Source organism: Flavobacterium niveum, from assembly GCF_055231775.1.
In genome coordinates this window covers 230687-288357 of sequence record NZ_JBUYSX010000004.1, presented here as the reverse complement: position 1 = coordinate 288357, position 57671 = coordinate 230687, and the positions used below count along the sequence as shown (strand labels likewise).

Genomic DNA, 57671 nt, shown 5'->3' with positions numbered 1-57671 from the left:
AGGTAAATAAAAACAGTGTTTTTTATTGTTGGTTATTTGTATATTTGGAAGAGGAGGGAGTGCAGACCCTCCTCTTCTGTTTTATTAAAGACGATGTTATGCCCTATCCTAAAATAAAACTTGCCTATCGTGTGGTGATAGATAATTCGGCATCCCAGCCTTGGGACCGTTATATTTTTGAAGACACCTACCGCGAATACCTTATGCAGCAGCAACTGTACAACGACAAGGCTAACCCTAAGGCTACCTTTAGGGAACTGCTCTCTGAAAACCCGAATGCAGAAAAACTGCATTACCTTACCGGGATAGCTGCCGCCAGTTATGTACAACAGCTTAAAGGCAATTTTTACCGCGTGAGCGATGTGCTGGGCACTACCTTTTTACCGTTTACAGGCTACCGCTTTGATATTGTGAATACCGACATTAACGACATCACCCGCCATAAAGTGGGCATTACGCTGTATTCGCCATTGTTTACCTATCTTGGCATAGTGAACGATTGTTACCTCGTATCTTCAGATACCGGACAGAAGCCCGGCTACGAAACCGTTATGTTCCCCATACAGCCGCAGCTCAGCATCTGCTACTATGAAGAAGGGACAATTAATGATTTAGAAAAACTGTAATAACTGCCAAAGTTTTACCTTTGCAACAATAAAACCACAACATGGAGCTATTCATTTACATATTTGCCGCTATATTTTCAGTAATCAACCCGTTGGGCGCCGTGCCTATCTTCGTAGGCCTTACACAAGACGACACGGTTAAAGAACGCCAGCGCATTTCATTCTGGACAGCGATTAATGTGTTTATCATACTCCTTGTATCATTTTTTGCAGGGCAATATGTACTGAGCTTTTTCGGTATTAGTATCGATGCACTGCGTATAGCCGGTGGCTTTATCATTGTAAACTCGGGCTTCTCATTACTGAACCGTCGTTTTAGCAAAGGGCGCGGTGTACACAAAGAGGTAGAAGCCGATGCCCAAAAACGAAACGACATAGCCCTTACCCCATTGGCCATACCCATGCTGGCCGGCCCCGGAAGCATATCGCTGCTTATAGCCATGCACCAGGATTACAAAGAAATGCCCCAACAAATAATAGCCGTATCTGCAATGGCAGGTATCGCCTTTGTTATCTTTCTGGTAATGCGTGGTGCACATAAGGTATCGCAGGCACTGGGTGCATCGGGTATTGTAGCCATATCGCGTATTATGGGTTTTATTACTATTGCAATAGGTGTACAATACATTATCAGCTCAATATCAAACATCCTGCAAGGGCTGCACTTCGGCAACTAAAATTATAACCCCAATTGTTTTACATCGCCGTTTTGGGTAACCATATAAATACGCTTGTCTATAACCGGCTGAGATGGTTTTACAGGTTGTGGCTCCGCTTTCGGCTGTGGTTCAGGTTTGGTAAGGTCTACCGTTACGGTAATATCATAAAACAACTGTATGGAAGGCTCGGTAATCTCAGGGTTAATGATATAGGTATGCGTTTTAAACTGCACCGGGTTGTAGTACTGCGTATCGGCTTTCTGGATTTCATTCACTACACTGTTCCTGGCAAACGGCAACTGGTGCCTTGAAAAAGCCGTATAGCTGCTATAGCTCTCCACCGGGTACATTACGTTAAAGCTTTCCGTGAACGTTTTTTTCTTTGCAGTAAGGTCTTCGCCTTTCAATTGGCCGTAGAACTTCAGCTTACTGTTAAACACCTCCAGTGTTTTCATCTGTAGCTTATTCATTATGCTGTCTACATCGGCCATAACATAATCCACTTTTACAAAATCATACACCTCTTCTTCGGCACAGGCGGTAATAATTTTGTCCAGCACACGGCCTTTGTATTTAATGATAAGGTTCTTTTTCATCTCATACCCTACCGGTTTTTCGTTGTACGTTTTTTTACTGAATACTTTTTTGGTTACCTCAAATTCATATACCGGCACAAACGAAATCATATCGGTTATTACCTCAGCGCCCGGTTCTATTGCTTTCAGTTTCGCTTTAATATTATTTACCTTTTCGTTTACCAGCGTATTGATTTCCTCCAGCGAAGTACCCACCTGCACGATGCTGAACGTAGCCGAAAACAGTGAAGGCTTTTCGTTATAAATACCCCGTATACTAAAGCTGAGTGTATTGGTATTATCAGCGCTGATACTCGTCATTTGCTGTTGCTGCTGCCTGTAGCGGTTAGGCCCGTAGTTAACATTTCCGCTTTCCTGGGCTGTGGTTGTAGCCGTGACAAGCAGTGCGCCCATCAATAAAAAACAAATTCTTTTCATGGTTATGGATTTTTAAATTTCTGTTGCAAACCTAATCCACCACCAAAAAACAGGCAGTGCAAAACCCATGTAAACAGCGGGTAAAGTATTTTTCAGTAGTTTTACAGTACATTTACAGCAGCACTCTGCGTGCGCATGCCTAAATTTGACCCGGTTACCAATGGACGATATACAACTGTTTTACCTGCTGAAGCAACAGATACTTACCCGCTACCGGGAAGCGTACCCGTATTATGCAGGCAGCATACAGCAGTTTGGCAACCGCGAAATAGCACAGCTTATAGACCTGGTAGAACAGGACTGCAACACCCGCGTCAGTGAAAAATGGGTATACACCCACCTGAAACCCGAAACAAACCCCAAACTGCCCCGACGCGATATGCTGGATATTTTCTGCCAATGGCTGGGGTATTCTAACTGGGATGAGTTTGCACACAAGCACAGGGAAGCAAGGATAATTGTCAATTCGCCGGAAAGCAACACCCCGAAAACAAGGAAAGCACCGAAGGGTGTTATGGTAGCATTTATGGGTTCGTTTATTGCTATAAGTTCGGCGTTTATTGTGGTTAACAACCGCCATGACATAAGTATTTGCTTTAAGGATAAGTACACCCAAAAGCCCGTTGAGGCAGGAAGTATATCCGTTTACTTTATAAAGAAAGATGAAAAGCGGAAGCTGGCAGCAGACGAAAATTGCTATACTATAAAAGGGAAAGGCCTGGTGGTAACCGAGAGCGCCTATTACAAACCCGACACCCTGAAAATAGACAGCGATACCGATGATACACTGGAAATAGAACTACAGCCCGATGACTACGCCATGATGCTGCGCGCCTACATGAACGGCAACGTGGCCGACTGGAACAAACGCCGCACCCAACTGGCGGAAATTATAGCTGACGACGCCATGATACAGGAAGTGATGTTTGACGATATAGGGGTTGAGTTTTTGAACAAAGATGAGTTTATAAACAAGGTGACCCTGCCCGGTGTGGTGGCAAAAAACATGGAAGTTGTAGAGGTGAAATACCGCGACGGTAAAATCATTTCGCTGAAATTTATGCAAAAAGGAAAATGAGGACGATACTCTATATAGCGATTCTATTATGTTCGGTTACAGTAACCGGGCAGGATATATCGCGCCCACGGGAAAATGCACTGCCGCTAAAAACACAAAAAGCTTTTGAAGCCAAAGCGGCATCAAAGGTCACAGAGTTTTTCGGGTACCTGGAACTACTTACTGACCCAAAGGCCGATGCGGAAATGAAAAGCTACATCAGGCAGCAGGCGCTTGCCTTATTTAAAGACGGCAATGTTATGGTGGTAAATTTTTTCGACAGGAAAAAAGATGAAATTACGTTGATTGCATTGCTTGACCTTGCCGCAAAACAAAAGAAGAAAACTACCTTCAGTGTAGGCACTGTAGCACCGGCAGATACCGGTTATTTCCATTACACAATACAAATACCCGACAGCCGCACTATCAATGCTGAACAGCTCTTCATCATCACCGAAGAAACCAAAAAGTTCGGTAACACTACCCGCAGGGTAACGGTTTCCTATCTTTTGGGCATTACAGAAATTTAAAGCTGATATTACATCACCGTAAGGTCGTACAAGGTTTTGTCCTGTAGCAGTTGCAGGGTAGTATTGCGCACCTCTATCATAAAATGGTTTAGTGAGCACGCATCCTCATCAGGGCAGTCATCGCAGCGCTCGTAGAAGTTAAGGCTTACGCAGGGCAGCATAGCTATTGGCCCGTCCAGCACGCGGATAAGTGTAGCAGCACTCACCGTCTTAGGGTCTTTCATAAGGTAATAGCCCCCACCCTTTCCTTTTTTAGAACCCAGTATACCGAACTTTTTCAGGTCGAGCAAAATGGCTTCCAAAAACTTTTTGGGTATACGCTCCTTGTCCGAAATATCGGCAATAAGCACCGGCACGGCAGGATCCTGCCTCGCGATGAAAATAAGGGCCTTAAGTCCGTATTTTGTCTTTTTACTGAGCATGCCGCTAATTTACATTTTTTTAAGCAAAAATACTTCGGCCATCATACAACGGGCGCTTCCGCCGCCGCAAGCCTCAATAGTATCAAGGTTTACCGAAAGTATTTCGGTGTGTTTTTCTATGGTTTGTACCTGGCCAGGCGTAAGGATACTGCGGGCAGCTTCACTCATTACCAGGTAGCTTTTATCCTTGCCCTGTACCTGCAGCATGTTACCTGCAAAATGGTTCAATTGGGCTTCGGTAAGCAATATTAGCTCCTTACCGTCTTCACGAAGGCTTGCCAGTACCGCTTTGCGCTCTTTTTTATCGTCAATGCAGTCAGCGCAGATCACGGCAAAAGTAGTACCCACACACATCATTACATTAGTGTGGTAAATGTGCATACGTTCACCATCTACTGTCTGGAATGCCTCAAATATAACTGGACTATATTCAAAGTCCTCACAGAACTCTATAAACAATTCTTCATCAGCACGCGGAGAAAGCGCACAATATGCCTTATGGTTTTCCCTGTCCAGCACTATACTGCCCGTACCTTCAAGGAAAAAACCATCTTCCTCGGCACTGGTATAGTCCATAATATTGTCAATCACAAAACCATGGTCTTCCAGCAGGTCGAGTACATCCTCGCGGCGTTCGCCACGGCGGTTTTCGGCAAACATAGGATATAACGCTACGTCGCCATTTTCATGAAACGACACCCAGTTGTTCGGAAAAACCGAATCGGGCGTATCAGGGTCGATAGTATCATCCACTACAATTACATTAACACCTATGGCACGCAGTTTATCGGCAAAAGCGTCAAATTCCTGTTGGGCTTTGGCATTAACGGTAGACGGCAATAGCTTGTCCACCACCTTTTGGTAATAGTTGTTTACGGCCGTTTGTTCGTTCATACGGAACGCCACCGGGCGTATCATCAGTATGGTGTCGGTGATCTGTTTCATGTTTCAAAGATAATTAATCGCGCGCCAACGGCAAAGTACTGCAACGCAGCAAACCTTCCTGCTTGGCTATTTCCGCATAAGGCACTTCTTCTACAATAAACCCATTTTCCTGCAACCAGTGCTTCAGGCGGGTAAAACCTTTTTCTATAACCACCACATTGGTATCTATCGAAAAGAAATTAGACGTCATGTGGTACATTTCATCCCTGTCGATATGGAACAGGTTCTCTTTCCCGAAAAGCTCCACCAAGTACAGGTAATCCGATTCCTCACGGAAACCACTTTTGTAAATAACGCCTTTGTCCTTGCCCACCGGCTGGAAACAGCAATCCAGGTGCAGGGCATTATCGCGGGCTTCTATACGTGATTTTACCAGGTCAAACTCTTTTACAATCTTATCCGGAAACAGTTGCTTTATAAAGTCGACACCCTGTATGTTAGTACGTGCCGTGATGTAATCCTTATAATCACTACCCTTGTAGGTCCCGATAAAAATATGGTTGTCCCAAAGGATAACGTCGCCGCCTTCTATGTGTACCTCCTCCGGGGCTTTCACTATTTTGGCAGGGTTTATTTGTTCTGCGATATAATCGATAGCGGCCTGTTCGCGCTCGCGGTCGGGTAGTATATTGGCCCAGATAAATGTATCGCCTATAACAAAACCAATGTCGCGGCTGAATATCTGGTTATAGTTCTCTATCAGTTGCGGACGGTACACAGTAACGCCATACTTTTTAAACACGGCATCCAGCGCTTCCATTTCGGCTACCATATCCTTTTCAACCGGATAGGTACCTGCTTTTATATGCTCTAATGATTTCGGGTCGTAAGCCTCATGCTCCTTTGGCGTAGGCCCATTACTTTGGGCTGTACCAAGTATAACAGATTGCAATCGGGATGTTTCGTTATTTACATTTAAATGCAGCATGGCTTATATTTTAGGCAAATATAGAAAATGCCGCGTAATCTTAAATTTTTGTTCATAAAATGATGATAATTTAAAAAATAATGATTGAAAATAAAAAAAGCACCGCTTCGATATCTCTAAGCGGTGCTTTAACTTAACTATTATTAAAAACTATCGTTTATCTTCTTCAACGAAAGGCCTAAGCGCGCTGCCCACATATATCTGGCGCGGACGGCCTATAGGCTCTTTGTTAAGGCGCATTTCTTTCCATTGGGCAATCCAGCCCGGAAGGCGGCCTATAGCAAACAGCACGGTAAACATTTCGGTAGGGATACCCATAGCCCTGTAGATGATACCTGAGTAAAAGTCTACGTTAGGGTACAGGTTACGCGCCTTGAAGTACTCATCCTGCAGTGCAGCTTCCTCAAGCTTTTTAGCTATCGAAAGGATTGGGTCGTCTACACCAAGCTCATTAAGTACGCTGTCTGCCGCTTTTTTGATGATCTTCGCCCTAGGGTCGAAGTTTTTGTACACGCGGTGTCCAAAGCCCATAAGACGGAACGGATCGTCCTTATCTTTTGCCTTGGCAATATATTTCTCGGCGTCGCCACCGTTGTTTTGTATTTCTTCCAGCATTTCAAGCACCGCCTGGTTTGCACCACCATGAAGTGGACCCCAAAGTGCAGATACACCTGCCGAGATAGAAGCAAACAAACCTGCATGTGATGAACCTACAATCCTCACGGTAGACGTAGAGCAGTTCTGCTCGTGGTCAGCATGAAGGATAAACAGCTTATCAAGCGCTTCCACAATAACCGGGTTAGCTGTGTAAGGACCTGTAGGAAGCTCGAACATAAGCCTCATAAAGTTCTCTACATAACCTTTCGTGTTATCATAGTAGTTTAAAGGGTAGCCCATGTTTTTCCTAAACGTCCATGTAGCAATAACCAGGAATTTACCCATAGCCTTACATACGGCATCGTACAATTGTTTTTCATCGCTTACGTCTACAAGCTGCGGGTTAAATGCAGTAAGTGCGCTGGTAAGTGATGCAAGGATACCCATAGGGTGGGCATTTTTCGGGAAACCGTCGATGATGTTTTTCATCTCCTCGTTTACCAAAGTATGTTTGCGGATGTCATTTTCAAATTTCTCCAGCTGCGCAACGGTAGGCAGTTCACCAAAAATAAGAAGGTAAGAAACCTCAAGGAAATTAGATTTTTCGGCAAGCTCCTCTATAGCATAGCCCCTGTAGCGCAGTATACCCTGTTCGCCATCAAGGAAAGTGATGGCACTTTTACATGAACCTGAGTTTTTAAATCCGGGGTCTAAGGTGATGGCTCCGGTAGCGCCGCGCAGTTTATCAATATCAATGGCTACTTCGTTTTCGGTACCCACTATAACGGGGAACTCATACTTTTTGCCATCAATCTCTAATATTGCAATATTTGACATGACAGTATTTTAGTTTGTATATGGTTTGAAAAAATATATTCCTGCGAATTTATGAAATAAGTCTTGATTTATAAAGAAAAACATTTATTATAATTGCTAATTAAATATACACATTTACAGATTTCTTTAGCGCTGAAACCATGCAAATAAGCAAATTCTACCACCAAAACCATCTTGCTGTGACCTGCATAAAACAGCAAACATTTTGACAGATTACTATATAGCATTCCCGTCAATTTTACATATTTTGCATCCTCAATAAAACATTTTAAAATATGTATATCTCACAAAAAATAACCAGCTTTTTTACAGCCTTGCTATTTTCGGCTGCCGCAATGGCTACCGGAGGCAAAAACCCTTATGTAACAAAAGGCCGCGTAGAGGTGCAGCCCGACAATTCCATAACACTCATTGGCGCAGCGTCATCGGTAAGCTTTGGACTAAAAGGAACACAGTGCACCATCAATGTACGCTCTGCCGACACCTACAGCCACCACAACTATGTGGTTGTAGAAGTAGACGGACAGTATTACAGCCGTAATAAGGTAACCGCTGCCGGCAGTAAAGTATTTGTTATGGCTACATCTGCCGGGACAAAAGCACACATAGTAACACTTTATAAGGCCACAGAAGCCTCTGTAGGCAATATATTGTTTACAGGCGTAGACGGAGAAATATCGGCACCCGTAATGCGCCCTAAAAAGAAAATAGAGTTTATAGGCGACTCTATAACCTGCGGCATGGGCAATGATAACGAAGAAATGCCCTGCGGCACCGGCGAATGGTACGACCAGCACAATGCCTACTATTCATACGCCCCTATTACAGCGCGCACACTGGGAGCTGATTTCCTGCTGAGTTCGGTATCAGGCATAGGTATGTACCGCAACTGGAACGACGAGCACAAAGACGAAGCCATAATGCCCGATGTATACGACAACCTGTACCTGAATAAGGACGCCGCAAAAAAATACGATTACAGCTTTATGCCGCAGGTTACCTGCATAGCACTTGGCACTAACGATTTTAGCGATGGTGACGGCAAAAAGGCAAGGCTTCCTTTTAACGAAGAAAAATATATAGCCAACTACATTGCCTTTGTAAACAACCTGTACACTCACAACCCGCAAACACAGGTAGTATTACTGAACAGCCCTATGGTAAACGGCCCGAAAGCTGAGACGTTCATCAAATGCCTGAATAAAGTAAAAGACGAACTGAACAAGCAAAGCACACATAAGCCTGTAATAGTTTTCACTTTTGGCGATGTTACCCCACACGGCTGCGGCTACCACCCACAAATAGAAGATGACAAAATCATGGCCGAACAGCTCGCTCCTTTCCTTAAAAAACTACTGAATTAAACCGAACACTACTTATACCAAAAACGGCTGCCTAAGGGCAGCCGTTTTTGTTTGCACACATAAAAAAGGCGGCATTTCACCAGCCACATCATATTACTCATCAATACTTATTAAGGAAAGACCTCAACAAGCGAGACGTTGCAATAAAACGTCTCTACAGGGTATAAAAAAAAACAGTCCCGCTATTGGCGGGACTGTTTGTATACTTAAGGAAAAATCTATTAATAGAATTTAGCCCTGTTGTCTTCAATTTCGGCTTTGTCTTTAAGAGCCTGTGCAAGCCTACCGTCTAAGCCGCCCCTACCCTGGCTGTTCAGCCTGTTTACTATAGCAGCATCGCTTGGAAGCGCAGGTGCTTTTTCAACATTTTTAGTACGGATGATAAACACACCGCTTTGGCCGTCGATAAGCTGAGAAGTTTTTCCGGCAGCAAGGCCAAAGGCTTTACCTACCACTTTAATCTCAGGGCCTATACCAAGGATCATAGGGCTTGCAAAGGTAACACCGGTAGCTGAAGCTACGCTGGCACCTGCACTCTGGGCTACAGCCTCAAGAGTATTGCCTTTCATTTTCTCCCTGATTATTTTTGCTTTCTTCTCGTTACGAACGATAGGCAGTACGCTTGCTTTAGCTTCTTCAATCGGCAGCACACCTTTTTCGTTTATGGCTTTTAGCGAAACGATTACACTTCCTTTAGAAGTATCAAACTTCTTAACGTCGCCTATTTTAGTATCGTCACTGTATGCCCAACGCACTACTTCGCGCTCAGGACCTACACCCGGGATGTTCTCATCTGTAGCACCAACGTGGTTAGCAGGGAGCACTGTAAGGCCTGCAGCTTTAGCAAGGTCTTTAAGCGGCTTCTTAGAATCCCTTGCTTCCATTTCAAGCTTAGAAGCTTTCTGGAAGTTAGCATCGATAGTAGCCTCGCTTGGAAGTATTTTCTGCGCAATGCTTGCAATACGCACACCGTCTTCTTTATCAAGAACCCTCATTACGTGGAAACCGAAGTCAGTTTTCACGATGCCGGTTTTACCTTTAGGGCTTGCAACAGCAAAATCTTTAAATTCCTGTGCCCAGCCACCTTCCGGTGTTACATCATATACACCACCGTTTTGTACTGCACCCGGGTCATCAGAATTAGTCCTGGCAAGCAGGTTGATAGCCTCTGGGTTAGCATTTACCTGAGCAAGGTAACCTTCAGCAAGCTTCTTAGCTTCTTCTTCTGTCCTTGTTACAGTAGCCCTCATAGCACCTTTGTACGCTACAAGTACGTGAGCCACCTTAGTACTGGCACCCGGTTTTTTAGCCATCATCCTTGTAATGGTGTACTGGCCGTTGTTGTTGTACGGACCAAATACCTGACCCGGGGCAAGGGCAGAAATTTGCTGTGCAAATTCTACCGGAAGCTGGGCTTTGGTATAATAGGTAGTATCGTATTTTATCTCTGAGTTAAGGTTTACAAACTCCTCAACTTCACTTGCAGGCATTGTAGCAAAGCTTGGGATAGTATCTGTAGTACTACCTACAAGTTTTACCTGTGGCTGAAGGAAGCCTTCAATAGTTTTCTTCACCTCAGCTTCGTCAGCAGCAGAAGGTTTGTTATCAAGGAAAACAACCTCAAGGTCGCGAGATGCCTCAGCTTTATATTTCTTTTCGTTCTTTTTCATGTAGTCGATAAGCTCCTGGTCAGTAACTTTTACTTTAGGGTCTTCATCGTTTACAGTGCTATACGGAACGTATACATAGTCAAAGTTAGCCTTGTCGCTTTCCTGTGCATATTTTTGCTTAGCTTCTAAATTTGTAGTAAAGAAACCGGCTTTAAGCGCAGTAACATAAAGTTGCGTTTTAGCAGAAGCTTCTATCTCCGGCCTTTCGCTCTCTATCATTTGATACTGCGTAGGGTTAGAAGTTTTTAACCCAACAAGGAATTCGTTGAATTTGGCTTTATCAAATTTACCGGCAGCATTCATAAACCTCGGGTCGTTACCTACGCTTTGCGCATAGATTTCAAGCACGTGGTCTTTACCCACACGGATGCCTGCTTTTTCACAAAGGTCAGCAAAAAGCACCTTGTTCACCTCCAGGTTCCAGATGTAGTTGGCAGTTTGGCCATAGGTAGCACCCGGCTGGCGCTGCTGCATGTTTGCAACTTTTTTATTAAACTCAAGATAAGGTATATCCGTTCCGTTTACGCTTCCTACGTATTTACTAGTGCTGAAGTTGCCACTTTTAACAACGTCGCCAATAACAAATGCAAGAAGGCAGAACCCGATAATACCGATCAGTAGTATAGAACGCTCTCTGATTTTAGATAAAACCGCCATTTTATAAATATATTTTTTTAATTCAGTGGGCGAAAATACAATTATCTGTTTAATAATAAAAATAGTGGGCTATTTTTTTGAGGCTTTTATTTTTTATTTTAATTGCTGTCGTTCCACCTTTATTAATTCCACTTTCTGGCCCGAAGCTTCCTGTACCGTAAACACATAGCCCGCCGCGCTTACTACAGCGCCTTTTTGGGGGATATTACCCGCGAAATATACCATCAAACCACCCAGCGAACTGTACGTTTCGCCTGCAGGCAGCCCCAACCCGAACTCATTATTCAGCTCAGCCACCTCAACACGGGCAGAGAACAACCACACACCCGGCGAAAGCACCTGTTTTACAACAGGCTCATCCATGTCGTGTTCGTCTTCTATTTCACCAAACAGTTCTTCAACAATATCTTCTACCGTTACTATACCCATAGTACCGCCATGTTCATCTAACACCACCGCCATGCTGCGGCGCCTGCGTGTGAGTATATTGATAAGTTCTTTTATATAAATAGCGCCATGCGTTCGTACTATAGGCACCATAACCTCAGCCACGGTAGCGGGCCTCCTGAACAGCGCAAACGAATGCACGTACCCAAGCACGTTATCTACCGTATTACCGTACACCACTATTTTACTGTAGCCCGTGTCTATAAACAGCTGGCGCAATCCTTCCACACTGCTATTCAGTTCTACTCCTGCTATAGCGGTACGCGGGGTCATAATATCTTTTACGCGGCGTGATGTAAATTCGAGTGCGTTTTTAAAGATTTCTATTTCGCTGTCCACTTCCTCCTGCTGTTCCGTGGTGGTAAGTTGCTGGTTCAGGTAAGCACCCAACTCCCCTTTGGTAAAATATGCTTTATGGATATCACCTTTCGAGCCAAGCAGGCGTACAAGGATAAAATCGGCCACAGGAATCAGCACACGCGTAACCCCGGAAAACAACATATAAAAAGCATACGCCGGGAATGCCAGCACCTTTATAAGCCTGTTAGCATACACCTGGAAGAAAACTTTAGGAAGAAAATCAGCTGTGAGCAATATCACCATTGTAGCTATAGCAACAAAAAGCACGGTTTGCCAAAAACCACTGACACCGTAAAGCCACGGGTTCAGGAGTTTCATGAGTACCTGCCCCGCATGGTAACCATAAACAACAAGTGCTATGCTGTTACCCACGAGCATGGAAGTGATAAACTGGATGGGATTTTCGGTAAGGCGGGTAAGGATGCGAGAAAGCACCGAAGACTGGCGGCTTTCTACGCTGAGATATACTTTATTGGCCGACACATAAGCCGTTTCCATACCCGAAAAGAAGGCTGAAAGCAAGAGGCACCCTATGATTATAACCGCCTCCATAAGGATTACTTACCGGAGTTGTTATACCTGCTGTAGGATTTTCTCCTGATGAAGAAAAAAGCTACACCTGCACCGGCCAGCAGTAGCTGTGGAAGGCCGTCGCCCCCATCGTTATAACGCATAATACCGTCTACAACAAACATTGCTGCTATCAGCAAAAACACGTACGGTATGTATTTAAAATATGCCATTTTTATTTCACTTCGTTTATAGAACCCTGGCTGCGCTGGGTATTCATTACTTTAAAATCGCGGCTGAAATCTATCCCCGGCCCTTGCAGGAAGCTTCCGTTTACATCGGTAAATTTAAAGAATTTTTCAGTGTAAAACCACTCGTTCTTCTGGTCGTAGTATAATTGCTCTGTAGTGAGTTCCTTGCCGTCTTCGGTATAAATATGCACGTGGCCCTGCAGGTCTATTACATCGGTATCTTCATACACTATAGCATAGTCTCCGTCTACAAAAGTTTTTTTGCCTTGGGTATCAAAAAGTGTAAGATGCACCCCTTTCGGAAATTCGTTAAAACCGTATTCAAGATTGGTATAATCACGCATCAGCGGGCTAACCAGTATCGACTTCACTTTACCCGAATCAGTATACTTCAGGTCGATATTCTCCGACTCGCCTACCGGATTAAAACCCACGCTATTGATGCGCTGCACCTCACGAAAATTACTTTCGCAAGACAACAGCACCGGCAGCAGGGCTACGCATAAAAAAAGTAGTACGCCGATTTTCCGCATTATTTAAGCTTAGGCAGGGTTACACTTTCGTTTATCCAGCAGCCGTAGGTTATCACATCACCTTTAGATTTCTTAGCAGCCTTAGCTTCTTTCTTCGTTGGGATGTTTTTACTATACTCCTGCTCCAGCGTGGCCACGGTTTCCTTAAACTTAGGTTCGGCAACTTCTGCTTTTTTCAGCATATTGATTGCTGCCCATACCAACGCCTTACGGTCAAAATCAGTCAGGTCGCAATCTTTAGCTGTAACAGTAGTGTACAGCTCAGCAATAAACAGGTACGGCTTACCGGTTTTGGCATTTGCAGCCGCAGCCTTAAGCGCATATTCTTTAGCCTTGGCCTTATCAAAATTGCGATACAAACCGGCAACAGTCATATAAAGTTCCGCCTTTTTCAAAGCGTTAGGTTGTTTTTCAGCAGCCTCAGCGTAGTATATCAGCGCTTGTTTACTGTCGCCTTTCTTTTGCAATAAGTACGCCAGGTCATAAGCCGACTGGTAGGTAGGGCGCTGTTTGTGCAATGCAGTAGAAGCATTAAGCAACAGCTGGCTCTTGTAGCATTTGCAGGCTTTTAGCGTGTTAGCCATACCCTGTAGCCATGATAATGACTCTTTGTTTTTCTCGTATTGCGGGGTGTAGTATTCCTCAAGCTTTTCGCAGTTAAAAAGCGCAGCACCCTGCTTAGATATATTGTCAGATACCGCCTCAAGTGCACTTTCGCTCACTTTAGTATCCGCAAGGAATATTTTTTCGTCAACAGTAAGTTCTTCGCTGTTGGCCTGTTTAGCCTGGATGGCCTGGATGGCCTGTCTTTTATGGGCAATATCATCATGTACCGCAGTAATACGGGAAGATATATCGCTATACTTTTTCAGGAAGGCTTCAAAAGAATCTTTCTTCCCCTGATACCTTTCATGCACATACTTAAAATACAGTTCAAAGGCATTATAATCAGTAAATGCTTCCGGGTGCGTAGTAAACACCTGATCCAGCATTTTATATAATTCTTCTGCATTGGCACCGCCATTAGTATTCAGCAACAATGCTTTCCTTACCATGGCATCACCTGCAGGGAAATTCTTTTGCTGGGCGGCATAAAAATCAAGTGCACCTTCAACCGCTTTTTTACGGTCTTCAGGAGTGCGCGCAACTTCAACACGATACAACACTACCTTATCACCCAGGATGTATACCCCTTCGGTATAGGCAGCACATTCCTTGGTAAGGTCATCCAGCTGGGACGACGCCTGTTTCAGGTCGCCCTTAAAAACCGTTTCTTTAAATAGCTTGTAGGCAGGCTCGCACTTTGCCCCCTGTGCCGAAGCAAAGGACACCGCAAACAATGCCGAAACCAGGAATGCTTTACCGTATATTTTCATAGCGCAGATTTTTTATGGTTTTAGTCAAACTTACGCTTCACAAACCAGCGGTCGTTTAGCGAAAGGCTAATGTACACATTAAAGTAGTTCTCCTGTATAAGGCCCGCACTTTTAGTACCCCTTTTACCTATTTCGGTACCGATGTTAACATTACTGCCACCTACACCGCCCACAGGCAAGCCTACACCAAAGGTTAATGCGTAATCATTAATATTTTCCCCATTCACAATCAAGCCTGTTTTTTCATATCGAAGGCCGGCACGGTACGTTACCCTGGCCAGGTAGCTGGTAAACGAGTAAAATTTAGGAATGTAGTACCCACCCACACCAAAACGGTGTCCGTTTTCAAACGCAACATTGGTAATACCGTCAAAGCGGTTACCCAGCACATTACTGCCCGTATACGTATATTCAAAACCGGCAAACCATTTTCGCACGATACCAAAGCCGCTACCCGCAGCTATTTTCATAGGCATTTTGTTGTCATTAGAGTTCACAGTAAATGTATCGCTGTCTATAGGCGTTTCATTATCTGTAGAGCCAGCCGGAATTATGGCAATGGTTCGGCTTGTTTCACCACTAAGCGTAGCTTCAGGCGTAAAGGTGGCACTGGCAGTCCAGGTATATTTTTTATTGATAAGCGTTTGGTAATACGCACCGAAGTTAAATGCCACAGCACTGTAATCACTGTTGTTAGATTCTTTGGTACGGTATTGCAGCGCCTCATCATTGTTACCATTAGCAGGATCTGTATCTGGTATATCTACTATAGACTGGGTTTGTATTTTACCGAAGTAATAATTAAACTCGGCACCTACAGAGAAGTTATTGGTGATTTTATATGACAATCCGCCAAACGTACGGTTAAGCCCGCCACTACCGTCAAACTTCCTTTGGAAGTTAAGCCCTGTTTCGGGGTCAGTCTGAGTATTTTGTATACGGTACCCCACAGCAGTGTAAGGCATAAGGCCAAACGCAAAACCTATTTTCTTAAACGGAAAAGCCAGCGCTATATAATCAAGCGTATTACGGCCCGCCGTGCCGCTTTGCGTATCTGTAGCCAGCTTGGTGCTGGATTGTGTGGCTGCAACGGTAAATGTAGTAAACTTAAGGTGCGAATAGCTGGCCGGGTTTTGCAGGTTTATGTGTATACTGTCTGTAATACTACCTATACCGCCCATGCTTTTATTTTCGGCCGTGCTTTTAAATTTTGTATCGCCTATACCGTAAAAAGAATACGGCGAAGCATTATTTTCCTGCGAAAACGCTGCTGTGGCACATAAAAGGCAAAGTCCGGCTACAAGTTTTTTTATCATTTGTGGTTTATGTATATGTATAAATTGTTCAGGCTTTCCAAAAGGAAATTTGAATTGGCAAATATGGTGCTTTTTAATCTTTTAGCCAAAAAATCAGCATCGCCACCCGTTAATATTACCGTCAGCTGCTGATATTGCCCCTCATAAGCACCTATAAACCCCTCAATTTCAAACAGCAGGCCGTATACCGCACCGGCGTGCAGGCTGGTATTGGTAGTATTTCCCACATGGCTTTCGGGCATTTCCGGATATAACAACGGAAGTTTTGCCGTAAAAGTGTGCATGGCGTTGTATCTTAATTGCAGCCCCGGTGAAATAGCACCACCCAGGTATTCGCCCGCAGCTGTAATAAAATCATAGGTTACACAGGTACCGGCATCTATAACCAGCAGGTTGTGCCCTGGGTGCTGAAGCACCGCCCCCGCTGCCAGCACCATACGGTCTACACCCAGCGTGTGTGGCGTGGCATATTTATTTACAAACGGAAAGGCTACATCGCGGTTTATTTCGGTTATGGCAGTACGCTTTTTTAGCAGGGTTAACAGGCTGTGCTGCTCTTTCCCTACCGTAGAAAGAACAGAATGGCTGATAAGAGGGTAGCTACTGAAAATTTCTTCCAGTATTTTTGGGGCCTCATCTTCGGCAAATGAGAAACGCCCCAGCAGTGCAGTTTCCTCAAAAACAGCGGCTTTAATTTTTGTATTCCCTATATCTATTGCTAAAAGCATCCTTATTTTTTTGACGGGACAAAGATAACAATTGATTTTTTTTATTTTTTGCTTTGCATAATCTAAAAATGGGTATATATTTGCACCCGCAAACAAGTTCGCTGTATGCTTTACGCAAAACTGTGAATTTGCAGGCAAATAAGAATGGTACCTTAGCTCAGTTGGTAGAGCAATGGACTGAAAATCCATGTGTCCCTGGTTCGATTCCTGGAGGTACCACTTAAAGAGCCCCTGAGCACTCAGGGGTTTTTATTTTAGACATTCCGAAAATTACCTTATAAGGTACCTTAGCTCAGTTGGTAGAGCAATGGACTGAAAATCCATGTGTCCCTGGTTCGATTCCTGGAGGTACCACAAAGAAGCCGTCTCACAACATGAGGCGGTTTTTTTTGTATTACTAATAAACACAATAAATTAAGCCCGCGTTAAATATCGCGAAGCTTTTAGCAAACGATTTGGGTATTAATTATTTACCATTACCTTTGCAGCCGTTTTAAAGTACCCCGAATAAAAAACACAGCATTATGAATATGAAGAAGATTGTTGAGTACCGTAAATTGCTCGACGTTACAAAAACAGCAACACTAAAGGAGCTAAAGACTATTTACCGTAACAGCATGAAAGACCATCATCCGGATACGATAGCCGATGATGCTGAAAGGCTGGCTGCAGAAGAAAGGAGTACCGCTATAATTGAGGCATACCACTTTTTAGTAAGTATAGCACCTGAAACCCTTGAAAAGACTAAAGCCGAATACATAGCCACTACGACTACACAGGCCATACACGAGTTTTATTTCGATAACAGTGTGCTGTACATCAACTTTGCCGACGGTGCCAGCTATGAGTATTTCGGTGTACCTAAGGCTACGTACATTAAAATGATCAATGCCGACTCACCGGCACGTTTTGCCCGCAGGAACATACACGGTACTTTTTTATACCGCAGCGCCAGCAAAATTGTATCTGAGCTATAGATAAATATTCTACATAAAAACACAAAGCCCGCTTTGCGCCGCGGGCTTTGGTCGTTTTTGGAGAAAACTATTTAAGGAAAATTACTATTGTTTAACGATTTTACGCCACTCTGTTTTGGCTCCGTCGTTTAATTGTAAATAATAGATACCGCTTGCCAAATGCCCCAGCGGTAACAATATACCGGGAAGCCTGTTACTGCCCGTTGCCATCTTTTTACCCGAAACATCAAACACTGATACTTCACCCGAAAAGCCCGAGATATTCACGGCATCTTTTACCGGGTTAGGATATACTTTCATGGTACTTGCCACAGGCTTATCAGTTGCCAGCGAAGCCTCATTAAGCGAAAGGTTGTCTACCGTAAAATAAGATGAGTAGCCCATATCAGGGGCAAAATAAGGAGCATCTTCATAACGCTTTACCATAGACGGGTCGAGTATCACCTTAACGGTATCGGGTATTTCATCGCTATAATAGGTTATCGGTACTACAAACTGGGTATAATCGGCAGCGGCATTCAGGTTTATAACCCCGGAGCCAATAGTATCGGCCTGGCCAAGGAATAAATCCCATTTGGTAAGGTAAATACTTACCTGCGCAGTATCGGTTACAAGTTCCGAACCATCGGTCAGCACATTATCAGTGTATTTATAATATCCGCTAAGCGACTCGGGCCGCGAGTCTATATAGGCACTTTGTATAGCCATATCTTTCACATACGTATACCACACGCTAAGCTTCAGCGCATAGTTATTATTTTGGGCAGGTGTTTCGGGCGGGTAAATAAAATTGCCTTGTGGCTCCGTAAGTACACCACTGCCCCACCACCATCCTGTAGGGCGGTTCTGCACCTGATTTTCTGTTATAGGGTTATCCCATATTTCAAAGTCCAGGTTTTGCAATTGTGCGTGCCCGGCCCATGCAACAGCCATGAGTACCAGGGTGAATAATCTTCTTTTCATATTACAGCTTTTTTAAACATTAGTGGTAATCCAAAAGTACCTTTAAGCACCAAGGCTGCTATTATAAAAAAAACGCTAAGAATTGTGAATTTGCAGAAACATACACCAGCCGCAGGTTTACAGCTTCATTTTTTCTTAAAGAGAAATGATGCACTGCACAATAAATCGTTTTTTTTCTCATTTTTACAGTACATCATCATAAACCAATGAAACAAATCACTTACTATTGCTGCGCCTTGCTGTGTTGCGCAGTTGCTTTTGCACAAAACACAGTTAAAGGGACTATTACCGACCGTGAAACAAAACAACCTCTCGCCTTTGCCAGCCTGGTCTTTAACGGAAAAAACAACCTCTCTGTAATAGCAGATATCGATGGCAAGTTCAGCTTCAGCGCCGCCGAAAACCTTACCACCGCTACCTGCAGCTATGTAGGCTACACTCCCGAAACGGTATCTATATCAGCATCTAACTCCCGCAACCTTGCTATTTCACTGCAATTTGCCCAAAACCAGCTACAGGAATTAGTAATAAGCCCCGGAGATAATCCTGCTGAACGCATTATGCGTAAGGTAATAGCCAACAAAGAACTGAATGACCCCGACAACCTTACTGCTTACACCTGCAACTCTTATAATAAGGTTTCTTACGACTTCAGGAACAACAATGCTACTGATAGTCTTAAAATAAAGAAATTCTTTAAGGGCGGGCATTTTTTCATGATGGAATCAGTTACGGAACGCAAATACATGAAACCAAACCGCACCGAAGAGAAAATCATAGCTACTAAGGTTTCCGGGTTTAAAAACCCATCGTTTGCTACTACTGCTACCGATTTACAGCCATTTTCTTTCTACAAAGACAATATTAATTTCCTCAACATAAACTACCTCAACCCCATAAGCAAGGGCAGTATCAGTAAATACCGCTTTACATTGCAGGACACACTCTATCAGGGAAAGGACACTGTATACGTGATTTCATACAAACCGCGTCCGCATAAAAACTTTGAATCGCTTACCGGTCTACTGTACATTAATACTAATAAATATGCCGCACAACAGGTTACCGCCACGCCTTTCGAAAAGGGGAAAATGGATTTGCGCATACAACAGCAGTACACCAATATAAACGGTTACTGGTTTCCGGAACAGCTGAACTATGCCCTGATACTGAACGACTATCCCAACCCTAAAACCGGTATGATAGCCGAAGGGCGCGGCTATATAGACAACGTGGTGATAAACCCGCAACTGCGCAAAAAAGATTTCAGTATGGAATCGGTATGGATTGATGAAAATGCCGCAAAGAAAGACAGCCTGTTTTGGCAGGGGCAGCGCCGTGAAAAACTGAACCTCGCCGAAACCAACACCTACAAAGTACTGGACAGCCTGGGCGAAAAACACAACTTTGACAAATACCTGTCATTCATAGAAAAAATGGCCAAAAACCGCATCCCGATTGGCAAGTTCGACCTGGACATTGGTAAAACACTGGTGTATAACCGCTATGAAGGATTCCGTTTTGGTTTGGGCGCATATACTAATGAAAAGCTGTTCCCCAAGCTGTCTTTGGGCGGATTCTTTGGATATGGCAACAAAGATGGCAAGTGGAAATATGGCGGCGAAGCCATTTATACCATAGACAAAAGGCACGAGTTTACCATAAGTGGTCGCTACCAGGACAACCTTACCGAAGTGGGCGAATATAATTATGGTTTTGCGCAGCCAACGCGCCTTAACCTGAGGTCGTACATGGCGTACCAAATGGACCGTGTGCAGGAAGAGCGTTTTTTATTCGGGTCGCGTATCTACCGTTACATTAAGTGGAATGCAGGCTTTACGCATTCGCATACCACGCCCATGTACGATTACCTTTTTACCGATACCGACGGAAAGCAATATACATCGTACAACAATACCGAAGTGGCAGTAAACTTGCGATTTGCCTATGGCGAAAAAATAATCAACTCGTTTAACCAAAACGTAGCTACCCCTACCCAGTACCCTATACTGTACCTGTCTTATGCACACGGACTTGAAAACGTACTGGGTGGCGATTTCAATTATAACAAAATAGAAGCCGTAGCAGAGCAGTCGTTCTTCACCAAAAACCTGGGGCAAACCAGTTACCGCCTGGAAGCAGGTTATGCCGACCGTGCACTTCCTTACGGGCTTATGTTTACCGGTGAGGGCGGGTACGACAAAAAGATACAGGTTGTGGTAAAAAACCAGTTCCAGACCATGCTGCCTTATGAGTTTTTAAGCGACCGCTATGTAAACCTGCTTACCACGCACAATTTTGGCGGGCTGCTGTTTAAGTCAGGCAGTTTTCAGCCGTGGATAAGCATCCACAACAATTTCAGTATAGGCGATTTGCGGAATCCGACTGCACACGGTTTTATAGATTATAAGGTAAAAAACAAATTGTTTAGCGAAACTGGCCTGCAAGCCGACAACATACTGAAGCTAAATTACCTGAACATAGGCTACCTGGGATTAGGCGCAGGCGTATACTACCGCTATGGTGCTTATGCCTACGATAATGCAAATGACAACCTTGTGTTTAAGGCTACCTTAAACTTTACCATTAAATAAAGCTAACGGTTTGTTCACTTCCATTACAAGCTAAATAAAAATGCGTCGGGAAACCTTAGGATTTCCCGACGCATTTTTGCTTTGGTCAAAAAGAACAACCTATATCTCTCCCATACTCATAATACTCTGCTTAACACCATTGTTTTTAAGCAAATTAAAATGAGACCGCACCGCCGCATGGAACGGGTAGGAGGTATAGGGGATATCATTTTCGGCGGCATACTTTTTAATAATCGGCGTTATGTATGGGTAGTACGTATGCCCCACCCCCGGAAACAAGTGATGCGCTACATGGTGGGTAAACCCACCGTACAGGAAGTTGGCTAACGGGCTTCCGGTACTGAAATCTTTGGTTACCAGCATTTGGTGTACCGCCCAGGTGGTTTCCATTTTACCGTCGTCTGGTGCCGCCGGAAAATACGCTTCTTCATCCACGTGGGTACTTATCAGCGCTATAACCCCGAGCATGCTTCCGCAAATATGCATGGCAAACCACGCCCCAAGTACTACATACCACTGCTGGTTCAGTACCAGCATAGGCACAACAACCATATAGAAAACATTGGCTATCTTGGTTGCAAACAGCCTGTAATATTCCACCTTAGGTATTTGTACTATACGTTTCACATAGTTATCCTTTGTTCCAAAGAAATCTTTAAAATCACGAATAAAAATCCAGTTAAGGCTGTACAGCGGGTACAGAAACCACATATAAATATGCTGGTACCTGTGGAAATCAAGCAGCGGGCTGTTTGGGAAAATGCGCACCATATCGCTTTGCTTAATATCTGCATCCCAGTCGGGTATGTTCGGGTACGGGTGGTGCAGGCGAATGTGGCGGGTAATCCAGAGCCAGCGGTTACTGCCGAAAACTTCTAAAATCCATGTAAAGCGGTCATTGGCCTTCGGGCTTTTAAAAACGGCTCCGTGTACGGCATCATGAAAAGCATTGATAAACAAAATAATCATGCTGAAGCCGCACAAAATGTAGAACAGGTAAAGCAGCTGTGTGTTGTTGCCAAAAAACAGTATACAGGCGTAAAAGATAAAATAAGCAGCCAGCAATCCTAATGATTTTCTTACATTCTTTCGGCGTAAGCGGTCGTCATTCAGTACGGTTTCTTCTACTTCGCGGTGCAATTTTTTGAAAAAATCGTCAGCACCTGGCTTTACGTAGGTTGGCCTTTTTAATTTTTCCATAAGATGTGTTTGTTGATGATGTGTACTCAAATTTAAGCAAAAAAGCCAGAAGCAATAACGCTTTAAAAGAGTTTTAACACGTAAACAGCATCAAAATCTTACACCTTTTATCAGCTATTTCGTTAGCATTTCTTCCGGTCAGTGTTTTGATATAATTATTATTGGTTAACCCCTTGTTGTACCTTAAATTTGCTTTATGCAATACCGGCCTGATTATAGCAACATACACTTACTCCTGAAATTTAAACAGTATGCCACGTAAAACCGCCCTGAGAACATATCGAAAAACCCGCTACATCCTCTATAAAGAAACTCTTGTAAACGCTAACGAACATTTTTGGGCTTTTACCGGCTCTTTTATAGGCTTAGGCATCATTGCTTATCTACAATACGGGCAATTAAACAAAAACGACCTTGTATTTCTTATCGGCTCATTTGGCGCTTCTTGTGTTCTGGTATATGGCGTTATAGAAAGCCCTCTGGCACAACCCCGAAATCTTGTAGGCGGACACCTCATTTCAGCAATAATCGGTGTTACAGTCCAAAAATTATTTCCAGATATTCTATGGATAGCTGCGCCACTGGCGGTTTCTCTATCAATAATAGCCATGCAAATTACCAAAACGCTGCATCCGCCCGGAGGAGCCACCGCACTCATTGCTGCCACGGCTTCACCTCAAATAAGGGAACTTGGCTATATGTATGTAATTTCCCCGGTACTTTCGGGCAGCCTTATTTTACTCATAATCGCATTGATATTTAACAACCTTACTCCCTTGCGAAAATATCCTTCAGCAGCAGCAAGGGCTAAATATCGTAAATTACTTAAGCGTTGAGCATTATACGCTCCTCTAAAAAATCAACAGATGAACGAACTTAATACCGAAACCAGCCCTTACCTTTTACAGCACGCAAACAACCCCATACACTGGAAGGCCTGGAAACCCGAAGTTTTGGCAAAAGCCAAAAAAGAAGACCGGCTTATGGTGCTGAGTGTGGGCTATTCGGCATGCCACTGGTGCCATGTTATGGAACACGAAAGTTTTGAAGACGAGGAAGTGGCAGAACTGATGAACGCTCACTTTATTTCGATAAAAGTAGACCGCGAGGAACGCCCGGATGTAGATGCCACCTATATGAAGGCCGTACAACTGATGACCGGGCAGGGCGGCTGGCCCATGAATGTAGTACTGCTCCCCGACGGCAGGCCTGTGTGGGGCGGTACGTACTTCCGGAAACAACAGTGGATGGAAGCGTTAGACCAGCTACAGGAACTGTACACCCACGGCCGTGATAAAATGGAAGAATATGCCGCAAAACTGCTTGAGGGCATCAACCAGCTATCCATACTGCCACCGAATGAGGAAGGTGCTTTACAAAACCCTGCCAATATAAAACCATTGGTGGAGAAATGGAGCCGCAGTTTCGACTGGGATTTTGGCGGTTATGCCCGTGCCCCAAAGTTTATGATGCCAAACAACTACCTGTTTTTGCAACGCTACGGCTACCAGACCAAAACACAGGAACTGCTGGATTTTACCGACCTCACACTTACCCGTATGGCATGGGGAGGATTGTTTGATACCGTAGGCGGAGGGTTTTCGCGCTATTCTGTAGACATGCACTGGCACGTACCGCATTTTGAAAAAATGCTGTACGACAACGGTCAGCTCATGAGCCTGTATGCAGAAGCTTATAAGCGCACCAAAAACCCATTGTATAAAGAAGTGATAGAGAAAACACACTTCTACGTAAGCACTGAACTCACCACAGCTGAAGGCGCTTTTTACAGTGCCTGGGATGCCGACAGCCTTACCCTTACCGGCCACAAGGAAGAAGGCGCTTTTTACACCTGGGAAAAAGAAGACCTCAAAACATTACTGAGCGATGATTACACTTTATTCGAAAAAGTTTTTAATATAAATGAATTCGGGTTCTGGGAGAACGGGCAATTTGTGCTGATACAAACCGAACCGATTGACACACTGGCTGAAGGTTTTGGCATAAGCCCGGAAGAACTTTCGACAAAGAAAAAAAGTTGGGAACAGTTACTGTATACGGAACGTGAAAAACGCCACAAGCCGGGGCTGGACGACAAAATACTTACCTCATGGAATGCCCTAATGCTGAAAGGTTATGCTGATGCCTACAAAGCTACAACCGAAAGCCACTACCTGGAAGCAGCCCTGAAAAACGCACGGTTTATAACGAATACCCTCTGGTACGAGGCCGGTTACCTATGGCGTACCCATAAAAACGGCGTATCTCGCATTAAAGGTTTCCTTGAAGATTATGCCCATACCGCCGATGCTTTTATCAGCCTGTACCAGTGCACGCTTGATGAGCAATGGCTGTACAACGCCAAACAACTGGCCGACTATGCACTGGAACATTTTTACGACGAAAAAAAGCAATCGTTCCTGTTTACAGAAAGGGACAATACAGAACTGGTGGCACCACACTATGAAACCGAGGACAACGTAATACCGGCATCAAACTCGGTAATGGCAAATGTGCTGTACAAACTAAGCCTGCTGTTTGATAACGCTCATTATGAAAAAGTGGCGTTGCAAATGTTATATAACATCATCCCGTCTATGGATTACCCGTCAGCATTCAGCAACTGGCTAAATCTTTGGCTGGACCTGGCCGCCGATAACCACGAGCTTGCCATTTGTGGAAAAGGTGCTTCGGATGCCCTAAAGGAAATTAATTCACACTACCTGCCGCATGTGCTGGTGGCTGCAACCACCAAAGAAAGTGTAATCCCTTTTTTACAAAACCGCTTTGTTAAAGATGATTTAATGTTTTATGTTTGCCGGAATAAGGCGTGTAACTTGCCTGACGATACCGCTGACAAGGCTCTGGCTGCATTAATAATATCATAGAAAAATGAAAAACGAACAGATAAAAATAGACGACTACGTAGAATATTTTACCGGCAAGCTGATAAGCTATGTGCCTAATATTATAGGAGCTATATTAATATTTATAGGTGGTATAATTGTTATTAAACTCCTTCGCAGGCTTATAACCGGGATTGTTACCAAAAGGCCCGACCACGACCCCACCGTGCTTAAGTTCCTGCTTGATGTGCTTACGTGGATACTACGCATCTTGCTTTTCATACAAATCATAGAGCAGCTGGGGGTAGAAACCACCACTTTTGCCGCAGCCATAGCCGCAGCCGGACTTGCAATAGGCCTTTCACTACAGGGGTCGCTTTCTAACTTTGCAGGTGGATTACTCATTATACTGTTCAAGCCTTTCCGCATAGGCGACTATATAGAAGCCCAAGGGCAGGCCGGAACGGTAAGCAGCATACAGATATTCAGCACACGGCTTATTACTCCAAACAACCAGGTGGTGTACCTGCCAAACGGCACGCTGAGCAACAACACCATTAAAAACTTTTCGCAGGAACCGGAACGCCGTGCAGAGATAACCCTGAATATGGGCTATGGCAGCGACCTTAAAAAGGTTAAGGATATTATATTCTCTGTAATTAAATATGACCAAAGGGTACTTACCCAGCCCGCACCGGCTATTGAGGTAAGGACGCTTACAGATACAGCTGTTACTGTAGCGGTTTATTTCTGGACAAAAAGGGAAAATTTTAGTGGCGCCGTATCTGATTTTTACGAAAATGTAAAACCCGCATTAAAGCAAACAGGCGTAGAATTTCCGCCGCACCAGGAACTGAATGTGAAATATCCTGAAAATAAAAAGGATAACCTGCAATAAATTTGCAACAGCAGCGTTTTATAACGGCACTATTTTTGTTAAATTATTTTAAATGTAGGGGTTAAAACCTTACTTTCGCCGCATTAAAACTATTTGCTATTATTATCACCATTAGAAATGAAAAATTTAAATTACCTGTTAGCTGCTGTTTTACTGGGTACTGCCCTTAGCGCTAATGCACAAATCAACCAGTCACCAATAACCGGAAACGGAGGACAGATTATGCTACCCGGCAGTAAATCAGCTGCCAGCGTACAGGGCTCTATGTACATTAACGAAAACTTCCTGCCTGCCAAAATAGGCGATAACAGCACCAGCAACCAAATGCTGCGCTACAATGCTTACTCTGATTATTTTGAGATTAGCTACCCACAGGAACAACAGGTAAAATCATTACCGAAGCAACCGGGCACCATCATTTCTTTTGTTACCGGTGAACAGTATGTACTTGTAAATTTCATAAAAGACAAAACTGAAGAATCTGGCTATATGCAGCTTTTGGGTAACAACGCAAAAGTAAAAATATACAAGAGGGAGCATATTTACCTACAAGCCGCTTCTAAGCCTGATAACGGCTATGGAAACGAAAAACCCGCTACCTACAAAAGGGATAGTGACGAGTTTTATGTGCAGATAGGCGATGCACCGGCACAACCGTTTTCAAGCAAGAAAAGCTTCTCTAAGCTGGTACCGGGCAAAAGCGATGAAATACTGAACTTTATAAAGCAGAATAAAATAGACCTTGAGAAAGGTGAAGACCTTGCCAAACTGGCCGAATATACTGCTTCAATAATATAATTTATTTACCTGCAATAAAATCTTTCAGGTAAAAAGGCTCAAAATAAGCGACATCTACGGTGTCGCTTATTTTGTATTTGGCATACGACAACGCTCCCATTTGCGCCGCTGAAGGATATAATTCATTTTGGTGGAATACAATTTTATTTTCAGGCAATACACCTACACATTTGGCAGCACCATCGCCTAAAATGTGTACCCTTGTATACTCCGAAAAAGATTCCGGGGTAATGATTTCAGCACGGGTTTCACGAACCTTATTGTAATCAGGTGTAAAAACCGACGTATAAGCCTCCATACGGCGTGCATCTATAAGCGGTATGATTACACCTTCGGTTACATTTATCCTGCGGGCTAAAAGCTCTAAGGTATCAATAGCAATAAGCGGGATACCCAAAGCATAGCACAGCCCTTTAGCTGCCGAAACACCTATACGAAGCCCCGTATACGAACCCGGCCCCATACTTACGGCTACAGCAGTAATATCGGCATAAGCCAGTCCTGCTTCGCTCAAAGCATCCTCTATAAAAACATGCAGCTTTTCGGCATGGGCATAGCCCTCCCCTGCGTATTCCTTCAGCACTTTTACCTCACCATCTACCGCCAGCGACACCGAACAATTTTTAGTAGCGGTTTCAATATTTAATATGTTTGCCATTATTTTTTAGCCTCTTTGTCCTTTGCGGCAGTTTTTATCTTATCACCCGGATTCAGGTCTTTAGACACTGTGTTGTACGGCCCTGTAATAACTACATCGCCCGGTTTAAGCCCCGAAAGCACCTCTATATTGGTATCGTCCTGTATACCGGTTTTTATCGGCCTCAGTATAGCTTTGCCGCCTTTGTTTACAAACACGCATTCAAAACGCTGTTCTGCCTTACCGGTTTCTTTTTCTTTTTCCTTCTCTTCCATTTCTTTCACAACATCGTGCTTCGCTCCTGATGTCGTGTCGGTTTTCACTACTACCGAACTGATGGGCACCGACAGTATGTTTGCTTTCCTTTGGGTAATGATGTCCACAGTAGCAGTCATTCCCGGACGGAATGGCGAATAGTTAGACGGCTTGCCTTGCAGCATGTCCTCATACGATTCTTTCAGCAGGCGAACTTTCACTTTAAAGTTGGTCACCTGGTCAGCCGTAGTAGTGGTAGATGAGTTAGAGATACTGGTTACAACACCTTTAAACTTCCTTTTCAGGTAAGCATCCACTTCTATTTCGGCTTCGTTACCTACCTGCACCTTTACAATATCATTTTCATTCACTTCCACTTCTACTTCCATATTGTTCAGGTTGGCCACACGAAGGATTTCTGTACCCGTCATTTGCTGCGTACCCACTACCCTTTCACCCAGTTCGGTATCAAGCTTTGAAATAGTACCGTCTACCGGAGAATATATAGTGGTACGGTTCAGGTTATCCTTAGCTTCGGTAACACTTGCTCCGGCACTTTGCACCTGGAAGAAGGCCGACTGCTTACTGGCCTGCGCCACCTCATAAGCCGACACTATTTTGTCCCATTCTGATTTAGAGATTACACCTTTATCAAAAAGTGTCTTGTTACGTGTGTAGTTTGCCTTAGCCTCTTTCAGTTGGGCTTCTGCCTGGTTTAAGCCTGCTTTTGCAGTAGACATAGCTGCATTGGTACGGCTCACACCCGACTCATACAAGTCTGGGTTTATACGCACCAAAAGGTCGCCTTTTTTAATGGCCTGACCTTCTTTAATAGGAAGCTCTATAATTTCACCCGAAACTTCCGATGATATTTTCACTTCCACTTCGGGTTGTATTTTTCCCGTAGCCGAAACCGTTTCGGTAAGCGTTATAGTTTTTACCTCGGCAGTTTCTACATCTTTACCTTCATCGCTATTGCCAATGGAACCCGATTTTTTTAGCGCCACCAGCGCCACAACAACAACGATTACCGTTCCTAAAAGTATGAAAATAGTTTTCTTAGACATGATTAGTTTTTTTGTGTGATTGTAGAAATAGGTATGCCGAAATAAAACTCCAGTATCTTAACCTTAAAGATAAAATCGTATTTGGTACGCAGCACTTCGCTTTGGGCATTTACAAAAAGCGTTTGCGCCTGGTTATAGTCAAATATATTAATCAGCCCCACCTCATAGCGCTGGCGAGCATATTCTTTAGACTGCTCGCGGGCAGTAAGTGTCGTCTTGGCTGCTTCGTAAGTATTCAGTGCACCCTGGGCATCGGTATATGCCTTATACACATTCTGCTCCAGCGTAAGCTCCTGCTGCTGTAGGGTAATGCGGGTACGCTCCAGTGCTATCTTGGCACGTTCTACATTATTGCGTGTAGATAAGCCGTTAAAAATCGGTATACTAAGCTGCACCCCGAACGAGTGGCCTTTATTCTGGTCGAACTGGTCCCAAACAGGCAAATGCTTGCCGAGCACCGGTACATAGTTTGGTGTAAGTACATTCTGGTTGGTACCGTCTACATAACCCACTATGCTCGTAGGGTTATTAGTGTTCAGCTGGTACCCTGTAACCCTGTCAGCATAAGCGGCACGGGTTGTAAAGCTATAAAACCCCTGCAATGTAGGCTGGTACGCACCTCGTGCTATGGTAACATCCTTTTCGGCCACGGCCAAATTCTGCTCAGCAATTTTTATCTCGGTACGCGTTTCCTTAGCCTTTTTGTATATCTCGGCGGCATTGCGCAGCAATACACCGGTATCATCGGTAGGGTAATCGCGGTCTTCAGTATCAAACTCCAGGAAGTTTTCCAGCTGCATCAGCTGTGCAAGACTCAGTTTACTAAGTAGCAAAGCGTTTTCGGCAGCAATTTTATTTTGGGTATCGGTAGCTACAGTCGCTTTTACATCAAGAAGGTCACCCTGTGGTACCGAACCGGCATCTACAAGCTGCTGCACACGGTCCATTTGTTTGGTATCGTATTCCAGCTGCTGTTGCTGTACTTTCAGGTTTTCTTTATTGAACAATATCTGCAGGTAGGCATTGGCTACATTCAGCCCCACATCTTCCTGCATTTTTGTAAGCTGGTACTGCGAAGCCACGGCCGCAAGCCTGGCACGGCTAAAGCGGTTCTGGCTCTGCAAACCGTTATAAATGTTTACACCCACTGTACCTCCGATAGAAGTAAACTGCACGGTTTGGTTTTCCAGCAAACCGGTGGTGATGTTTTGGTTAAGACCAATGTTCCACGAATGCGAACCCTGCAGGTTGGCCGTAGGTAAAAAAGCCATCTTAGCATCGCTTTTAGCAACAGCGGCGGTTTGCACATCCAGCTCGCTGAGCTTTATGGATATGTTGTTTTTAAGCGCGTAATCTACGCACTCCTGAAGGCTCCATTTTTTCTGCTGCGCAAAACCCGCAATCGTAAAAAGAGAAAACCCTAATAAAATAAGCCTGTGCTTTTTGTTTTTCATAATTGGAGAAACAAAATTATTAAATATCCTGAATAAGGACGATATGTTAACACATAAGACTCACATCTGTATTTTTTGTTACAAATTAAATCCTACATTTGCGCCAAATTTCTACTTAAACACATGAAAACCTTACTAGTTAGCCTTGTAGCAACCAGCATTTTATTTACAGGATGCGGCACAGCAAAGAAAATTGCCGCCCTGAAACCCGAACCGGGCAACACCACAGAGGTGGTTTACAAACAAAGCACATCGTTTATAAGCCTGCCCGTGAGCGTTACCATAGCCGATATTGAAGCACAGACCAACAAGTTTTTTGCAGGTGTGGTATATGAAGACAACGACATTAAAGGTGACGACGTAGCACTAAAAGTTACCAAAACTGCACCAATAAAATTCACTGAAAAGAACGGAAAGCTGGAAAGTGTAGTGCCTATTAAGGTAAACGGAAAAGTACGTTACGGCTCTACCGTTATGGGTGTGGACATGTATGATACCCGCGAGTTTGACCTTAATGCAAAAATCACATTCAGCAGCGACGTAAAACTTACCAACTGGAAGCTTAAAACCAAAACTACCATAGCCGAACTGGAGTGGGTAGAAAGCCCGTCTATTACCATAGCCGGAAAAAAAGTACCGGTTACCTACCTTATTAACCCTGCGCTGAAACTTTTTAAAAGCCGTATAGAAGACGAGCTGGACAAAGCCCTGAGCGAAGCCATCGACTTTAAGCCGCAGGTGCTTGACGCAATGGACGCAATGGCCAAGCCAATACTTACCAGCGAGCAGTACCAGACATGGTTCCGCCTTACGCCTACCGAGCTGTATGCTACTGATGCTGTTTTGGCTAAAAAGCAAATTACCATGAACATGGGCCTTAAGTGCACTATGGAAACTACCGTAGGCCAACAACCGAAAAATACTTTTAAGAAAGACCAGGTACAGCTACTTGCAGTAAAGACAATGCCTGAAAAGGTTACGGCTACTATTGCCGCTGTTTCTACTTATGACAATGCCTCTAAGATGATTACCAAAAACTTCCAGGGACAGGAATTTGGCGACGGCAAACGTAAGGTTACCGTACAGAAGGTTGACCTTTGGGCTAAGGATAACAAGCTTATCGTAGCACTGGATATGACCGGAAGCATTAACGGCACTATTTATCTTACGGGTATACCAAACTACAACGCTGTGACCAAAGAAATTTTCTTTGACCAGATGGATTATGTTCTCGATACTAAAAGCGCCCTTATGCGTACCGCCAACTGGATGGCCGGTGGCATCATCCTGAAAAAGATACAGGAAAACTGCCGCTACTCGGTTAAAGAAAACCTTGAAGAAGGTAAAAAAGCCATGGCGCCGTATCTTAACAACTACTCGCCTATGCCGGGTGTGTTTGTAAATGGCACATTAGACGGTTTTGATTTTGATAAGGTAGAGCTTACTAACAATGCTATGATAGCATTTATTAAAGCTACCGGAAAAATCAACCTGAAAGTGGATGGATTGAAATAAACTTTTCAGACTGTTGGATTTTTAGAGCTTTGGATTATTAGAATTTCAGGCTTTAAAACTCACAAAAACACATAAAAAAGAAGCGCTGTAAATTACAGCGCTTCTTTTTTTGTTTTAGATTTTACCCGCATGCGGTACACCACAAAACCTACGATACCTACCAGCAGGTACGGGAATACCATGAGGTAAACAATACCGTCGTTTACGGCTTCGGGTTGCACACCCTGTTCATTGCTTTCCAGGGCGGCACGGCACATGGCACACTGGGCGTTTACAGGCAGCGCCGTTGCAAACAAAAGCACCGGCAACAGCCATTGTATATATTTTTTCATTAGTAATGGTAATAAGGAGAAATCATAAGGTACACTACAACCCCTGTTATAGCCACGTACAGCCACATAGGATAGGTAATACGGGCCAGCTTTTTATGGCGCTCGTAACTACCCGATATACCCCTCACAAACGTAAACAGTACGAAAGGTATTATCACCACCGATAATGGGATGTGGGTAAGCAACACAAAGTAATACACGTAGCGTAATGCACCGGCCGTGGCTTTTTCCTGGTCACTTAGTGCACCGTCAAAATCAAGGTCGCCGTAAATAGCAGTGATGCTCGTCATGTGATAGGCCACATACATCAGCAGGAAGCTAAGCGATAGGGCTATTGCAACTTTAACCAGCCTTTCGTGCAGGGTACGGTTGCCTTTTTTTATGGCCTGTACTGCTACAAAAAGCACAATAGCGGTAAGCCCGTTAATAGCTGCATATATGGGCGGCAGGAAAGTTAGCGGTTTTACATCGTAACCCATTTTAGGCAGGTTGATACCGAAAAGGGCAGCTACCGCCACAGGTATCACTATCGATACGGCAATAATCCACTTATTGTATTGTTTTTCTGTTTGAAGTGATTGTTCCATTGTAAGGTTATTATTCTTCTAAAAGCTTTTTAATATCTTCTTTAATAGCATCCACGCCGCTTTGCTCCAGCCCGTCGTAGTACATAATCGGGTTGCCAAACTGGTCTTTACGGCAGCGTATGTTGCCATCCTTATCTACAAGTGCAAACATACCCGAATGCTCAAAGCCTCCCGGCACATTTGGGTTGGCACCCGCATACAGCTTAAACTCTTTGGCAAGGTTAAAAATATAATCACGCTCACCGGTAAGGAAATGCCAGTTGTAGTGTTTTACACCAAGCTGCTTTGCATGGTCTTTAAGCACTTTGGGCGTATCGTATTCCGGGTTAATGGTTATGGATGCAATACCGAAATCAGGCCTGCCGTAAAAAGCTTCCTGAATTTTCAGCATGTTCTGGTTCATTTTCGGGCAAATGGTAGGACAGGTACTGAAGAAAAACTCCACTACATAGACCTTGCCTTTATAATCACTGTCCGATACTTTTTTATTATCCTGGTCCGTAAGTTCAAAACCGGGTACCGGGCCTATTTCTACAAGGTCAGATTTCTTAAAACGGTCTACAATTTTCGGCACAGCCCATATCCCGAAAATAAGCACTATAAACGAAATGCCTATATATGATTTGTTCTTCATAACTTATATTTCCCTTTTGGTGCGCTGCGGCCCGTTGTGTCTTTTTAGTTCCAGGCGGTATTCGCGCAGTATTATCTTTACGTCGTCGGTCATTTCGTTATGCAACTCCGATGCTATGAAGGTGTTATAGCCGTCCTTGTACTCCGCTTCACCCTTCTTATCTTTACCATTACGCCCACGCAGGCAACGCTCCTTATCTACAATAAACACATAATTATTACCGGCATTGGCATCTAACGGTTCGCTCACTTTAAAGCTGGCATAGAACTTCTTTATATCCTCTGGTTTGGCAAACAGAAACCTCCAGTCGCTTATGTCCCCCATAAGCTTCAGGCTTTGCTGTAGCTTTTCTACAGACTCCTGGTCACCATCGGGCACCAGCATTACCATCTGGAAATCGGTAAAGCCTTTGTACTTGTTGTTTATCTTTTGGTTAAGGTTAAAGATAGCCTCCTTACGCTTATTAATGTCATTACCAAAAAAACCAACTACCGATATTTTATCTTTAAGCTGTACCGGTTTCCCGTCGAGGGTTTTACCCACAGGGAGCTCGTTAATGTTTTTTGTAATTATAGGAAGGTAGAGAGAATTGTGCTTAACCATAGAAAAGTATACATACAGCAACAACGGCAGTACAAGCAGGCCAAACAACACTAATTTACGATTCATGATACGTTTGTGTAACTATGGTGCAAAATTAAAAAAGGCGGTTGATATAACCGCCTTTTTTATGAATTAATGTTCCCTTAGAATATCCACTTATAGTGTGAATTGTGGAACACGTCAAATATATAATTACCTTCTACCAGTAAGATGAATACCAGATAGATTATAAGGAATACAAGCGGGGCAACAATAGACCACCTGAAGCTTGATTTCTCGCCTTCAAGGTGCATGAAAGCCCACATAATGTAGTACGCTTTTACAATTGTAAGGATAATGAACAACCAGTTTAGGTAGTTAAGACCAAAAAGGCTGTTTAGGAAAAGAGCTTCCGGCTTTTTAATACCGAAGATAACTTCAACTATTGTTATTACAGACAGGATCCCGAAAACGGTCCATATCCTTTTTGTGTTAGATTCGTGTGCGTGTGCCATGATCTATATATTTTCTTTAAGATTAAACAAGGTAGAAGAATGTAAACACGAATACCCAAACAAGGTCTACAAAGTGCCAGTAAAGACCAACTTTCTCAACCATTTCGTAGCTCTTCCTTTTCTCATATGTACCAAGAAGTACGTTAAAGAATATAAGGACGTTAATCATTACACCAGAGAATACGTGGAAACCGTGGAAACCTGTAATGAAGAAGAAGAAATCAGCAAACAGCTTGTGGCCGTACTCGTTGTGTTTAAGGTTTGCACCTTCTACAACCATACCGAAATCTGCTATCTTGGCAAGAGACTGCTCCCTTGTAAGTACCGTTTTAGTTTTCTTAGGAGTGATATCCTCAGTCCTGATAAGAACTTCAGGGTGTGCTTTAAGGCCTTCTGCAACTTCTTCAAGAGAATATGTAGGAAGCGTTTCACCTGTTTCATAAAGGATGCCTACACTCTTGGTTTTGTTAACCCTTTCTGTAGGGATGTGTGCAGCAAAATCAGCAAGCGCTACACGCTCATATTTACCGTTTTCGCCTTCTTTAACAAACTGCAGTACAGAACCACCTTTGCTTTCTACAGCACCAAACTCACCTTTAATAAAGTTTTTCCACTCCCACGCCTGTGAGCCAAGGAAGATAAAACCACCTATAATGGTAAGCAGCATGTATACAGCAACTTTTGTCTTTTTAAGCTGGTGGCCGGCGTCTACCGCAAGCACCATGGTTACAGACGAAAAGATAAGGATAAAAGTCATTAACGCCACATAATACATCGGGGCATCTACACCGTGCATAAACGGAAAGTGAGTAAACACCTCGTCTGCAATAGGCCATGTGCCGATGAATTTAAACCTTGAGAAACCATAAGCGGCAAGGAAACCTGAGAAAGTAAGAGCATCTGATACGATGAAGAACCACATCATCATCTTACCATAACTTGCTCCCATAGGCTCGTTTCCGCCGTCCCATGTTTTGCCTGTAGTGGCTGTAGTAGTAACTGTCGCTGCCATAAAACGTTATTAGGTTAAAAAGTTTTCAAATTTACATTTTTTTCTTTTAATAGAAATAGAAAAACAAAAACAAATAAACCCATAAAAAACCGAGAAAATGCCAAAAAAGCGCACCTAACTCTATTCCAAGGGTTTGTGAAGGGGTGTATTTTTGTTTAAAATGATTATAAATTACAACCAAAAGCACTATAAGCCCTGCAAACAGGTGCGCAAGGTGCACCACCGTTACTATATACAGGAATGTAGTAGTAATATTACTCTCCGGGCCGGTAAAAAAGTAGCCCGCCTGTATCACCTGACCGAAGCCATAAAACTGTAATGCCACAAAGGCAACACCAAGCCCAAGGGTACCCAGGATAAGCCCAGAAGCCGCACCGTGGTTCCCTTTTTTTATTGATGATATAGCAAAATGGAAAGTAAGGCTGCTTAGCACAATTACCAGCGTGCTGATGGTAAATGCTGATGGCAATGCAAAATCCTTAACCCAGTCCGGGCGCGATGAACTCACCACGTAGGCGCTGGTAAGGCCGGCAAACATCATAAACATACTAATCATAGCAAACCACAACAGCATTTTTTTAGACCTCGCATTGCGTTCGTCATGCTCCTGTACTGTCATCACTATCTTTTCCATATACTATCGTATAAATTTATCTATTACATATATTACCTGCAGCAGCGAAATGTAAGATACACTTACCAGCATCAGTTTGCGTGCTGCGGCTGCATCCATTTTATTATAAAGCTTTACGGCATACACCAGCATCCACAGGCCAAGAGCCAGCACCAGTACCGCCGAAACAAGGCTCAGCTTCAGTTCACCCGCAAGTCCCGTTGCAGGGAAAAGCGATGCTAAAATAAGCCAGATGGTATACAGCATGATTTGCAATGCAGTTTTCTTGTCCTGCTTTCCGGTAGGCAACATAAAGAAGCCGCCTTTCTTATAATCTTCAAACAAAAACCAGCCGATAGCCCAAAAATGAGGAAACTGCCAGAAAAACTGCACCATAAACAGCATACCGGCTTCTATGCCGAAGTTATTGGTAGCCGCTACCCAGCCCAGCATATATGGTATCGCACCCGGAAATGCTCCCACAAACACCGCAAGTGGTGTTACAGTTTTTAGTGGGGTGTATATACTGGTGTATAAAAATATGCTGATAGCCCCAAACATGGCCGTTTTAGGATTGATACTATAAAGTATACCTATGCCCAAAGCAGTAAGTATGCAACCAAAAACAAATGCCTGCCTTACCGAAATCCTACCCGATGGTATAGGGCGGTTTTTGGTACGGTCCATTAAGGCATCAAGGTCTTTTTCTATGATTTGGTTAAACACATTAGACGCGCCCACCATGCAGTAGCCACCTACGGCAAGCAACAGTAAAACCGTCCATGAAAAAGGATGCTCATCTGAAAAACCAAGCAGGTAACCGGCAAGCGATGAAAATACGACACTTATTGCAAGGCCTGATTTTGTAAGCGCTTTAAAATCTGTTAGTACTGATTTTATGGAAACGTCGTTATCTGATGCGTTCAAAGTAATTTTCATGCTTTTATAAAACTCGCGCAAAGATAACCCAAAAAAAGATTTATTAAATACTAATACCGCATGAAAAACGCATAGAAAAAGCAATTTTTAAGGGTTATAGATAAGCAAATCCACTTAATGTTAAAGAAAATATTTCAAGATGATACAAACTACTGAAGCGTGAGTTATTCAGTAAAACCCGGGAACGAAAAATATTTTTAATAAAAATCTGCTACCGGCGCAACCTTTTGCTTTTACCTGCATCTATATAACAGAACAAGCCGGTAAAACGGCTCGTACTATTGCTATGAAAAAGTAAAAAAACTATCGCTAAATTTGCTATGAAAGAGAGCCTTCTCCCCTAAAAAGGAGGAGGTTTTTCGATTTAATAACCTCCTGAAGCCATATCTTCATCGGCTATGGCTTTCGCCGAAGATGTACCGATGCGTTTTATCCCAAGTTTTATCATATCTACAGCCTCCTTGTAATTACGCACACCACCGGCAGCTTTAACCGGTAACGGCGCGGCACATTCCAGCATCAGTTTTATACCTTCAGGCGTAGCGCCATTTGGCAGGCCATTCTCCGTTACATAAAATCCGGTAGATGATTTTATAAAAATATTGCCATAATCTTCCACATCGGCAAAAGCCATAACCACACTTTTTATAAGGCTGCAAATAGATTTTACCTGTTCAGGGGTAAGCGCCGCTATTTCTATAATCCACTTTCCCACACGCCCGTGTGCCAGGGCCAGCTTTGTACATTGTAACACCTCTGCCTCTACCCTATCCTCTTCTCCGGCAATAAACGCTTTATAGTCTATCACAAAGTCAAGGTCATCGGCACCGTCTTTTATGGCCTGTTGCGCTTCTTCAAGTTTGGCTTCAAGGCCACCATCGCCGTTTGGGAAATCAATCACTGTACCTATCTCCACACCCGAACCGGCATCAGTAATCATACTGCACGCCATAGCCACCATATCGGGGCGCACCATAACCAGCCTGAAACCTTCTTCAACAGCTTCATTTACCACAGCACGTACCACATCCCTGTTATCATCCTCGGTAAGCCCGGCCTGGACTGCAGTTTTAAGATAGGTAGAATCTAAGTATTGCCTGATGTCTTCCATAAGCGTAAAAAAAATCCCGGCACTATTGCCGGGATTAAATATATCACTTTTTTAGCTTTTCTGCCAGCCAAAAATACAGTATTGCTATAAGGGCACCGCTGCTGTTTGCTATAACATCATGCCAGTCGGCACTGCGGTCTTTGGTAAAAAGGCTTTGTGCCAACTCTATACACAACCCAAAAAGGAACGTGCATAAAAACACTCTCAGCCTCAGCCTTAACCCTGCCCCTGTTACAGTAAACTTTCTGCGGGCATACTGATACCACAAAAAGGTAAGCAAAAAATAGAAGAAGCCATGCACATACTTGTCCTTACCGTCTCCTACATCTATTCCATCAAAGGTACGCATAGTTACAAGGCAACTTGCCGTAATAACGGATGTCCATATTACCGCTGCCCAAAAGTATACTTTACGCACCTATCTCCTGCTTGTATTGTTCGCTATCAAGAAGTGAATCTACCTGTGCAAGGTCGGCAATCTTAACTTTTACCATCCAGCCTGCACCGTAAGGGTCAGAGTTTACAAGCTCAGGATTAGTATCCAGTTCGCTGTTAAACTCTATGATTTCGCCTGCTAAAGGCAAAAACAGGTCAGATACGGTTTTAACAGCCTCAACAGTACCGAAAACTTCATCTTTATCAAGGGTCTGGTCCAGTGTATCCACTTCTACATACACTATATCTCCCAGTTCTTTCTGGGCAAAATCAGTGATACCTACAGTGGCTGTATCGCCATCTATTTTTACCCACTCGTGGTCTTTGGTATACTTTAATTCAGCAGGAATGTTCATGTTGTTTGTTTTTTAGCAAATGTATGTTTTATGCGCAAACTTCAAAAATGTTTTTGGCAAATTAATTACCGAAAGTATACCTCAGCGTAAAGCCTGTACGTATGGTAGTTACCGGATACGAGGTAGATATTACCGCCTTACTAAACGAATGGTCGTAGTAGAAAATAGCGGTAAGCGCCTTACTGAATGCATAATCGGCAGTCAGTTTCAGGTTCCAGGTATTCTGCCCGCCGCCCAGCTGGTTGTTGTCATAATCCAGGTAACGCACTATGGTAACACTGTTTCTCAATGTAAGGTCGGCCTTAAGGTTAAGGTCGCTCTTAATGGTGTTGGTAGGATTATTGGCCAGCTTAGAGGTGATGATAACATCTTTAATGCGGTAACCAAGCCCGAATGTATAATCCTGGCCCTGTACCTCAGTAAGCAGGTTGTTATCAAAACTCATGTTAAGCGTGCGGTCTTTTTTCATTTCGGCCACTATCTTAAGCGAACTCTTCATTTCCACATCAAAGCGAACCAGCGGGTTAAACTGCTCTGCAAGGTTAATGTTGCTTATTACGTACTTATTGTAGAAGTTACCATCGCCGCCGTTATCACGCGTATTGTTCTCGGCATTATAATCATAATTGGTACGGAACGAGTTAATGCTATACGAAGCCCTGTAACCGTGCTGTATAGAGAAACGCTTAAAGCGGTCTTTAAAGAACTTATAGCGCATAAGCCCCGTATACTTTACCAACCAGTTTGGCAATGGTATGTCGCGGAACAAGCCTGTATTGGCACTACCGGCATCCTTGCCCTGGTAAGCCGCTATAAACGCCGGGATAAGTACCGCCTGGTTATTTTTACCATAGCCTACAGGATAACCGTTGTTTGCATCGGCAAACTCGCCTGTTGGAGTACCTGCACCACCATCTCCATAACGCGGTATGGCATTACCATTACCATAATGTTGTGCAGCCAGCTTGTTAGCTATAGTAAGCCTGTTTTCCCTAAACTGGTCAAACGCCTCACTACCGTTTTCATCACTTTGGCTAAAGGCCGTTTTAATAAGTATGGTCGATATCGCGAAGTTACCATAAGTATTTGGAGACAAACCGGTATAATCAAATGTATTAGTATCCTCATCGTAAGCATCATACTGCTCAGAGTAGTTCCTTGTACTGCTACGTTCTGCCGTAAAGTCTATCTTAAGATCCGGGAACAGGTCCATAGAAGCTGTAAGGTTCAGCTGCTTGGTATTTACCTGCGAATAGCTTTGGTTATAATTCGGGTATGTGGTAAGGTAACCTGCCTTGGCCGCCTCGTAGCGTACATCTGCATCCTGGCTACCCAGTATAAACCCTATTGTAGGCTTGGTAGTACCCAAAAAGCCGATGGATGGCAGGTAGCCCGGCAACACGGTACCATTAGTTTCAGTATAGTTGGCCTGTATGGTTTTCACGCTGGTAAGCACGCCTATAACACCGTCTACAAATACATTACCGTCTTGTTGCACTTTTGGCGCAGCAGCAACTTTTTCACCCGGTTTTGGAGCTGTTTTCGGTGGAGCATTTTTTGCAGGTGCTTTTTTCTTAACCCCTATGCCCAAATATTTATAGAACATATCCATACTAAACGTAGTATTCAGCTTATGCGAATTGTTGTTCTGTATGGTATTACCCAAATCCCACTCCACATCATTTTCATCCACAACATACCTAAGTGCATCGGTGCTACGCGTCCAGTTATAAGTAGCGTTGTAGCTATAAGTAGATTTTACAAAACTAAGGAATGGCAATTTGTTTAAAGGCAGGTCGTAGTTAACTACAAAATTCTGCACGTGGGTATTCGGCGTACCGATATCCCAAAAGCCCTGGAACACATTATAATCATCTATAGGGTTACCACGTTCGTCAAGATAGTTACGTACAATATTGCTGGTAGCCACCTGATAGTTAAACTTAATGGACTTGGTAATGTTATAGTTGAAACCGTACTGGTAATTAAAGAAGTAGTTGCGGCGGTACAGCGGGCTTATGGCTATACCTTCCACATCCACGTTACGGTACTTCTGCATGTTGTACTGCCTAACAATGTTAGTGCTGAATGAAATGTTACTCGGCAGGTAGTTAAAGTTAAAATCGCTAAGCATTTTCCAGTACTGGCTCTTTTTCATGAAACCCGTATTTTTAAACGGCTCTACCGGCTTGTTCTGGAATGCAAAGTTATAATCTGCAGTAGCCCTTACCTGCTGGTCCAGCCTGTCTTCTATCTGGTAATCGTGGTGGTTACTCTGGTTATAAGAATACGACAGCGTAATGTTTTCAGGGTCGTACACATGCGGCTTCTGCTCAGGCGCACGTTCCTTTTTCACACCAATAAAATTGATGCTTTTGTTTTTAGTATAGTCTACGTTACGGTTTAGTATCGCATCTTCCTCAGCCTGGCTGCTGGCTACGCTCAGCGCCTGGTCTATGGTAATATCCTGGTAGTACTGGTCGTACTTAGGCGTAATGGTAGTTTCACCCACGCTATAGTTAAACGGAATGTTCAGGTACCATTTTTTAGGCAATAGCTTACCTGCATTAATATTAGTAACTACAGTATACTGCTTGGTTTCCTCAAGGCTACGCTCGGTAGGCCCCTGCTCTACGGTACCAAAGCCTATAGTACTCATATTACCCGCCGCAGAAATTGTAGCAATATCGGCAAAGTTAGTGTCCATGCTACCCACAGCAGCCCAACCGCCGCTGTTGTCCATATCGCTAAGGCGAAGTTCATTAAACCACACCTCACCTCTCACTGCCGGTGCAGGGCTTGGTACTACATCAAGGTTATTTACGTTGTTACGCACACCAAGCATCAGGGTACGCACAAAACCAAAGTTAGGGTTACCACGAATACCCAGTATCATACCTTCGGCAAGGCTCGAATCCAGGTCTGTAGCCGGCACACGGTATACCCCGTCAGGGCTTACGGTGATCTGCCCCTGTAGTGCCATAAGCTTCAGTTTGGTAAGCGCAGCAAGCGTTACCATAATTTCATTGTCTTCCATCCACACGTCTTCAGCATCGATGTTAGAATTTGATCCGTATGCAGTAACCTTCAGCGGTTTTTCTACCTGGTAGAAGTTATCGGTAAAGTCGGTACCGAAACGCAGTATCGCAGCCAGCTGGTCATCCTGTAGCCCATTAGTCTCAGGCGCATTTCCGGCAGTATTTGGCAGTGCTTCGGCATGCAGAAACATACGCACCTTTTTGTACTGCCGCATGTCTACGTTAACGTTTTTAAATACCGCCCGTGCATCACCCGGTTCGAGTCCCGAATTAACATCGGTACCCCCGTTTGTGGCATATACCCGCAGGGAAAGTGCCTGTTCGTTCTGGTTTATTACGGCGTTGTTGCTGTACAGCTGTTCGCGCATAATGCCCGGAGGCGACACGTAGTTAATAGGGCTACGGTTAGCATTTTCCTGTATGTTAAGCGAAACCACATCAAAGCCGGTATGCCAGGTGCTTTCGTCTACACTATTATCGGTATCGGTATCCAGCGGGTCTTCATAACGCCTCCAGTCACTCCTTACAAGGTCCAGCGCTGCAAAACGAAGGGTAATATCGCGCCTGAAGCCTGCTACCGCCATCCTCATAAAACGGATAGAACGGAGGCTGTTCAGCGACCCTACGCTATCGGTCATGTTCTTAACCGGGATTTTATATAACAGCCAGCGGCGTGGTGTGGTACCCTGCTCCATGGCCTGGCTTTCGTTATAGCGGGCATCCACTACGTAGCCTACACCCGGTATGGCGTTTGGCCCCACAGGTATTTCATATTTATAATAGGCATCAATAGTGTTCATAGTATTGTCCTTATTGATGTCTTCCGTATCAGGATAGGTCGTAGAACCACGGTTAGTATCGCCCACATCTACAGGCGAGTTACCCTCTAAGCCGTTGTAATTTTTATAGCGGTCTACAATGCCGCCGTTTACACTAAGGTAGAACTGGTAGTTATCAGCTGCAGGGTCATTCATATTGGCAAATACACCACCGAATTTCGCAGCTTCTTCAGCATCGTTAAGTCCATCAAGGCCCACATCCTGAAGTGCACGGTTAGCAGTATCAGTATCAAAAGCGTAAATAAGCGACTGCGATGCAGGCACCTCTCCCCAAGCCGAGTTATACACCAGCGTATTGCTACTGGTGCCCGGAAGGCCGTTTTCGTACTGCTTGTAATTATCCTCCAGTATATCTTCCGATATTTCACCAAGGTGGATTTCCAGCGTACCGGTATTATCAAGTTCGGCAGCATCGCCAATATTACCTATATACGGGTCCAGCATCCAGAACTGGATGTATTCTACGTTAGTCTGTTCAAAGTTTGTAGAAGTAAGCGAGCGCATTATACCTGCCCAGTTTTCGGCAGCACGGCTTTCGGTAAACCTGCCGTTACTATCAGAATCAGTACTGAAGTTGTACGGCCCCCTTTCCTGCGGGAAGTACGAAAGGTCCAGCGTGGTAACCACATTGGTTTGCCCCGGTACCACATCAGTATCAGGGTAAAGCTCGCTATAGTAAATACGGCGTGTTTTGTTGCTTGATACCGAACCCGCATTTATACCGTCGGGCCTTGAAGCCGAGGCATAGAATATCGGGTCTATACTGTACCATGCCAGTTTAGCCCGGTTAAAGCCCGAACGTAAAGGACTTGGATCTGTTGCATTATCAAAACCTACAGGCGCACTGGCCAGTGACCAGCCCGAAGCGCTGCGCATATCTATAGTAGTAGACGAACCTTCAAAGTCCTCTACATAGGTTGTAGGCTCACCATTAAGCTGGTCGGCCTTACTGGCATCGGGTTTCAGGTAGGCCCATTCACCCCTGAAAGAGAAGTTTGAAGGCACATCGGTATCTACAAAAGGCAGCTTGTTTACCAGTCGGGTAAAGAAAGGCACTTCTGTGCTGTAGTTACCATTGAAGCCAAATATGGTGTTGTTTACCGATTCCTGGCCGTAGTTAGACTTGCTGGTAAACGGCCTTTCGGACATGCGCAGGTAGGTAGCGCCCAAAAGGAACTTTTCATTGAACTTATGCTCTACATTCACCCCAAAATAACGGCGCGTCTGCTGGCCAAAGGTGTTGTTATTTTCAAGGTTTACCTGTACCGGTGTGTTTGAGTTTTGTAGCGATGCATCAAGCAGCTGTACGGTACCCGCCTGGTAATTTACGGTATAGTCTATACCCTCTACCAGTGTACGGCCACCTGCTGTAACTGTAACGGAACCCTGCGGCACGTTAAACGCACCCAGCGAAATAGCCCCGGCACTGCCCGAACTTTTAAAACGCCCCTTTAGCTGAAACTTGTTTTTGCTGCTTTGCTGCTGCGCCTCGGCCTGTGTACTCTGGTACAGCTTACGGTATACATATTTTGCCTGGTTAGGGCTGTATGATGATTCAGTATTATACTGCCCAAGGCTACCACTGGTAGTACCCAGCTTATCATACAGGTATTCACCAAAAGGCTCTGCCGATGTAAATATTACCCGCCCGTTTGTAGCATCTATGGTATATCCCTGTTGGAAGTCGAAGAAACCGTCACCTCCATCCTGCGGGTCGCCCGCCGGGGTAAGCCTGTCCATATTAAATACGTTTAATAGCGGGGTATCAGCTACACCTTCGGGCAAATTGTCTCCCGGTACATTTGTAATATAGTTTAGCGGAGAAGGGTCGGTATATAAAACGTTCAGTATAAAATCTTCGCCGCTTAGCTGGTAAGCATTAGGCAGCTGATAGATGTTTTTCATCATCAGGTCCCACGTAGGCTCACCTACATTTATAAGGCTGCTCTTCAGCATTTTCAGTATAAGGCTGTTTGTACTTACACCTGTAACCTGCGAATTCCCCGAACTGTTATCGGTAGTGGTACTTGTGGCATCTACACCGTCTGTACCAAATTCACCTACCTGGAACACCTTATCGCCCACCGTATACTGGTAGGCTACAGCAAGTACTTCATCGTTATTCAGTTTGGTATTTAACGATATGTAGCCTAACTGTGTATTCAGGGTATACTCGCTGCTGGTAAGCTTACGGGCATTTTCAAGTTTTACGTAGTCACGTCCTTCACTGGCAGCAAGAGGTGTCAAAAAGCTCTGATCGGTAGTATTAACTACTTGCCTTATCGTCGAAGCAAGCAAACCGTCCGGCTCGCCTATCTTTTCAGGATCCAGGTTGTTTACAGAGTTATCCGGGTACGGATTCATCGGGTCTATTGCAGGCTGTACTCCCTGAGGAGGGTTACTCAGCTCATAGGTGTTGTTAAAGAAACCTGCCGGTTCTCCATCCCTTACAAAGCCTACCGCCTGTGCGGTAATATCGGCACCATCGGGCACACCATTGGTAGGGCTTTGTTTGGTAAGCCTCCATTCACCTAAGTCTTGTATCGCTAAAATGTTGCGGGTATTGTTCTCGGTGGTGTTTATACGGTTTTGCTTGTTGGTAACCCAAACTTCAATACGGGTAATTTTTATCTGGTTGCCCACAAGCGGATAGTCTTTTATCCACTGGTCATAGCGGTTACGGAATAACTGCGAAAGGAAGAAGTGCCTGTTTTCGTCGTATTCTAATGCGAATATCGAGAAGTCCTGCACCGTGCTGCCACCTTGTGCCGTTACAGTTTTAGATTGTGATTTTTGTTCAGAATAAATACCGGTAATGGTAGTGCGGCCAAACTGCAATTGTGTCTTAACACCAAAAAGGCTTTGAGCGCCTCTTATCAATGAATTCGACAGCGGGAAACTGATGTTACCCACTTCTATCTTACGGATTATATCATCCTCGGTAGGTGTATAATCCAGCTTAATCATATTCTGGAACGCAAAGGTACTCTGGGTATCGTAGTTGGCCATTACATTAAGCCTTGTACCCACCTTACCCTGAAGGCTCATACTGATGCGCTGGTCAAAATCAAAAGTAAAGCTACGCCTGTTCCTTGGCGAAAGTGCAGGGTTATCCTGCTTGGTGTAGCGGCCGCCAAGGTCTATCTCTACATAGCCCTGAGGTTTTACATCTATGGTATTGCCCCCGAATATACTTTCAAACAGGCCCGATTTTACGTAGTAGCGTGGCAGCAAGTCTTTCTTCTCTGCATCTGTCGCCTTATCGTCCATGGCCTTACTCTTCTGTTTGTAGTAATCACGCATGGATTCCCTTAGCACCAGTTCCTCATACTGCTCCCTGGTAAGCATCAACGGATATGTGATATTAAACCCGGCAAACGAAGTATTAAGGATGTACCTGTCGGTAAGCGAATCGTAAGTATACGCTTCGGTAATACTCGAAGGGTTTTTCAGTTCCACCTTACCCGGATTATAGCCTTTTATGGTATCCTGGGCGGCTTCATTTTCTTCCTCCTCAGGCACTACAACCTGCGCCTGTACTGCTACCCCTACTAACAGGAACAGTACAAAAAAGGCATATCGCAATTGTTTGTATAAGTCTTTCGCGTAGTCTGTTTTCAAGGACTATAAGTTTTTTAATGCTTGTTTTATAATAGTTTCCACACTTGCAGCCGGGTTTTCCTTCACCACCTTTTCCACGGCTTTTTCGGCCAGCTTCTTATTAAAGCCTAAAACCTCCAAGGCAGATAACGCCTCTTCCTTATTTGTATTGTAGCCCGGAGCAGAAACTTCTTCCAGATCGTACAGTTTTAACACTTTATCCTTCAGGTCCAGTATAACGCGCTGGGCGGTTTTTATACCGATTCCTTTTATGGCTTGTATAGCGCCCACGTTACCGGTACCTATATGGCCTATGATTTGCCTTGGCTCTAACGACGAAAGCATGGTACGCGCCGTACCTGCCCCAACACCCGACACCGATATAAGCAGCTTAAACAGTTCGCGCTCTGCCTTTTCGGCAAAGCCAAACAGCGTATGCGCGTCTTCCTTTATCTGCAAATACGTATAAAGCCTTATGTTTTCTGAATCAGGGAGCAGTGAAAAAGTATGTAGTGAAATATGCACCTGGTAGCCCACGCCGTGGCAGTCTATTACCACTTCGGTAGGTGTTTTTTCTACCAATCTTCCCTCAAGATGTGCTATCATAGTTGTTAATTACCTTGTCTTGCCCAAAAATATAAAATTTATTTAACCTGTAAGCAGTTAGTTTGTACCGCTTATTTTCTTCAGGCGCTTCTCTTTTTCCTGTGCATCTACAACAGCCACGGCTGCCATATTTACCATTTCGTTTACGCTGGCACCAAACTGCACTATGTGTACCGGCTTATCCATACCCATCATTATCGGGCCTATAGATATTACCTCGTCCAGTTCTTTAAGCAACTTATAGGTAATGTTAGCCGATTCCAGGTTAGGGAATATCATAACATTTACCTTACGGCCTGCCAGTTTAGAATACGGGAATTTATCCTGGTGCATGTGCTGGTTCAGGGCAAAGTCGGCCTGTACCTCACCGTCTACAATCAGTTCCGGATGGTTTTCATGCAAATAGGCCACAGCCTCACGCACCTTTACCGCGCCCGGCTCCGGAGACGAACCGAAGTTAGAATACGACACCATGGCTATAACCGGCTCTATACCAAAAAGGCGTGCCGTACTTGCTGTAAGCAGTGCTATTTTAGCTAGGTCTTCGGCAGTAGGATCCGGATTTATCGCCGTATCTGAAAGGAAAATTGGCCCGCGTTTGGTAAGCATCAGGTTGGTAGTGGCTATTCGGCTAATACCGTGCGCCCTGTCTATTACCTGCAACACCGGCTTTACCGATGCAGGATAGTTACGCGAATAACCGGTAATCATAGCGTCGGCATCGCCCTGGCGTACCATCATGGCAGCATAGTAGTTACGCTGTGTCATCATTTTGGTAGCATCAAGCTCGCTCACGCCACGACGGCGGCGCGCTTCCCAAAACGCCTGCGCATACTTGCGGTAGCCCGGTTCGGCAGCAGTAGATTCTGCCCTTGGGTCTACAATCTGCACATCGTTATCAAAACCTATTTCAGCTTTCAGTTCTTCTATGGTTTCACGGTTACCCAAAAGTATTGGGTCGCCTATACCCTCCTCTTTCACTATCTGTGCTGCTTTTAGCACATCAAGCTGGTCGGCTTCGGCAAAAACAATACGTTTGGGAGCGCTCTTGGCACGGCTTATCAGCAACCTTGCCATTTTATTATCATTACCCAGACGTTCAAGGAGTTCATCTTTGTATTTATCCCAGTTTTCAATTGGCTTCAGTGCCACGCCACTATCCATAGCAGCCTTGGCCACAGCCGGCGGCACTACGGCAATAAGCCTTGGGTCAAACGGTTTTGGAATGATATAATCACGCCCGAATATCAGTTTGGTTTCACCGTATGCAATATTAACCTGCTCAGGCACCGGCGCTTTTGCCAGTTCGGCAAGGGCTACAACGGCAGCCATTTTCATTTCCTCATTTATCTTGGTCGCCCTTACATCAAGCGCCCCACGGAATATATACGGAAAGCCCAGTACGTTATTCACCTGGTTAGGGTTATCGCTACGGCCGGTAGCCATAATCACATCTTCACGGGTGCTTATAGCAAGGTCATAATCAATTTCTGGGGTTGGGTTTGCCATGGCAAACACAATAGGGTCTTTAGCCATGGTAAGCAGCATTTCGGGTGTAAGCACCTTACCTACCGAAAGGCCAAGGAACATATCTGCCCCTACCACTGCTTCAGCAAGTGTTTTCTGTTCACCCGGTTGTGCATAGCGTTGCTGTACCGGCAGCAGGTCGGTACGGCTTTGCACCAGCATACCGTTTACATCAAACATAGTGATATTTTCGGCCTTTACCCCTAATACAAGGTAAAGGTTGGCACAGGCCAGCGCAGCAGAGCCCGCGCCCGATACCACGATTTTTATATCGCCTATATTTTTACCGGCAAGCTCGGCAGCATTGATCAGTGCAGCCGATGAAATGATGGCTGTGCCGTGCTGGTCGTCGTGCATTACAGGTATATTCAGTTCTTCTACAAGGCGGCGCTCTATTTCAAACGACTCAGGAGCCTTTATATCTTCAAGGTTGATACCGCCAAAGGTAGGCGCTATGTTTTTAACGGTTTCTACAAAACGGTCGATGTCTTTGGCATCCACCTCAATATCAAACACGTCGATATCGGCAAAAATCTTAAACAGCAGGCCTTTACCTTCCATAACAGGCTTACTGGCTTCAGGGCCAATATCACCAAGGCCAAGCACCGCAGTACCATTAGATATTACCGCTACAAGGTTACCCTTGGCAGTATATTTATATACATTATTTATGTCTTTGGCAATTTCAAGGCAGGGTTCGGCCACTCCGGGAGAATAAGCAAGAGAAAGGTCGCGCTGGGTGGCGTAAGGTTTGGTTGGTACAATCTGTATCTTACCGGGTTGGGGCTTTGCATGGTAAAGCAAAGCTTCCCTTCGTTTACTGTACTGGTTCATTCGTTTTCGCGATTTGGAATTTACAAAGGTAAACCTATAGCGCAAATTCTGAAATATTTAACGATAATCTTTTCGCTAAAGCCCGATTTAAAAAAAATGTATCTTTAATGCACCATTTTAACTATTCCTCTTATGAAAAAAATAACCGCAATATTGCTTTTGGCTGTTTGCCTTATGCAGTCGTGCCAAAAGAAAGAAGCAGTAACCACACCAAACAAGGAGCTTGCCACACTGCTGGACCAGTATTACCAGGAACGCCTGAAACTATTCCCATGGGAGGCTACCCAGGCCGGGGATAACCGCTACAACAACCTGTTCCCGAATACGCTTAGCGATGAGTTTCACGCCAAGGTGAAGGACTTCTTCACCAAATACAAAGATGCACTTGGCAAATTTAACGATGAAGACCTTAGCGAAAACGACCGTATAAGCAAGCAGATACTGGAATGGACCTGCAATAGTGACCTTGAAAGGCTGGAGTTCCATGAAGAGCTGATGCCGCTGAACCAGTTTAGCGGGCTGCACCTTATGGCGGCGCAAATGGCTTCGGGCAGCAGTTTCCAGCCGTTTAAAACCGTAAAGGATTATGAAAACTGGCTGGAAAGGCTTGAGGGATATAACCAGTGGCTTATTTCTGCGCAGGAGCGTATGAAAGAAGGCGTAAGCAAAGGTTATGTGCTGCCAAAAGCACTTACCGAAAAACTGGTACCGCAACTGAAGGAAATGGCGAATACCGATGTTACCACACATCTGTTCTTTGCCCCGGTAAAAAACTTCCCGGCGGATTTTAGCGAAGCCGATAAAAAATCGCTTACCGAAAAATATACTGCCATACTAAAAGATAAACTGATACCGTCTTTCGTAAGCCTGTATAATTATACTGCTAACGATTACCTGAAGGCGAGCCTTACACAGAGCGGTATCAGTGCCATCCCTCAAGGCAAAGAGTACTACAACTTCCTGATAAAAAACTACACCACCACCGAAATGACGGCTGAGGAAATCCACCAGCTGGGCCTTAAGGAAGTGGCTCGCATAAAAAGCGAAATGGAAAAGGTAAAGAAAGAAGTGGGCTATACAGGCGACCTGAAATCGTTTTTCGATTATGTGCGTGCTAAAAAAGAACTGATGCCGTATACCGAGCCGCAACAGGTTATAGACCACTTTAACGAGATACACAACCGCATGAAACCAAACCTTGAGAAGCTGTTTGGCAACAAACCGAAAACACCGTTTGAAGTACGCCGTACCGAGGCGTTCCGTGAGGCGACCGCCAGCGCTGAGTACAACCAGGGCAGCGTAGACGGTACGCGCCCGGGTATTTTCTATGTGCCGATTCCTGATGTGAAGAAGTATAATAACTACGCCGACGAAGACCTATTTTTGCATGAAGCCATACCGGGGCACCACTACCAGATTTCGCTGCAACAGGAAAACAAAGACTTGCCTGAGTTCCGTAAAACGGTATGGTTTAATGCCTATGGTGAGGGCTGGGCATTGTACACGGAATCGCTGGGTAAAGAACTTGGCCTGTATACCGACCCGTACCAGTACTTCGGGATGCTGAGCGCCGAAATGCACCGTGCCATCCGTTTGGTAGTAGACACAGGTATCCACACCAAAGGCTGGACGCGTGAGCAGGCCATACAATACTCTCTTGACAATGAAGCCGAACCTGAAGAAAGCATCGTAGCCGAAATAGAGCGCTACATGGCCATACCGGGGCAGGCGTTATCGTACAAAATTGGCCAACTGAAAATACGTGAACTGCGTACCAAAGCAGAGAAAGAACTTGGAACCAAATTCAGTATTAAGGAATACCACGACCAGGTGCTGGATGCGGGTTGCCTTCCGTTAAAGGTTTTGGAAGATAAAATCAATAAGTGGATTGAAAGTAAAAAGTAATAGAGAAGCCTCGTTGAAAAGCGGGGCTTTTGTTTTTCGCCCCCTCCCGGTCATTGCGAGGAGGTACGACGAAGCAATCTCACACTTTGCCCTTTATAAAGATTGCCGCGCTCCGTACCTCCGCTCGCAATGACGCTGCGGAATTAGTGCAAATTCGCGGCAAAACCTACTTCAAAAACTCTATATTCCGTATAAGCCCGGAATACTTGGTACGCTTTACCGCCGAGTTTTTAAACACTTTTCGGAATGTATCTTCGGTAATTTCTTCCCAGTCTTTTTTAGTCAGGGTCAGTAAATCCGGGTGTGGGTTAAACAATGGTTCGCGGTGCGGCTTGCTAAAACGGTTCCACGGGCATACGTCCTGGCACACATCACACCCGAAAGCCCAGTCGTTAAAACTGCCCTTCATTTCCTGCGGGATGTTTTCCTTAAGCTCTATGGTAAAATAACTGATGCACTTGCTACCGTCTACCACATAAGGCGCTATAATAGCTCCTGTAGGGCAGGCATCGAGGCAGGCGGTACAGCTACCGCAATGGTCAGTTGTGGCGTGGTCGTACTCCAGTTCCATATCTACAACCAGTTCGGCAATAAAGAAAAACGAACCCACCTGCTTACTGAGCAGATTGCTGTTTTTGCCTATCCAGCCCAGGCCGCTTTTGGCTGCCCATGCCTTATCAAGTACCGGGGCGCTGTCTACAAATGCCCTGCCCCCTACTTCACCTATATTATCGTTAATTGATTGCAGCAACTCTTTCAGCTTGTCTTTTATAACCGAGTGGTAGTCCTGCCCGTAAGCGTACTTGGAAATTTTATAGGTATCGGAAACCTGTTTTTCTTCAGGGTAGTAATTCAGCAGCAGGGAAATTACGCTTTTAGCACCATCCACAAGCAATGTTGGGTCGAGCCGCTTATCGAAATGGTTTTCCATATACTGCATCTGGCCATGACGGTTTTCGTTGAGCCATTTTTCAAGGCGGGGTGCTTCTTCTTCCAGAAATCCAGCTTGCGATATTCCACACGACATGAAGCCCAAACGTATTGCTTCGGATTTTATGAAGTTGGTATGTTTTAATTTAGAACTCAGAAATTAAGATTTTGAAGTATAAATAGTTAAGCCGTCACCAACGAAGTTAGAACTCATAATGTCAGTATTCAAAATTCTGTCTAACATCTTCTTTCCGTCATTATGGTCCTGCTCTATGGGAAAAAAACTCTTTGTGGTAATAATTCCTTTATTATCTTTTGATGGTCCAAAGGCTAAAGCATAATAAATCCCTCTATATCTTAAGTAAATTGTATAATCAGAATTTATTTCAATGCCTTCAAACAACTTATTTTTACTAATCTCTATGAAAACTCTATTAAGAAACTGATTTATAATCTCGGGAGTAATATCTGGAGTAAAGTAACTTTTAGAAAACATCAAAGATTCAGGTGAAACAGATTGAGCAAAATGTCTAAAAAGTATGTGAAAGATGGAAATAACGTTAAACTCTATTCTGTAATGATTAAAGTTAAACATTGTAGGTTCGTTATCCTGTTTAAGTTTAGCAATAATTATATTTGATTCATTGTAGCAATGAAACGATTTGAGTAATGCTTTAAACCCATTTTCGTTAGAACCACCAGTAACAAAATCCTTTATTAACTCTTTTCCTACAATAGCTTTATCTCTGGTCTCTGCAGCTATTCGATACAATATTCTATCTGTGTGATTTTCGATTAGGCAATCTTCCCCCCACTCTTTTGCAATCTTTTGCAAATAATGCTTATCACTTTCAATTTCGGCCACAGGAATGGGTACAAAAACTTCATTTTCAACTAAATAATTAAACTGACCCTCAAAATAGCTTATATCAAACTTTTTTTTATTAACATCCTGTAAAGATTCTAAATCAATGTAATCACTTATTTTTTTTGAAATGTTCTTCTTAAAATAGCTACCTCTGAATGACAAGTCTTTATAGTAGCGAAAGTAAATTTCACGAAACTTAAATGCCTTAAAAAAATCATCAAGTTCGTGGATATTTTTTGTCATTGACTGGTATAATCCAAAATCAAGAACTTCTTTCAAAGTTAATTCTTGACCATCATTATATTTTTTCTCAATATTGGCAAGTCTATTAGCCTGCTCTTCTATATACTTTTTCTTCATGATGACTAATCAAAAAGCCCACCCTGCAATCCCGGCTTAACCCTATTGAGGTGTTTATAAGCTTTTTCAGTTACTTCACGTCCTCGTGGGGTACGCATAATAAAGCCTTCCTGGATCAGGAATGGTTCGTATACTTCCTCTATGGTTTCGCCATTTTCAGATACAGCTGTAGCCAAAGTAGACAAACCTACAGGTCCGCCTTTAAACTTATCTATTATAGTTAACAGAATTTTGTTATCCATTTCGTCCAGGCCGTGCGCATCTACGTTTAGTGCACGAAGGGCATAACGGGCAATTTCTATGTCAATACGACCATTACCTTTAATCTGCGCAAAGTCACGCACACGGCGCAGCAGGGCGTTTGCAATACGCGGTGTACCACGGCTGCGTCCGGCAATTTCTATAGCAGCTTCCATGGTGATAGGCATTTTCAGGATGGCCGAACTACGCTCTACAATAGTAGTAAGCAGTTCGGTGGTGTAGTATTGCAGGCGGCTTTGTATACCGAAACGTGCCCGCATAGGAGCCGTTAGCAACCCCGAACGTGTTGTAGCCCCCACAAGGGTAAACGGGCTAAGCCCAATCTGTACCGAACGGGCATTCGGTCCACTCTCAATCATGATGTCTATCTTGAAATCCTCCATGGCAGAATACAGGTATTCTTCCACTATAGGGCTAAGGCGGTGTATTTCGTCTATAAAAAGGATGTCGCGCTCATCAAGGTTGGTCAGTAAACCGGCAAGGTCGCCCGGTTTGTCCAACACCGGCCCCGAGGTGATTTTTATACCCACACCAAGCTCACTGGCAAGAATGTTTGCCAATGTGGTTTTACCAAGCCCCGGAGGCCCATGAAAGAGTGTATGGTCCAGTGCCTCACCACGCAGGTTGGCCGCCTCCACAAACACCTTCAGGTTCTCCAGCACCTGCTCCTGCCCTGTGAAATCATCAAACGACAACGGCCGCAGCTTTTTCTCCAGGTCGAGTTCCTCAGCATTAAAATTTTTATTGGTAGGATCTAAATTCGCGTTCATAAGGCAAATATAACGCAAATAGCGTTAGCTACATTTTGTAGCCTTCAGAAAGAACATCGTACCACTCGGGGTGGTTGTTTATGTAGTATGACACGTACGAACACAGTGGCACTACAAACAAGCCTTCCTTACGGGCATAGGCCAGCACTTCCTTTACCAGATGTCCGGCCACGCCCTGTCCGCGAAGTTTATCAGGCACTTCAGTATGGGTAAGGTATAACTTCTCCCCGTCCTTATGGAATTCAAGTAGCGCTACCTGCCCATCGGCTTCCAGTTCAAACTGGTGTTCATTTTCATTCACCCTGAAATTAGCAAGTATCATGGTTTCAGTTTTATATAAAGTTCGTAAACTTTTCGATGCAAAAGTGCCAAAACTACGTTAAGCCTTTTTGCGTTGGGTAAGGTAATACACCGGTATGCCAGCCAGCATAATCAGTACACCCCAACCACAGGTTTCGGTTTTATCAATCAGCAAAGCAATACAAAAAGCGGCAGCCAGCAAGATATAAATTATCGGCAGCACCGGATAACCAAAAGCTTTATACGGCCTTTCGGCATCGGGCATTTTCTTACGGAGGATGAAGATCCCGTATATGGTAAGGATGTAAAATATCACCACTATTATCATTACATAATCAAGCAGGTCGCCGTACTTACCGGTAAGGCACAGTGCCGAAGCCCAGATGCATTGCAGCCACAGCCCCCATCCTGGTACACTGGCTTTGTTTAGCGACGCAGCCTTTTTAAAGAAAAGGCCGTCGTTTGCCATGGTATAGTACACCCTCGCACCTGCCAATATCAAACCATTATTACATCCAAATGTGGAAATCATAATCATCACAGCAATAATGTAACTGCCCGAGGTGCCGAATATATATTGCGAAGCCTCTACTGCTACACGCTCAGACGGCGCAAATGCAATCGTCTCCATTGGCATAACCGCCACATACATAATATTGGCAAGGATATAAATTACAGTCACTATAAGCGTACCCAGAAACAGGCTAAGGCCAACATTGCGTTGCGGGTTTTTAATTTCACCGGAAATAAAGGTAACGCCGTTCCAGGCATCGCTACTGAATAGTGAGCCTACCATACTGGCCGCAATACCTGAAAGCAAGACCGTCCCTCCTATGGTTACCCATTGCCCACTGTCTTTATCAAAGGATTTGGCAGTCCATGCATCAGCCCAGTTAGCATTCCAGATGTCGGCTTTGGCAGCAAGGATGAAACCAAAAATTACCAACCCAAACAGTGAGGCAATTTTGGTAATGGTAAAAATAGTTTGTATGTATTTGCCGTTCTTCACGCCACGGCTGTTGATAAACGTAAGGATGATAATGGTAACTATAGAAACCAGCTGCGCAGCATTCAGATTAAAACTACCGGCTTCGTAAAGGATGTTCTGGTCACCCAGTTCCGGCACAAGGTAGGCTGTAAACTTACCAAAAGCTACGCCAACCGCCGCTATAGTACCTGTTTGTATCACCGCAAAGAAACTCCAGCCATATAAGAACGCTATGAGCTTATTATAGGCCTCTTTAAGATAAACGTACTGTCCGCCTGCTTTGGGGAACATGGCACTCAGCTCGCCATAGCTTACCGCCGCTATCATGGTCATTAAACCCGAAAGCACCCAAATAAGGATGAGCCAGCCCGCGCTGCCTATGTTTTGCACCATACCGGCGCTTACTATAAAAATCCCTGAGCCTATCATGGAGCCTACTACCAGCATGGTACCGTCCAGCAGGCCGAGTTCGCGTTTCAGGTGTTTGTCGTTTTCTTGCATATCAGTTTGGTTAATGCCCTAAAGATAAAATAATAAACGAAAATTCCCTAAAAAAGAAAAGGCTTCCGGAAACCGGAAGCCTGTATCTTATATTGTACAATATATTGTTTTAATCTTAGTGGTGAAGTTGCTCTTCGCCCGGCTGCATTGGTACAGTTTGCGGAACGAAGTCTTCATCGTGGCCCGGCTTGCTGTAGTCGTACGGCCAACGGTATACTTCAGGTATTTCACCCGGCCAGTTACCGTGGATGTGCTCTACTGGTGTAGTCCACTCAAGCGTGTTCGCTTTCCATGGGTTTTGTGTAGCACGCTTACCTTTAAAGATACTGTAGAAGAAGTTCCACAGGAATGCCAGCTGGAACGCGGCACCGATAAGGGCAAACATAGTGATGATTACGTTGATATCAGCAAGGTCATCAAACAATGGGAACGCAGAGTTAGTGTAGTAACGGCGCGGTAGGCCGGCCATACCGATAAAGTGCATCGGGAAGAATACACCGTAAGCACACACCGCAGTTACCCAGAAGTGGATGTAACCAAGTGTTTTGTTCATCATACGTCCGAATAGTTTCGGGTACCAGTGGTAGATACCTGCAAACATACCGTATAGTGCAGATATACCCATTACAAGGTGGAAGTGGGCAACTACGAAATACGTATCGTGGATGTTGATATCCAGTGTACTATCACCAAGGATGATACCTGTAAGACCACCTGTGATGAATGTAGACACGAAACCTATAGAGAACAGCATGGCAGGGTTCATCTGAAGGTTACCCCTCCAAAGAGTTGTAATCCAGTTGAAAGCCTTAACAGCTGAAGGTATAGCAATAAGAAGTGTTGTAAAGGTAAACACCGAACCAAGGAACGGGTTCATACCTGATATGAACATGTGGTGACCCCATACAATTGTAGAAAGGAATGCAATAGCAAGTATCGAAGCAATCATGGCTCGGTAACCGAAAATAGGCTTACGTGCGTTTGACGTAAGGATTTCAGATACAAGACCCATCGCAGGAAGGATTACAATGTAAACCTCAGGGTGGCCAAGGAACCAGAAAAGGTGTTCAAACAGTACCGGAGAACCACCTTGATAGTGAAGTACATCACCGGCAATGTAGATATCTGAAAGGTAGAATGAAGTACCAAAACTCCTGTCAAAGATAAGCAGCAATGCCGCAGAAAGTAGTACAGGAAA

The 57671-nt window shown here is 44.2% G+C and carries 51 protein-coding genes and 2 tRNA genes (2 of these 53 running past the window's edge); 16 read left to right on the top strand and 37 right to left on the bottom strand.

What is annotated here, in order from left to right; genetic code table 11:
* The 3 genes from ACZIX4_RS11995 to ACZIX4_RS11985 all read left to right on the top strand — a co-directional run.
* Positions 1-6: the 3' portion of a dioxygenase family protein gene (locus ACZIX4_RS11995; protein WP_463335876.1), read on the top strand. It extends 1011 nt beyond the left edge of the window; the window shows 6 of its 1017 coding nt (coding positions 1012-1017); the start codon falls outside the window, past its left edge; it ends in the stop codon at positions 4-6.
* Between the two features lie 92 nt (positions 7-98).
* Positions 99-626 carry a hypothetical protein gene (locus ACZIX4_RS11990; protein ID WP_463335875.1) on the top strand — a complete coding sequence of 176 codons (528 nt, stop codon included), beginning with the start codon at positions 99-101 and terminating at the stop codon, positions 624-626.
* A 41-nt stretch (positions 627-667) separates the two neighbouring features.
* A complete protein-coding gene (locus ACZIX4_RS11985; RefSeq protein WP_463335874.1) occupies positions 668-1303 on the top strand; it encodes a MarC family NAAT transporter in 636 nt (211 codons plus the stop codon).
* A gap of 2 nt (positions 1304-1305) precedes the next feature.
* Here the strand turns inward: ACZIX4_RS11985 and ACZIX4_RS11980 are convergent, their stop codons facing one another.
* Complete coding sequence (locus tag ACZIX4_RS11980; RefSeq protein ID WP_463335873.1) at positions 1306-2298, bottom strand: SIMPL domain-containing protein; 993 nt, start codon at positions 2296-2298, stop codon at positions 1306-1308.
* A 160-nt stretch (positions 2299-2458) separates the two neighbouring features.
* Here ACZIX4_RS11980 and ACZIX4_RS11975 point away from each other — a divergent pair, with 160 nt between their 5' ends.
* The gene (locus tag ACZIX4_RS11975) at positions 2459-3376 is read left to right on the top strand and encodes a hypothetical protein (protein WP_463335872.1); all 918 of its coding nucleotides are present in this window, start codon (positions 2459-2461) and stop codon (positions 3374-3376) included.
* The gene (locus ACZIX4_RS11970; RefSeq protein WP_463335871.1) at positions 3373-3885 is read left to right on the top strand and encodes a hypothetical protein; all 513 of its coding nucleotides are present in this window, start codon (positions 3373-3375) and stop codon (positions 3883-3885) included. The genes ACZIX4_RS11975 and ACZIX4_RS11970 overlap by 4 nt, the downstream gene beginning before the upstream one ends.
* A gap of 8 nt (positions 3886-3893) precedes the next feature.
* On the opposite strand, the gene ACZIX4_RS11965 is transcribed toward ACZIX4_RS11970, so the two are convergent.
* The 4 genes from ACZIX4_RS11965 to ACZIX4_RS11950 form a co-directional block, all read right to left on the bottom strand.
* Positions 3894-4307: an RrF2 family transcriptional regulator gene (locus ACZIX4_RS11965; protein ID WP_463335870.1), complete on the bottom strand. Its 414-nt coding sequence runs from the start codon at positions 4305-4307 to the stop codon at positions 3894-3896.
* Positions 4308-4316: 9 nt separating this feature from the next.
* A complete protein-coding gene (gene ctlX, locus ACZIX4_RS11960; RefSeq protein ID WP_463335869.1) occupies positions 4317-5252 on the bottom strand; it encodes a citrulline utilization hydrolase CtlX in 936 nt (311 codons plus the stop codon).
* Positions 5253-5265: 13 nt separating this feature from the next.
* Positions 5266-6180, bottom strand: coding sequence for a dimethylarginine dimethylaminohydrolase family protein (locus ACZIX4_RS11955; protein ID WP_463335868.1), 915 nt, complete (start codon positions 6178-6180; stop codon positions 5266-5268).
* A gap of 150 nt (positions 6181-6330) precedes the next feature.
* Positions 6331-7614 carry a citrate synthase gene (locus ACZIX4_RS11950; protein ID WP_463335867.1) on the bottom strand — a complete coding sequence of 428 codons (1284 nt, stop codon included), beginning with the start codon at positions 7612-7614 and terminating at the stop codon, positions 6331-6333.
* A 275-nt stretch (positions 7615-7889) separates the two neighbouring features.
* On the opposite strand from ACZIX4_RS11950, the gene ACZIX4_RS11945 reads away from it, so the two are divergent.
* Complete coding sequence (locus ACZIX4_RS11945; protein WP_463335866.1) at positions 7890-8978, top strand: SGNH/GDSL hydrolase family protein; 1089 nt, start codon at positions 7890-7892, stop codon at positions 8976-8978.
* Positions 8979-9199: 221 nt separating this feature from the next.
* On the opposite strand, the gene ACZIX4_RS11940 is transcribed toward ACZIX4_RS11945, so the two are convergent.
* The 7 genes from ACZIX4_RS11940 to ACZIX4_RS11910 all read right to left on the bottom strand — a co-directional run bounded on the left by ACZIX4_RS11940 (position 9200) and on the right by ACZIX4_RS11910 (position 16826).
* Positions 9200-11305 (bottom strand): peptidylprolyl isomerase, encoded by a 2106-nt coding sequence (locus ACZIX4_RS11940; protein ID WP_463335865.1) that lies wholly within the window; start codon positions 11303-11305, stop codon positions 9200-9202.
* A gap of 93 nt (positions 11306-11398) precedes the next feature.
* Entirely contained in the window at positions 11399-12664 is a 1266-nt protein-coding gene (locus ACZIX4_RS11935) for a hemolysin family protein (protein WP_463335864.1), read from the bottom strand.
* Positions 12665-12669: 5 nt separating this feature from the next.
* A complete protein-coding gene (locus ACZIX4_RS11930; RefSeq protein WP_463335863.1) occupies positions 12670-12855 on the bottom strand; it encodes a hypothetical protein in 186 nt (61 codons plus the stop codon).
* A gap of 2 nt (positions 12856-12857) precedes the next feature.
* A complete protein-coding gene (gene lptC, locus ACZIX4_RS11925; protein WP_463335862.1) occupies positions 12858-13406 on the bottom strand; it encodes an LPS export ABC transporter periplasmic protein LptC in 549 nt (182 codons plus the stop codon).
* Entirely contained in the window at positions 13406-14782 is a 1377-nt protein-coding gene (locus tag ACZIX4_RS11920) for a hypothetical protein (protein WP_463335861.1), read from the bottom strand. The genes lptC and ACZIX4_RS11920 overlap by 1 nt, the downstream gene beginning before the upstream one ends.
* Before the next feature lie 20 nt (positions 14783-14802).
* The gene (locus ACZIX4_RS11915) at positions 14803-16098 is read right to left on the bottom strand and encodes a hypothetical protein (RefSeq protein WP_463335860.1); all 1296 of its coding nucleotides are present in this window, start codon (positions 16096-16098) and stop codon (positions 14803-14805) included.
* Positions 16095-16826: a type III pantothenate kinase gene (locus tag ACZIX4_RS11910; RefSeq protein WP_463335859.1), complete on the bottom strand. Its 732-nt coding sequence runs from the start codon at positions 16824-16826 to the stop codon at positions 16095-16097. Before ACZIX4_RS11910 ends, ACZIX4_RS11915 begins: the two co-directional genes overlap by 4 nt.
* Before the next feature lie 146 nt (positions 16827-16972).
* On the opposite strand from ACZIX4_RS11910, the gene ACZIX4_RS11905 reads away from it, so the two are divergent.
* The 3 genes from ACZIX4_RS11905 to ACZIX4_RS11895 all read left to right on the top strand — a co-directional run bounded on the left by ACZIX4_RS11905 (position 16973) and on the right by ACZIX4_RS11895 (position 17803).
* Positions 16973-17045 (top strand) — tRNA-Phe (locus ACZIX4_RS11905).
* A gap of 62 nt (positions 17046-17107) precedes the next feature.
* Positions 17108-17180, top strand: a tRNA-Phe gene (locus ACZIX4_RS11900).
* 176 nt (positions 17181-17356) lie between these two features.
* On the top strand, positions 17357-17803 hold the full coding sequence (locus tag ACZIX4_RS11895) for a KTSC domain-containing protein (protein WP_463335858.1): 447 nt from the start codon (positions 17357-17359) through the stop codon (positions 17801-17803).
* A gap of 84 nt (positions 17804-17887) precedes the next feature.
* Here the strand turns inward: ACZIX4_RS11895 and ACZIX4_RS11890 are convergent, their stop codons facing one another.
* Positions 17888-18766 (bottom strand): T9SS type A sorting domain-containing protein, encoded by an 879-nt coding sequence (locus ACZIX4_RS11890; RefSeq protein WP_463335857.1) that lies wholly within the window; start codon positions 18764-18766, stop codon positions 17888-17890.
* A gap of 206 nt (positions 18767-18972) precedes the next feature.
* Between ACZIX4_RS11890 and ACZIX4_RS11885 the strand changes: the two genes are divergently transcribed.
* A complete protein-coding gene (locus ACZIX4_RS11885; RefSeq protein WP_463335856.1) occupies positions 18973-21360 on the top strand; it encodes a DUF5686 and carboxypeptidase-like regulatory domain-containing protein in 2388 nt (795 codons plus the stop codon).
* Positions 21361-21459: 99 nt separating this feature from the next.
* Here ACZIX4_RS11885 and ACZIX4_RS11880 read toward each other — a convergent pair whose 3' ends face one another.
* Complete coding sequence (locus ACZIX4_RS11880) at positions 21460-22560, bottom strand: fatty acid desaturase family protein (RefSeq protein WP_463335855.1); 1101 nt, start codon at positions 22558-22560, stop codon at positions 21460-21462.
* Between the two features lie 251 nt (positions 22561-22811).
* Here ACZIX4_RS11880 and ACZIX4_RS11875 point away from each other — a divergent pair, with 251 nt between their 5' ends.
* The 4 genes from ACZIX4_RS11875 (at position 22812) to ACZIX4_RS11860 (ending at position 27102) form a co-directional block, all read left to right on the top strand.
* Positions 22812-23396 (top strand): HPP family protein, encoded by a 585-nt coding sequence (locus ACZIX4_RS11875; protein ID WP_463335854.1) that lies wholly within the window; start codon positions 22812-22814, stop codon positions 23394-23396.
* A 30-nt stretch (positions 23397-23426) separates the two neighbouring features.
* Positions 23427-25448, top strand: a complete 2022-nt coding sequence (locus ACZIX4_RS11870; RefSeq protein ID WP_463335853.1) for a thioredoxin domain-containing protein — start codon at positions 23427-23429, stop codon at positions 25446-25448.
* 4 nt (positions 25449-25452) lie between these two features.
* Positions 25453-26304 (top strand): mechanosensitive ion channel family protein, encoded by an 852-nt coding sequence (locus tag ACZIX4_RS11865; RefSeq protein WP_463335852.1) that lies wholly within the window; start codon positions 25453-25455, stop codon positions 26302-26304.
* 117 nt (positions 26305-26421) lie between these two features.
* Entirely contained in the window at positions 26422-27102 is a 681-nt protein-coding gene (locus tag ACZIX4_RS11860) for a hypothetical protein (protein ID WP_463335851.1), read from the top strand.
* Position 27103: 1 nt separating this feature from the next.
* Here ACZIX4_RS11860 and tsaB read toward each other — a convergent pair whose 3' ends face one another.
* The 3 genes from tsaB to ACZIX4_RS11845 are packed head-to-tail and all read right to left on the bottom strand — an operon-like array spanning position 27104 to position 30515.
* Positions 27104-27760 carry a tRNA (adenosine(37)-N6)-threonylcarbamoyltransferase complex dimerization subunit type 1 TsaB gene (gene tsaB, locus ACZIX4_RS11855; protein ID WP_463335850.1) on the bottom strand — a complete coding sequence of 219 codons (657 nt, stop codon included), beginning with the start codon at positions 27758-27760 and terminating at the stop codon, positions 27104-27106.
* Positions 27760-29061, bottom strand: coding sequence for an efflux RND transporter periplasmic adaptor subunit (locus ACZIX4_RS11850; RefSeq protein WP_463335849.1), 1302 nt, complete (start codon positions 29059-29061; stop codon positions 27760-27762). The genes tsaB and ACZIX4_RS11850 overlap by 1 nt, the downstream gene beginning before the upstream one ends.
* A 2-nt stretch (positions 29062-29063) precedes the next feature.
* The gene (locus ACZIX4_RS11845; RefSeq protein ID WP_463335848.1) at positions 29064-30515 is read right to left on the bottom strand and encodes a TolC family protein; all 1452 of its coding nucleotides are present in this window, start codon (positions 30513-30515) and stop codon (positions 29064-29066) included.
* Between the two features lie 123 nt (positions 30516-30638).
* Between ACZIX4_RS11845 and ACZIX4_RS11840 the strand changes: the two genes are divergently transcribed.
* Entirely contained in the window at positions 30639-32030 is a 1392-nt protein-coding gene (locus tag ACZIX4_RS11840) for a DUF4403 family protein (protein ID WP_463335847.1), read from the top strand.
* Positions 32031-32122: 92 nt separating this feature from the next.
* On the opposite strand, the gene ACZIX4_RS11835 is transcribed toward ACZIX4_RS11840, so the two are convergent.
* The 14 genes from ACZIX4_RS11835 to ACZIX4_RS11770 form a co-directional block, all read right to left on the bottom strand.
* Positions 32123-32362 carry a hypothetical protein gene (locus ACZIX4_RS11835; protein WP_463335846.1) on the bottom strand — a complete coding sequence of 80 codons (240 nt, stop codon included), beginning with the start codon at positions 32360-32362 and terminating at the stop codon, positions 32123-32125.
* Positions 32362-32949 carry a DUF420 domain-containing protein gene (locus ACZIX4_RS11830; RefSeq protein WP_463335845.1) on the bottom strand — a complete coding sequence of 196 codons (588 nt, stop codon included), beginning with the start codon at positions 32947-32949 and terminating at the stop codon, positions 32362-32364. Before ACZIX4_RS11830 ends, ACZIX4_RS11835 begins: the two co-directional genes overlap by 1 nt.
* A gap of 10 nt (positions 32950-32959) precedes the next feature.
* Positions 32960-33583, bottom strand: a complete 624-nt coding sequence (locus tag ACZIX4_RS11825; protein ID WP_463335844.1) for an SCO family protein — start codon at positions 33581-33583, stop codon at positions 32960-32962.
* A 3-nt stretch (positions 33584-33586) separates the two neighbouring features.
* Positions 33587-34252: a hypothetical protein gene (locus tag ACZIX4_RS11820; RefSeq protein ID WP_463335843.1), complete on the bottom strand. Its 666-nt coding sequence runs from the start codon at positions 34250-34252 to the stop codon at positions 33587-33589.
* 77 nt (positions 34253-34329) lie between these two features.
* Entirely contained in the window at positions 34330-34680 is a 351-nt protein-coding gene (locus tag ACZIX4_RS11815; RefSeq protein ID WP_463335842.1) for a cytochrome C oxidase subunit IV family protein, read from the bottom strand.
* 22 nt (positions 34681-34702) lie between these two features.
* Positions 34703-35692, bottom strand: a complete 990-nt coding sequence (locus tag ACZIX4_RS11810; protein WP_463335841.1) for a cytochrome c oxidase subunit 3 — start codon at positions 35690-35692, stop codon at positions 34703-34705.
* Positions 35693-35738: 46 nt separating this feature from the next.
* Positions 35739-36326: a cytochrome c oxidase subunit 3 gene (locus ACZIX4_RS11805; RefSeq protein ID WP_463335840.1), complete on the bottom strand. Its 588-nt coding sequence runs from the start codon at positions 36324-36326 to the stop codon at positions 35739-35741.
* A 3-nt stretch (positions 36327-36329) separates the two neighbouring features.
* On the bottom strand, positions 36330-37232 hold the full coding sequence (cyoE, locus tag ACZIX4_RS11800) for a heme o synthase (protein ID WP_463336081.1): 903 nt from the start codon (positions 37230-37232) through the stop codon (positions 36330-36332).
* Positions 37233-37608: 376 nt separating this feature from the next.
* Positions 37609-38355 (bottom strand): deoxyribose-phosphate aldolase, encoded by a 747-nt coding sequence (gene deoC, locus ACZIX4_RS11795; RefSeq protein ID WP_463335839.1) that lies wholly within the window; start codon positions 38353-38355, stop codon positions 37609-37611.
* Positions 38356-38398: 43 nt separating this feature from the next.
* Positions 38399-38773: a VanZ family protein gene (locus ACZIX4_RS11790; RefSeq protein ID WP_463335838.1), complete on the bottom strand. Its 375-nt coding sequence runs from the start codon at positions 38771-38773 to the stop codon at positions 38399-38401.
* Positions 38766-39146, bottom strand: coding sequence for a glycine cleavage system protein GcvH (gene gcvH, locus ACZIX4_RS11785; protein WP_463335837.1), 381 nt, complete (start codon positions 39144-39146; stop codon positions 38766-38768). Before gcvH ends, ACZIX4_RS11790 begins: the two co-directional genes overlap by 8 nt.
* A gap of 61 nt (positions 39147-39207) precedes the next feature.
* Positions 39208-46644, bottom strand: coding sequence for a T9SS outer membrane translocon Sov/SprA (gene sov / locus ACZIX4_RS11780; RefSeq protein WP_463335836.1), 7437 nt, complete (start codon positions 46642-46644; stop codon positions 39208-39210).
* A gap of 3 nt (positions 46645-46647) precedes the next feature.
* Positions 46648-47229 carry a Holliday junction branch migration protein RuvA gene (gene ruvA, locus ACZIX4_RS11775; protein ID WP_463335835.1) on the bottom strand — a complete coding sequence of 194 codons (582 nt, stop codon included), beginning with the start codon at positions 47227-47229 and terminating at the stop codon, positions 46648-46650.
* Between the two features lie 57 nt (positions 47230-47286).
* Positions 47287-49590 carry an NADP-dependent malic enzyme gene (locus ACZIX4_RS11770; protein ID WP_463335834.1) on the bottom strand — a complete coding sequence of 768 codons (2304 nt, stop codon included), beginning with the start codon at positions 49588-49590 and terminating at the stop codon, positions 47287-47289.
* Positions 49591-49722: 132 nt separating this feature from the next.
* Between ACZIX4_RS11770 and ACZIX4_RS11765 the strand changes: the two genes are divergently transcribed.
* On the top strand, positions 49723-51495 hold the full coding sequence (locus tag ACZIX4_RS11765; RefSeq protein WP_463335833.1) for a DUF885 domain-containing protein: 1773 nt from the start codon (positions 49723-49725) through the stop codon (positions 51493-51495).
* A 166-nt stretch (positions 51496-51661) separates the two neighbouring features.
* Here ACZIX4_RS11765 and queG read toward each other — a convergent pair whose 3' ends face one another.
* The 6 genes from queG to ACZIX4_RS11735 all read right to left on the bottom strand — a co-directional run.
* Positions 51662-52582, bottom strand: a complete 921-nt coding sequence (gene queG / locus ACZIX4_RS11760) for a tRNA epoxyqueuosine(34) reductase QueG (RefSeq protein ID WP_463336080.1) — start codon at positions 52580-52582, stop codon at positions 51662-51664.
* Between the two features lie 3 nt (positions 52583-52585).
* The gene (locus tag ACZIX4_RS11755) at positions 52586-53653 is read right to left on the bottom strand and encodes a hypothetical protein (RefSeq protein ID WP_463335832.1); all 1068 of its coding nucleotides are present in this window, start codon (positions 53651-53653) and stop codon (positions 52586-52588) included.
* 5 nt (positions 53654-53658) lie between these two features.
* Positions 53659-54684, bottom strand: coding sequence for a Holliday junction branch migration DNA helicase RuvB (gene ruvB / locus ACZIX4_RS11750; protein ID WP_463335831.1), 1026 nt, complete (start codon positions 54682-54684; stop codon positions 53659-53661).
* Positions 54685-54712: 28 nt separating this feature from the next.
* Positions 54713-55006, bottom strand: a complete 294-nt coding sequence (locus tag ACZIX4_RS11745) for a GNAT family N-acetyltransferase (protein ID WP_463335830.1) — start codon at positions 55004-55006, stop codon at positions 54713-54715.
* 57 nt (positions 55007-55063) lie between these two features.
* Positions 55064-56473, bottom strand: a complete 1410-nt coding sequence (locus tag ACZIX4_RS11740; protein ID WP_463335829.1) for an APC family permease — start codon at positions 56471-56473, stop codon at positions 55064-55066.
* 115 nt (positions 56474-56588) lie between these two features.
* A protein-coding gene (locus tag ACZIX4_RS11735) for a cytochrome c oxidase subunit I (RefSeq protein ID WP_463335828.1) crosses the window boundary here: on the bottom strand, positions 56589-57671 show its 3' portion. The gene runs 726 nt beyond the window's last position; only the last 1083 of its 1809 coding nucleotides appear in the window; its start codon lies off the right edge, out of view; it ends in the stop codon at positions 56589-56591.

Coding starts and splice junctions, on each gene's coding strand:
- lptC (WP_463335862.1), bottom strand. CDS start 13,406: ATGCGGAAAATCGGCGTACTACTTTTTTTATGCGTAGCCCTGCTGCCG.
- ACZIX4_RS11930 (WP_463335863.1), bottom strand. CDS start 12,855: ATGGCATATTTTAAATACATACCGTACGTGTTTTTGCTGATAGCAGCA.
- ACZIX4_RS11915 (WP_463335860.1), bottom strand. CDS start 16,098: ATGATAAAAAAACTTGTAGCCGGACTTTGCCTTTTATGTGCCACAGCA.
- ACZIX4_RS11825 (WP_463335844.1), bottom strand. CDS start 33,583: ATGAAGAACAAATCATATATAGGCATTTCGTTTATAGTGCTTATTTTC.
- ACZIX4_RS11880 (WP_463335855.1), bottom strand. CDS start 22,560: ATGGAAAAATTAAAAAGGCCAACCTACGTAAAGCCAGGTGCTGACGAT.
- ACZIX4_RS11830 (WP_463335845.1), bottom strand. CDS start 32,949: ATGGAACAATCACTTCAAACAGAAAAACAATACAATAAGTGGATTATT.
- ACZIX4_RS11815 (WP_463335842.1), bottom strand. CDS start 34,680: ATGGCACACGCACACGAATCTAACACAAAAAGGATATGGACCGTTTTC.
- ACZIX4_RS11980 (WP_463335873.1), bottom strand. CDS start 2,298: ATGAAAAGAATTTGTTTTTTATTGATGGGCGCACTGCTTGTCACGGCT.
- ruvA (WP_463335835.1), bottom strand. CDS start 47,229: ATGATAGCACATCTTGAGGGAAGATTGGTAGAAAAAACACCTACCGAA.
- ACZIX4_RS11805 (WP_463335840.1), bottom strand. CDS start 36,326: ATGGAAAAGATAGTGATGACAGTACAGGAGCATGACGAACGCAATGCG.
- ACZIX4_RS11895 (WP_463335858.1), top strand. CDS start 17,357: ATGAAGAAGATTGTTGAGTACCGTAAATTGCTCGACGTTACAAAAACA.
- ACZIX4_RS11810 (WP_463335841.1), bottom strand. CDS start 35,692: ATGGCAGCGACAGTTACTACTACAGCCACTACAGGCAAAACATGGGAC.
- ACZIX4_RS11860 (WP_463335851.1), top strand. CDS start 26,422: ATGAAAAATTTAAATTACCTGTTAGCTGCTGTTTTACTGGGTACTGCC.
- ACZIX4_RS11890 (WP_463335857.1), bottom strand. CDS start 18,766: ATGAAAAGAAGATTATTCACCCTGGTACTCATGGCTGTTGCATGGGCC.
- ACZIX4_RS11850 (WP_463335849.1), bottom strand. CDS start 29,061: ATGTCTAAGAAAACTATTTTCATACTTTTAGGAACGGTAATCGTTGTT.
- ACZIX4_RS11770 (WP_463335834.1), bottom strand. CDS start 49,590: ATGAACCAGTACAGTAAACGAAGGGAAGCTTTGCTTTACCATGCAAAG.
- ACZIX4_RS11970 (WP_463335871.1), top strand. CDS start 3,373: ATGAGGACGATACTCTATATAGCGATTCTATTATGTTCGGTTACAGTA.
- ACZIX4_RS11990 (WP_463335875.1), top strand. CDS start 99: ATGCCCTATCCTAAAATAAAACTTGCCTATCGTGTGGTGATAGATAAT.
- ACZIX4_RS11840 (WP_463335847.1), top strand. CDS start 30,639: ATGAAAACCTTACTAGTTAGCCTTGTAGCAACCAGCATTTTATTTACA.
- tsaB (WP_463335850.1), bottom strand. CDS start 27,760: ATGGCAAACATATTAAATATTGAAACCGCTACTAAAAATTGTTCGGTG.
- ACZIX4_RS11955 (WP_463335868.1), bottom strand. CDS start 6,180: ATGCTGCATTTAAATGTAAATAACGAAACATCCCGATTGCAATCTGTT.
- ACZIX4_RS11950 (WP_463335867.1), bottom strand. CDS start 7,614: ATGTCAAATATTGCAATATTAGAGATTGATGGCAAAAAGTATGAGTTC.
- deoC (WP_463335839.1), bottom strand. CDS start 38,355: ATGGAAGACATCAGGCAATACTTAGATTCTACCTATCTTAAAACTGCA.
- ACZIX4_RS11845 (WP_463335848.1), bottom strand. CDS start 30,515: ATGAAAAACAAAAAGCACAGGCTTATTTTATTAGGGTTTTCTCTTTTT.
- ACZIX4_RS11945 (WP_463335866.1), top strand. CDS start 7,890: ATGTATATCTCACAAAAAATAACCAGCTTTTTTACAGCCTTGCTATTT.
- ACZIX4_RS11965 (WP_463335870.1), bottom strand. CDS start 4,307: ATGCTCAGTAAAAAGACAAAATACGGACTTAAGGCCCTTATTTTCATC.
- ACZIX4_RS11755 (WP_463335832.1), bottom strand. CDS start 53,653: ATGAAGAAAAAGTATATAGAAGAGCAGGCTAATAGACTTGCCAATATT.
- ACZIX4_RS11910 (WP_463335859.1), bottom strand. CDS start 16,826: ATGCTTTTAGCAATAGATATAGGGAATACAAAAATTAAAGCCGCTGTT.
- ruvB (WP_463335831.1), bottom strand. CDS start 54,684: ATGAACGCGAATTTAGATCCTACCAATAAAAATTTTAATGCTGAGGAA.
- ACZIX4_RS11835 (WP_463335846.1), bottom strand. CDS start 32,362: ATGAAAAAATATATACAATGGCTGTTGCCGGTGCTTTTGTTTGCAACG.
- gcvH (WP_463335837.1), bottom strand. CDS start 39,146: ATGAACATTCCTGCTGAATTAAAGTATACCAAAGACCACGAGTGGGTA.
- ACZIX4_RS11975 (WP_463335872.1), top strand. CDS start 2,459: ATGGACGATATACAACTGTTTTACCTGCTGAAGCAACAGATACTTACC.
- ACZIX4_RS11765 (WP_463335833.1), top strand. CDS start 49,723: ATGAAAAAAATAACCGCAATATTGCTTTTGGCTGTTTGCCTTATGCAG.
- ctlX (WP_463335869.1), bottom strand. CDS start 5,252: ATGAAACAGATCACCGACACCATACTGATGATACGCCCGGTGGCGTTC.
- ACZIX4_RS11885 (WP_463335856.1), top strand. CDS start 18,973: ATGAAACAAATCACTTACTATTGCTGCGCCTTGCTGTGTTGCGCAGTT.
- ACZIX4_RS11875 (WP_463335854.1), top strand. CDS start 22,812: ATGCCACGTAAAACCGCCCTGAGAACATATCGAAAAACCCGCTACATC.
- ACZIX4_RS11870 (WP_463335853.1), top strand. CDS start 23,427: ATGAACGAACTTAATACCGAAACCAGCCCTTACCTTTTACAGCACGCA.
- ACZIX4_RS11985 (WP_463335874.1), top strand. CDS start 668: ATGGAGCTATTCATTTACATATTTGCCGCTATATTTTCAGTAATCAAC.
- ACZIX4_RS11865 (WP_463335852.1), top strand. CDS start 25,453: ATGAAAAACGAACAGATAAAAATAGACGACTACGTAGAATATTTTACC.
- ACZIX4_RS11940 (WP_463335865.1), bottom strand. CDS start 11,305: ATGGCGGTTTTATCTAAAATCAGAGAGCGTTCTATACTACTGATCGGT.
- ACZIX4_RS11935 (WP_463335864.1), bottom strand. CDS start 12,664: ATGGAGGCGGTTATAATCATAGGGTGCCTCTTGCTTTCAGCCTTCTTT.
- ACZIX4_RS11745 (WP_463335830.1), bottom strand. CDS start 55,006: ATGATACTTGCTAATTTCAGGGTGAATGAAAATGAACACCAGTTTGAA.
- ACZIX4_RS11920 (WP_463335861.1), bottom strand. CDS start 14,782: ATGAAAATATACGGTAAAGCATTCCTGGTTTCGGCATTGTTTGCGGTG.
- ACZIX4_RS11820 (WP_463335843.1), bottom strand. CDS start 34,252: ATGAATCGTAAATTAGTGTTGTTTGGCCTGCTTGTACTGCCGTTGTTG.
- ACZIX4_RS11740 (WP_463335829.1), bottom strand. CDS start 56,473: ATGCAAGAAAACGACAAACACCTGAAACGCGAACTCGGCCTGCTGGAC.